The organism is Nonomuraea sp. NPDC003560, assembly GCF_042878785.1.
Taxonomy (GTDB): Bacteria; Actinomycetota; Actinomycetes; order Streptosporangiales; family Streptosporangiaceae; genus Nonomuraea.
Map to the genome: position 1 here is coordinate 268,953 of NZ_JBIAOF010000014.1, position 42,536 is coordinate 311,488.

Genomic DNA, 42,536 nt, shown 5'->3' on the forward strand with positions numbered 1-42,536 from the left:
GAGAGCACGTCGAGCTCCCGGGGGGAGAGCGGGTTGGCCGGGACGGGGCCGCCGTCCGGCGAGGTCAGCCGGTCGCAGACGCCCTGCAGCCGCTCGCGCAGGACCGGGTCGGCGACCTCCTGGGCGATCGAGCGCAGCTCGGCGTGCGCCTCGCGCAGCTGCTCCCATTCTGGGCCGGCGGGCCGTTCGCGGGCGGCGCCGGTGATCGCGGCCGTCTCCAGCGCGGCCACCCGCCGCTCCACCTCCGCGCGTACGGCCAGCTCGACGCCGAGCCGGGCGGCGATCTGGTTCATGCCGTCGAGGACGCGGGTGCCGAGCGGCAGCGGCTCGCGGACGCCGCCGTAGAGCAGCCCGTAGACCGTCTCGCCCACCACGACGGGGACGGCCGCGATCGCCCGCAGGCCCTCCGCCGCCACCGGCCTGTCGTATTCGTGGCTGATGCGGGAGTCGGTGACGTAGTCCTCGACGCTGCCCGGCCGGGCGGTGACCAGGACCCGGCCGCCCAGGCCGCTGCCGGTGTGGATGGCGAGCCCGCGCAGCACGTCCGTGCGGACCCCCGTCACCTCGGTGAGCCGCACGGCGCCGCCCGGTGCCGACACCGCGCCGCCGAACAGGACGGGCAGCCCGACGACGTGCCGCATCCGGGTGAGGGCGGCCCGCAGGAGCACGGCGGCCTGCGGGGCCAGGGCACTCGACGGAAGATGTGTCACCGCCATGTCACCAGCATGGCACGCGGCCGGCGTCCCGCGGCTACCCCTGAACGGGGGTAGCGTGCCGCACCGCCCTGGCGGATGCTTCGGGCATGGGTGACTCACTGCTCTCCTACGCGTCCGGCGTCTCCGCGCTCCCCCTGCTGGGCGAGACGATCGGGGAGAACCTGGAACGCGCCGCGGCCCGGTACGCCGGCCGCGAGGCGCTGGTCGAGATGGCGAGCGGGCGGCGCTGGACGTACGCCGAGTTCGACGCCGCGGTGAACGAGGTGGCACTCGGCCTGCTGGCCAGGGGCATCGCCAAGGGCGACCGGGTCGGCATCTGGGCGCCCAACTGCGCCGAATGGGTGCTGACGCAGTACGCCACCGCCAAGATCGGCGCGATCCTGGTCAACATCAACCCGGCCTACCGCGCCCACGAGCTGGACTACGTGGTCCGCCAGTCGGGCATGCGGCTGCTGGTCAGCGCCGTCGAGCACAAGACGAGCGACTACCGCGCGATGCTCGCCGAGATCGGCTTCACGCAGGTGGTGTTCATCGGCGAGCCCGGCTGGGACGAGCTGGTCGAGACCGGCCGCCGCGCCGACCCCGCCGCGCTGCGCGCACGGGCGGCCACGCTGTCCTTCGACGACCCGATCAACATCCAGTACACCTCGGGCACGACCGGCTTCCCCAAGGGCGCGACGCTGTCGCACCACAACATCCTCAACAACGGCTACTTCGTCGGCGAGGGCGTCGGCTACACCGAGGACGACCGGGTCTGCCTGCCGGTGCCGCTCTACCACTGCTTCGGCATGGTCATGGGCAACCTGGGCGCGACCTCGCACGGCGCCTGCGTGGTGCTGCCCGCGCCCGGCTTCGACGCCGAGGCCACGCTGCGGGCCGTGGAGGCCGAGCGGTGCACCTCCCTGTACGGCGTGCCGACGATGTTCATCGCCGAGCTGGGCCATCCGCGCTTCGCCGACTTCGACCTGTCGTCGCTGCGCACCGGCATCATGGCGGGCTCGCCGTGCCCGGTCGAGGTGATGAAGCGGGTGATCGGTGAGATGCACATGAGCGAGGTGGCGATCTGCTACGGCATGACCGAGACGTCCCCCGTGTCGACGATGACCCGCCGCGACGACGGGCTGGTCCGGCGCACCGAGACGGTCGGCCAGGTGATGCCGCACCTGGAGGTGAAGATCGTGCACCCGGAGACCGGGCTCGCGGTGCCCCGGGGCGAGCCGGGCGAGCTGTGCACCCGCGGCTACTCGGTGATGCTCGGCTACTGGAACGAGCCGGACAAGACGGCCGAGTCGATCGACGAGGCCCGCTGGATGCACACCGGCGACCTGGCCACCATGGACGCCGAGGGCTACGTCAACATCGTCGGCCGGATCAAGGACATGGTCATCCGCGGCGGCGAGAACGTCTATCCGCGCGAGGTCGAGGAGTACCTCTACACGCATCCCGACATCGCAGACGTCCAGGTGATCGGCGTGCCGGACGAGAAGTACGGCGAGGAGCTGATGGCCTGGATCGTCATGCGCCCCGGCACCGAGCCGCTGACCGCCGAGGCGATCAGGGACTTCTGCGCCGGCCGCCTGGCCCACTACAAGGTCCCCCGCTACGTGCACCTGGTCAACGGCTTCCCGATGACGGTCACGGGCAAGATCCGCAAGGTCGAGATGCGCGAGCAGGCCGTCACCCTTCTGGGGCTCCACCCCTGACCTGCTGAACCGCGGGCGGCGGGGGCGCGTATCTCCGCGTGTGCGCTCGAAGCAGACCTCGCTCGCGCCTGGCCCGGCCCGGGACCCCGTGGGAGCATGTGGGGGTCGCGCCCGCCCCGGACGGCGCGGACTGGTTCCTGGCCTCCGACAACCTGGCGGGTCGGCTATGAGAGCTTCTGCCCGGACGTACGCCGTGTTCGCGGTCGGCGTGGGCGTCCTGGTGCTGGTCGCGGTGCTGCGCTTCGGCGGCGGCGCCGGCACGGTGGAGGTCTTCGGGCTGCCCACCGCCGGTCCGGTCACCGACTGGGGGCTGCCGCTGGCCCGCCTCGCCCTCGACCTGTGCGCGGTGGCGTGCGTGGGGACGTTGCTGGCGGCGTCCGTGCTGGCCCCGGCCGGCTCGCCGGAGTCGGCGCGGTGCCTGCGCGCGGCGGGCTGGTGGGCGCTGGGCTGGGCGGTCGCCGCCCTGGCCGGTTACGTGTTCACCCTGTCCAGCTTCATCCCGATGCCGGTGCGGTACCTGCTCGCCGAGCCCGGCATGCTCGACTTCGGCACCTCGCTCCCGCAGACGCAGGCGCTCCTGGTGGTGCTGGTCACGACGTTCGCGGTGGCGGTGGCCACGCTCGTGCGCCGGCTGCCCGCCTGGGTGCCGCTGGCCGTGGCGGCGTTCGGGCTGCTGCCGCCCGCCTACGTGGGCCATGCCGCCTCGGCGGCCGACCACGACATCGCCGTGTCGGCGCTGATGGCCCACCTGCTGGGGGTGTCGGTGTGGGTGGGCGGCCTGGCCGCGGTGCTGGTGCACTTCCGGCGCTCGGCCGACCTGCGGGTGGTGCTGCCCCGGTTCAGCACGATCGCGCTGTGCTGCTTCGCCGCCGTCGCCCTCTCCGGCGTGGTCAGCGGCTGGGTGCGGCTCGACCGCCTGTCCGACCTGTGGCTGAGCCGGTACGGCCTGCTGCTGCTGGCCAAGGTCGCCGCCCTGGCGGCGCTGGCCTGGTTCGGCCGGCGGCACCGTCTGCGTACCGTGGCCGGCGTGGCCGACCGGGGGGTGCGGGGCACGTTCGTCCGGCTGGCCGCGGGCGAGGTGATCGTGATGGTGGCGGCGACCGGGCTGGCCGTCGGCCTCTCGCGCACCCCGCCGCCGCCCGGCGCGGGCGGCGGGCACGACCATCCCGTCCTGGAGTACGCGCTCGCGCCCTTCTCGCCCGGCGCCCTGCTCAGCGAGGTGCGGTTCGACCCGCTCGTCCTGCTGCTGCTGGCGTTGCCCGCCGCCGGATACCTGGCCGGTCTGCGCCGGGTGCCCGGCTGGCCGGTCCTGCACACGCTCTCCTGGCACGCCGGGCTGGCCCTGGCCGCGGTCGCGCTGTGCGGCGGCGTGGGCGGGTACGCGCGGGCGATGTCGTCGGCCCAGGCCGTGCAGCACGTCGTGCTCGCCGTCGTCGCGCCGCTGCTGCTGTGCGCGGGCGCGCCGCTCACCCTGGCCGCGCGGGCCACCGGCCCCGGCTCCCAGTACGGCCCGCTCGGCGACCGCGCCCTCGGTCGCCGTCTCACCCGTCCCGCGCTGCTGACGGCCGCCGTCCCGGTGCTGCTCCTGCTGCTGTACGGCACGCCGTGGCTGCCCTGGTCGCTCGCCGGGTACGCGCCCCACCTGGGCACCATGGCCGTCTCCGCCGGGGCCGGCCTGCTGGTCGCCTGGGCGGTGCTCGACCTCGACCCGCTGCCCAGGCCGTTCCCGTGGGCCGCGCGGGTCCGGCTGCTGGCCGTGGCCGCCGCCGCGTACCTGGGGCTGGGGACGTACCTGCTGGCAGGCCCGGCCGTCGCGGCGGAGTGGTTCGCCCTGGCGGCCCCGCCCGGGGTGCCCGACCCGCTGGCCGACCAGCGCGCGGCCGGGGCGGTGTTCCTGCTGGCGCCGCTGGCCGCCTACGCGTTCCCGGCCGTCCGCCTGGCACTGCGACGGCAGGCCGCCCGCGCGCACCGGCCCCGGTCCGTCCTACACTCATCCCCTATGGGCGATCTCCCGGTCTACGACGTTGTCCTGTTGCCGCCGCATGACGTCAACGCCGAGGCCGTGCGCCTGAGCCGGCGTTGCGCGGAGGCCGCCGCGACCGAGTTCGTCCTGCGCGAGGACGGCCTCTACCCGCACATCTCCCTCTACATGGCCAATTTCACCCCCGACCAGCTCGAAAAGGCCGTCGCGCTGCTGCGCGACCTGAGCGGCCGCACCTCCGCGACGTTCCTGGAAGGCGAGTCCTTCGCCGCCAACGACCAGGGCATGGTCGAGCTGTTCTTCCGGAAGACGGACGCGATCACCCGGCTCCAGGAGGACGTCGTCGCCGCGCTCAACCCGTTGCGCACGGGCCTGCGCCACCGCGACCCGGTCGGCCGCGTGCTGGCCGACCACCGGCTCACCGCGCCGCCCACGGCCCGCGCCAACCTCGACCTCTACGGCTACGACGAGATCGGCGACCTGTTCCGCCCGCACATCACCCTCACCCGGCTCCAGCAGCGGGACCACCCGCTCGACCTGGGCCTCCTCGCCGCGCCGTCGGCCTTCACCGCCACCTACCAGGCCCTCGCGCTGTGCGTGATGGGCGAGCACGGCACCTGCACCGAGATCGTCGAGACCTTCACCCTCGACACCGCCCCCGTCACCCCGACGGCCTGACCGCCCCGGCCGAGGCCAGCCTGCGGGCCAGCTCCCGGCAGCGTTCCCCCAGCTCCGGCGGATCGAGCACCTCGAAGTAGTGACCCAGCGCGACCACGTGCATGAGCACGTAGTCGAGGCTGCCCGCGCCGCTGACCAGCTCGCACCGGTCGCTCCCGCGCTCCCGCACGACGGCCGCCGACGCGGGGACCTGCGCGCGTACCGTGGCGGCCGGGGCGTGCAGGAGGAAGCGCGCCTGGTGCGGGTAGGCCCGGCTCGCCACGCCCTCCTGCACGTACGCCGCCGCGTCCGGCGCCGGGCGCGGCCGGAACCGGAAGGTGCGCGCGGCCACCGCGGCCATCCGGTCCACCCGGAAGCTGCGCCAGCCGTCCCGGTCGAGGTCGTAGGCGAGCAGGTACCAGCGCCGGTCGGAGGTCACCAGCCGGTACGGCTCCACCCGCCGCCGCCCCACCCGCCCTCCTGACGGGTAGTCGAAGCCGGCCTCGACCTCGTCCCGGCAGGCCCTGGCCAGCGTCATGAGCACCTCGGGATCGATCGGTACGCGCCCGCCGCCGAACGACTCCACCGCCCCGGACAGCGCGCGCACCTCGTGCCGGAGCCGGGCGGGCAGCACCGTGTCGAGCTTGGCCAGCGCCCGGATCGCGGCGTCGCCGGCGCCCGCGACCGCGCTGTCCGCCCCGGCGAGCAGCGACACGGCGGTGGCGATGGCCTCCTCGTCGTCGAGCAGCAGCGGCGGCAGGTCCTGGCCGGGCCCGAGCCGGTAGCCGCCGCCGATGCCCTGGCCGGCGTGCACCTGGTAGCCGAGCGCGCGCAGCCGTTCCACGTCACGGCGGACCGTGCGGGACGTGACGCCGAGCCGCTCGGCCAGCTCGGGGCCGGTCCAGACCTGACGCTGCTGCAACAGGCCGAGCAGGGTCAGCACCCGCTCGGTCGTGCCCCGCTCCGCGCCGCCCGTCTCGTCCATGCCGCCACCCTGCCAGAAAGCGGACCGATCCTGTCCGCCGGTGGGGTGATCGTGGCTCTATGGACGCACACACACTCGACTGGAACCGCACGTTGCGCGAGCAGTGGGAGTTCCACTGGAACCACCAGCTCCGGGCCCGGCTCGACGGCCTGACCGACGAGGAGTACTTCTGGTCGCCGGTGCCGGACGCCTGGAGCGTACGGCCGCGCGGCACCTCCACGGCGCCCGTCCAGGCCGGCGCGGGCGGTCACACGATCGACTTCGCCTTCCCCCAGCCGGCGCCGCCGCCCTTCACCACGATCGCCTGGCGGCTCGGCCACGTCATCGTCGGCGTGCTGGCCGTCCGCAACGCGGTGCACTTCGGGGCGCCGCCGGCCTCGTACGAGACCTGGGAGTACGCCGGCGGCGCGGCCGCGGCGCTCGACCAGCTCGACACGGAGGCCGAGCGGTGGCTGGCGGGCGTGCGGGAGCTCGGCGAGGACGGCCTGCGCGCGCCCATGGGCGACGCGGAGCCCTTCCCGGAGGCCCCCATGGCCGACCTGGTCCTGCACGTCCACCGCGAGCTCATCCACCACCTGTCGGAGGTCTGCCTGCTGCGCGACCTGCACCTCCACATGAACCGCCCCTGACCGGAGGCGTCGCTTCCTACCCTCTCCCCATGAGCACCGACATCTACGGCTTCATCGAGGCCCGTCACCCGCTCGCCCACGAGGACTGGTACGAAGGCGACCCCTGGACGGCCGTCTCCATCCCGCTCCACCCGCTCTACGACGACCAGGACCACGAGTCGTTCGCCTGCCTGTTCGGCGTCCGCGACCGTCTGGGGTGGCCGCCGGTCGCGACCGGCCGCGGCCTGCCGGACGACGTGTCGGGACCGGTCCGCGCCGAGTACGAGGACACCGCCCGCCTCGACCCCGCCGTGCACGGGTGCACCTGGGTCTCCTGGGCGGAGCTGCGCGACCTGGACCTGACGGCACGCCCCGCGGCCGGATCCGTTCCCTTGACCCGTCTCGACCTGCTGGGACCGGAGACCGGGTGGGCGGCCGTCTTCGAGGTGATGCGGGCGCTGGCGCGACGGTTCGGGCCCGACGGCGTGCGCCTGGTCGTCTGGTTCGACTGAGCGCCGGCGTCACCCGCGTTCGACAGGGGCCGGTCCCGGCGCAGGCGGTGTTCCAGGGGTGGCGCGCCGTCAGGGGGCGCCGAACCAGGTGGACAGGGCCTCGCGCAGCGCGGGCGCGGCCGTGCCGGCCGGTTCGTCCGGGCCGGCCGCCCAGGCGACGTGCGCGTCCGGACGGATCAGCAGCACGTCGGCCGGGCGCTGGTCGGTCTTGGCCGGGTGCACGTCGACCCGGTCCCGCCACTCGGCGGCGACCTCGCGCAGGTCCGCGCGGTCGGCGAGATCGAGCAGGACGGGCCGCGCGGCGTGCATGAGCTCCGCGACGCCGGTCATGCCCTGGCCGGTGTGCAGGGTGAGGTCGGGGGCGAACGCGCCGGCCAGCGGGTGAGGGTGCGAACCGGGCATCGGGTAGCGGATGTCGCCGCCGGCCACCATCGCGCCCATGCGGCGCAGCGGCTGCTCGTCCGTCAGCAGCTCCTGGAAGACCTCCCGGAGCGCCTCGGCGGCCGCGTCGTGCCCGCGGCGCAGCGCCACCTGGGCGCGCGTGTGCCGCATGGTGCGCGCGCCCGCCAGCTGACGTTCCTCCTGGTACGTCGCCAGCAACCCGGACGGCGCCCACCCCCGCACCTCGGCGGCCAGCTTCCAGGCCAGGTTGACCGCGTCGAGCATGCCCGCGTTGAGCGCGATCCCGGTCGCCGGGAACAGGTGAGCCGCGTCCCCGGCCAGCAGGATCCGCCCGTCGCGGTACCGTTCGGCCTGCCGCGCCTTGAACGTGAACCGCGACAGCCGCAGCGCCTCCCCCACCCGCAGGTCCACGCCCACCACGCGGCGCAGGCTGTCCTGCAGCTCCGGCACGGTCATCGGGACGTCGTCGTCGTACTCGGTGCTCTCGTCCTCGGTGGTGTAGAGCGAGACGACCCTGGAGTCCGGCGACGAGCCGACGCCGAGCAGGCCGCTCTCGGTCCGGGTGAAACCGGCGCGGATCACGCCGAAGCCGGGCACGTCGAGATCGCCGTTGCCGAGCACGGCCACCTCGTCGGGCAGGGTGACCTGGGCCAGCCGGTTGACCTCGGGATAGACGGTGCCGGGGAAGGCGATGCCGGCCAGCTCCCTGACCCGGCTGCGCGCGCCGTCGCATCCCACCACGTACCGGGCGGTCACCTGGTAGGGGCCGTCCGGTCCGCGTACGTCCAGGGTCACCGCGGCGTCGTCCTGGCTCGCCCCGACCACCTCGTGGCCGCGGCGCAGTTCGACGCCGAGCTCGCCGGCGCGCTCCTCCAGCAGCCGCTCAAGGAGCTGTTGCGGCAGCGGCAGGGCGTGCATCGGCGGGTCGGCCAGCTGGGTGAGATCCAGGTGCACCCCGCCGAAGGGGAACCTGGGCGCCGGCATCGGATCGGTGCAGGCCGCCGCGAACCGGTCCAGCAGGCCGCGGTACCGCAGCAGCTCCAGGATCTGCCCGCCGAGCCCGCCGGCCTTCGGGACGTCCCTGCGCTGCGCCTTCCGCTCCAGCACCAACGGCCGCACCCCGGCCAGCCGCAACTCCGCCGCCAGCATGAGACCGGTCGGCCCGGCCCCCACAATGATCACATCGGCATCCATAACCAGCCATCCCTCCCACAAGCCACCATCCGGCCGCCCACCCTATGCCGCCGCCATCGGGTTGACGTCGCGGCGGTGGACGTCGGGGTCCACGGTCGTCGGGTCGGTGAAGTTGGCCTCGTACCACGCGTTGTTCTCGCGCCTGAACGCCTCCTCCTCATCCGACAGAAGACCCTGCTCGGCGAGGCTGTTGACCAGCCCGAACACCCCTGGGTACGTCCCGCGCCTCTCCCAGGTGTGCGGCCCATCGGCTCTCGGTCAAACAGGCGTTGACTGACAGTAAAAACTTGCCTACTGTGAGTGCTCGACATCACAGAACTCATCGAGAAGGTGAAGCTCATGCTCAGACGAGTCGAATCCGACCGGTGGCAGGAAGCGCTCGATGTCAACCCCCTCTACAACGGCCTGGTGCCCGAGGGCGGCGTGCCCCGCTTCAAGATGCCGGCCAGCCCGATGAACCCCAGCGCGGCCCAGGCTCTCATCCGTGACGAGCTCCTTCTCGACGGCAACGCCCGGCTCAACCTTGCCACGTTCTGCACCACCTGGATGGAGCCGCAGGCCCGCGAGCTCATCGCCGAAACCCTCGACCGCAACATCGTCGACCACGACCAGTACCCGCAGACGGCCGACATCGAGGCGCGCTGCGTCAACATGCTCGACCATCTGTGGAACGATCCAAACGGCGTCAGCGTCGGCTGCTCCACGGGCGGCTCCAGCGAGGCGGCCATGCTCGGCGCGCTGGCGATGAAGTTCCAGTGGCGCGAGCGGCGCCGGGCGGCCGGGCTGCCCATAGACCGACCCAACCTCGTGATGGGCACCGCCGTCCACACCTGCTGGCCGAAGTTCTGCCAGTACTGGGACGTCGAGCCGCGCTGGATCCCGATCGAGGAGCCGGCCTACACGCTGTCCGCCTCCCGGCTCGGGGAGTTCTGCGACGAGAACACCATCGGCGTCGTCGGCGTGCTGGGCTCCACGCAGTGCGGCAAGTACGACCCGATCGAGCAGATGTCGGCCGAACTCGACCGACTGGAGGCCGAGCGCGGCCTGAAGATCCCGCTGCACGTCGACGCCGCCGTGGGCGGTTTCATCACCCCGTTCCTGGAGCCCGACCGGGTGTGGGACTTCCGGCTCCCCCGGGTGCAGTCGATCAACACCTCGGGGCACAAGTTCGGCCTGGTGTACCCGGGCGTCGGCTGGATCGTCTGGCAGGAGCCCGACGCGCTGCCCGAAGACCTGGTGCTCTCCTGCGACCTGCTCGGCGGCAACATCGACACCTTCACGCTCAACTTCTCCCGCTCCGGCGCCCCGGTCGTCGCCCAGTACTACAACTTCCTGCGGCTCGGCTTCGACGGCTACCGCGCCGTCCAGCAGACCTGCCGGGACGTGGCGACCTACCTCGGCGACGAGATCGCCAAGCTGCCCGAGCTCTCGCTCATCGCCGACGGCTCGGAACTGCCGGTGCTCGCCGTCCGGACCGCCCCCGGTTTCGACGGCTTCACCGTCTTCGACCTGGCCGAACGGCTGAAGATGCATGGCTGGCAGGCCCCGACGTACTACCTGCCGCCCAACCTGGAGCACATCGCCGTCATCCGCTTCGTCATCCGCAACGGCTTCAGCCAGGACATCGCGGCCAAGCTGCTGGCGAACCTGCGTACCGAGGTCGAGTACCTGCGTGACAACCGGGTCCCGCGGCCGCGGACGTCCGCCGAGCAGCCGGGCGTGCCGACCGGAAGGTGAGCCGGCGGTCCCGCTGAAGGGCGATCCCCAGGTCTGGGGGTCGCCCTTCTCGTCGGTCGCCCGCGAGCCGTCCAGGGTCCGGGGAAATATGACTAAATGTCCGGATCATGAGGACGTCATGAGCGATCGGTGATCGCGTCTCTGGTCGGCGTACGCGCAGGCCAGCAGGCTTGTACCCATGACGGACGTGGTGCGGTTGGACGCCGTGAGCAAGGTGTACGGCAAGGGCCAGGGCGCGGTAGCGGCCCTGCGTGAGGTGTCGGTGGGCATCCCGCAAGGGTCGTTCACCGCCGTGATGGGCCCCTCGGGGTCGGGCAAGAGCACGTTCCTGCACTGCGCGGCCGGCCTGGACGTGCCCTCGTCCGGCTCGGTGCGGCTCGGCGGCACGGAACTGTCGGGCATGGACGAGACCGGCCTGACCGAGCTGCGCAGGCAGCGGATCGGGTTCGTGTTCCAGGCGTTCAACCTGATCCCGGCGCTTGACGTCGTCGAGAACATCACGCTCCCCCTGCGCCTGGCCAAGGCCCGCGTGGACCGCGAATGGCTGGCGGAGATCCTGCGCCGGGTCGGCCTGGAGGGCCGGACCGGGCACCGGCCCGCGCAGCTCTCGGGCGGCCAGCAGCAGCGGGTGGCCATCGCCAGGGCGCTGGTCACCAGGCCGGAGGTGGTGTTCGGCGACGAGCCGACGGGCGCGCTGGACACGATGACCGCCCGCGACGTGCTGAGGCTGCTGCGCGAGGTGGTGGACGGCCTGGGCCAGACGGTGGTGATGGTGACGCACGACCCGGTGGCCGCCTCGTACGCCGACACCGTGCTGTTCCTGGCCGACGGCCGGATCGTGGACGCGATGACCGCGCCGACCGCCGACAAGGTGGCCGAGCGCATGACCAGGCTGGGAGCGTGGACGCGATGATCACCTTGGCGTTGAGGACGTTGCGGCACAGGAAGGCCGCGTTCGCCGGCGCGTTCTTCGCGCTGCTGTGCGCCGCCGCCCTGGTGTGCGCGTGCCTGATGTTGCTGGAGACCGGCCTGCGCGGCGGCGTCGCCCCCGAACGGTACGCCGGCGCCCCCGCGATCGTGGCCGCCGACCAGTACGTGCGCCAGACCGTCGACAAGGGCGACGGCAAGAGCAAGACCAAGGCCAAGCCCCTGACGGAACGCGCCTGGCTGCCCGAGTCCGTCGTGGCGGCGATCCGGGCCGACAAGGTGGTCCCCGAGGTGACGTTCCCCTTCGGCGGCTTCACCGGGCACGGCTGGGAGTCGGCCGCGCTCACCCCGTTCACCATCGCGAAGGGACGCGAGCCGAAATCGGCGGGCGAGGTCGTCGTCGACGCGCGCGCCGGGCTCGACGTGGGCGCCGAGCTGCGCGGGCACCGCGTGGTGGGCGTCACCGCGCAGGCGCTGCCGAGCCAGGACACCGTGTTCTTCAGCACCGCCGAGGCCCGCCGCCTGGCCGGTCACCCCGGCAGGGTCAGCGCGGTCGGCGTGTTCCCCGGCCTGGACCGGGCGCCCGAGGGCGCGGTGGTCTACACGGGCGACGAGCGCGGCAGGCTGGAGTTCCTGGACGCCGAGCAGGCGCGGGTCAAGCTGATCAGCATGGGCGGCGCGCTGGCCGGCACGTCGCTGCTGGTCGCGATCCTGGTCGTGATGGGCACGTTCGCGCTGTCCATCCAGCAGCGGCAGCGCGAGCTGGCCCTGCTGCGCGCCGTGGCGGCCACCCCCCGGCAGGTGCGCAAGCTGGTGGGCGGCGAGGCGCTGCTGGTCGCCGGGGCGGCCGGGGTGCTGGGCGCGGCGGCGGGCATCGGCGTCGGGTTCTGGCTGCGCGCCCAGTTCGTCTCGCTCGGGACGGTCCCCGCCAACCTCGGCCTGGTGGTCAGCCCGTTCCCGCCGCTGGCCGCGCTGCTGGCCACGGTCGGCGCCGCCTGGGTCGCGGCCCGCGTGTCGGCCCGCCGGCTGACCAGGATCCGGCCGGTGGAGGCCCTGGGCGAGGCGGTCCTGGACAGCGGCAGGGTGGCCCGGTGGCGGCTGGTGGCCGGGCCGCTGGCCCTGGCCGGCGCGGTGACGCTGACGGTGGTCCTGTCGAGCCTGCGCACCGAGGCGGCGGCCACGCCCGTGACGATGCTGACCGCGCTGGTCTGGACGATCGCGCTGACGCTGCTCGGCCCGCTGGTCGCACGGGTGGCCGCGGCGGTGTTGTCGGTCCCGCTGCGGGCCTCCCGGGTGGGCGGCTTCCTGGCCGCGCGCAACCTGCGCGCCAACTCGGGGTCGCTGGCCTCGGTGTTGTCGCCGCTGACCCTGATGATCGCGATGACCTGCACGATCCTCTTCGTCCAGACCACGATGGGCCACGCCGCGCAGGAGCAGGCCGACGCGGGCACCCGCGCCGAGTACGTCGTGACCGGCGTCTCCGCCGCCGAGGCGGCCAAGGTTCCCGGCGTCGAGGCCGTCACCCGGGTGCTGCGCACGACCGTCCGGTCCGGCCTGGACAAGTACGGCGCGCAGGCGGTCACCTACGACGACCGCACGATGGACCTGGGCATCGTCGCCGGCTCGATGAAGGACGTGGCTGTCAGCTCGACCGCCGCCGAGCGGCTGGGCGTCGGGGTGGGCGACCCGCTGAAGCTGACGCTGGGCGACGGCACCCCCGCGACGGTGACGGTCAGCGCGGTGTACACCCGCGGGCTGGGCTTCGGCGACCTGACGTTGCCGTACGACCTGGTGGCGGGCCACGTGGACGAGCCTGCGGCGTCCCTGCTGGTCAAGGCGCCGGGGCTGACCGTGGACGCCCTGGCCGGGGCGCTGCCCGGGGCGTCGGTGCTGGACCGGGCGCGGGCCGCCGAGGTGAGCGCGTCGAACCCGCAGGCCACGTTCGTGGCGCTGGGCCTGATCATCGCCTTCACCGCGATCGCCGTGGTCAACACGCTGGCCATGGCCACCTCGGCCCGCTCGGGTGAGATGCGCGCGCTGCGTCTGGCCGGCACGACGCGGCGGCAGGTGCTGCTCATGCTGCGGCTGGAGACGCTGGGCGCGGTGGTCACCGCCGTCGTGCTCGGCACCGGGGCCGCGCTGGTGACGCTGGCCGCGTTCGGCGCGGGGATGACCGGGTCCGCGGTGCCGTACGTGCCGGTGGGGACGTACGCGGCGGTGGTCGGGGCGGCGGCCGTGCTGGCCCTGGCGGCCACCGTCCTGCCCGCCCGGCTCACGATGCGCTCGGCGGCGTGAGCGGACGGTGAGTCCGCCGGGCGCGCGGGGCGCCCAAGAAGCCAGAGGCGGTCAGTCCGTCGGCAGTAGGGTGCCGAGGGGGCCGAGGTCGAGGTTGAGGTCGGCGGGCGTCAGCCCGAACCGGTCGCACAACTCGGCCATGGCCTCCTCCAGCCGCATGAGGGTCAGCCCCACCGCCTCCAGCTGCTCCCCCGTCAGGTCGCCGTTGTCCATCCGCCGGACGCACTGGCGCTCCACCAGCTGGCGGATCAGCTCGACCAGCGTCAGCACCAGACGGCTCAGGTCGTGCTGCACCGAGTCGGCGTCCGTCTCCAGCCGCCACTCGCCGGGTCTGGCCACCCGCCCGTCAGTCGGGCTCGTCATGTCGCATCCCTCCTTCGACCGCGTCCCCCTCGCGCACGCTGACCAGCAGGGCCCGCAGCGAGATCCGTACCAGGTCGATGCCGGAGATGGACAGCACGAGGTCGCCGGTCACCACCGCCCCGCCCGCCAGCAGGCGGTCGAGCAGATCGACGAGCGCCACCCGCTGGTCGGGCAGGCGGCCCTGGGCGGCGAGCCGGGCTCCTCTCGGCTCAGGAGGCGTCACCGCGGGCCGCCTCACCGTCCTGGTCGAGGGCGGCGAAGGAGTAGGGCGCCCAGGGGCCGACGAGCTCCACGGTGACCCCCCGGTCGGCGACGTCCTCGATCACCCGCGCGAACTCGGCGGCGCGTGCGTCGTCCACCAGGTAGGCGCCGTTGAGGAGCATCTGCTCCCGCCGTCCGGACAGCTGCGGGTCCTGGGCGCGGTGGCATCTGCCGACGACGGCGACGTCCATCAGCGCCTCGTGCACGGCCCGGGCCTGCTCGGCGGCCCGGCGCCAGTCGGCCTCCCGGCTGCGCAGGGCGGCCCGGCGGCGGTTCAGGTAGGCCGCCCCCGGCGTCGCGCCCTGAGTCGCGCCCTGAGTCGCGCCTTGTGGGTCGGCCGCGGGCTCCGCGCCGCCGGGAACGGCGTACGCCTTGACGCCCCACTCCCGCCGGCCGGCCACCCGCGCCAGCACCGCGTCGAACTGTTCGTGCCGCTCGTCGAGCAGCTCCCGGACCTGCGCCTCTCCCGTGTAGACGGTGACCAGCCGCACCGGCGCCGTGGGCCTGAGCGCGGCGACGGCCTCCACCACCCGGTGGTGGGTGCGCGCGGTCTCCTCCAGCCAGGCGAGGTCCTCCATCGAGCGGCGCAGCGCCTCCTCGCCGAACTCCGCCAGCGAGACCGTGCTCAGGAACGCGGCCAGACCCCGGTGCGTCAGGCGGCGCACGGGCGCGCCCGCCACCCCCGCCAGGCCGTCGGGCCCCTCGCCCTCGTCGCGGGTGACCGCGTAGAGGTAGACGCCCTGGTCAGTGGCCACGCTCGACCGCCTCAGGCACGTGGCCGGGCGCGTGCCCGGTCGCGGCGCCGCCTTCCACCACCCGGGCGGACACCATCTCCTCAAGGGCCGCGAGACGGCGGCGCAGCTTGCGGTTCTCCTTCGCCAGCTCCTGGGTGTCGCCGGTGAGCCACGGGTCGTGCTCCCACCAGTCGATGCCCATCTCGCGGGCCGTGTCGACCGAGGCGATGAGCAGGCGCAGCTTGATCGTCAGCAGCTCGATGTCGAGCAGGTTCACCTGGATGTCGCCGGCGATCACCACGCCCCGGTCGAGCACCCGTTCCAGGATGTCGCCGAGGTTGGCCGACTCGCGGCCGCCGGAGGCCGGCTGGTACGACGCCCCGGGCATGTACGGGCTCGACCGCACGTTGGCGCTCACCGCGAGCCCTCGGCGAGGTCGCCGCTGCCGCGCTTGTACCGGCGCACCCGTCGGTAGGACAGGAGGCCGCCCGCCATGTCGAGTTCGAGCTCGTACAGGGCCAGGGTGTCACCGGAGGACGGGATCCGGCGGTCCTCCACCATCTCCACGCCGACCAGCCACCCGTCCTCGGCCGGCTCGACCAGCGTGACGCTCTCGGCCTCCTTGCCGGTCAGCTCGGTCATCATCCGCAACCCGACCCCGGCCACCTCGGCGGCCGGCATGTCCGCCGGACGCGTGCGAGGCGGCCCCTCGCCGCCGGTTTCCGCATGCCCTGTCGTCCCCGGCACGCGCTTGTGCTCGGTCTCCTGCCTGGCAGGCACCACATCACCCCCGTACTCCCCTGGTGCGGCCCCCGCTAGCGCCTCACCAGCCGACCATCCCCCGCAAGATCTCCTCCACCGCCCGGTCCTCCTCCTCCGCGGAGATCCGGCCGTCGGCCCTGGCCTGCTCCACCGCCTCCAGACGGCGCCGGACCACGGCCGGGTCGTGCAGCTCGCGCTCGACCTGGTCGCGCATGAGCTCGCCGAGCTTGACGACCCCGTAGAGCGGCATGAGTGGCCAGCCAAAAAGCAACGTCCCCAGTCCCAAGGATGTTCACTCCTCCCGGGTGCCCGCGTCCGTGCCGACGCGGTCAGCTCGTGCTGACGAAGCCGTACGGTCAGCTCGTGCCGACGAAGTCGTACGGCGCCATCGGCCCCAGCAGCCGCAGCTCGACGCGTCCCGACCAGCGGCGGGCCAGCTCGTCCACGGCCTGTTCGAACTCGGCCCGCCGGTCGTTCGCCACCAGCGCGGCCACGTGCGCGGCGTCCCGTTCGTGGGAGGGCTCGCGCACGGCCAGCTGTTCGCAGACGTCGGAGAGCTCGTCCACCACCGTCGCGGTGTCGGCCTCGCGCTTGTCCGCGATCGTGCCCTCGATGATCTCGCCGAGCCGCATGCGCTCGTTGCGCGTCGCGTCCTCCGAGCGGCCGGCGATCTGCTGCCGAAGGCTCGCGGCCTCGCCGTTCTCGCGCAGGATCTCGGTCAGGATCGCGCGCTCGTCGTACCGGCCGTTGACGACGTACTGCGTCCGGCCCTCCACCTCCTGAAGGGCGTCGGCGAACTGGTCGTGGTACGGCTTCAGCAGCTCCTCCACCACGGCCTCGGAGTTCGTCAGCACCGCCCCGAACCGGAACGGCAGCACCGGCACCTCCGCCGCGGTCTGGTCGAGCAGCCGCTGGTGCGCCTGAAGGTCGCGCGGGCGGCCGAGCGGGCGGTCCGGCTCGACGTCGCTCACCAGAGCGGCGACCTGGCCGAACGGCACCAGCCGCACATCCCCGCCGGGATCCCCCACTCCCTTGGTCCCGGGCTCCACCTCGACGTCCATCGGCACGATCCCGTACACGTAGGACGCGTAGCCGTTCATGCTCGCCTGCGCCCTGTCCTCGGACCCGGCGGCCTCCGCGGCCTCTCTGTGTGGCGACATCTCAGTCATCCTCTCTACGACGTGCCCGGCGCGGCTCTTCCTCGCGGTCCACGACCTCACCCGTGAGCTCCTGCAGCTCGTCGGGCTCGTCGGAGGCGGCCTCCAGCTCCCCGGCGTCAGGCTGGTTCGCCTGGCCGACGGCCCTGGCCGCCGTCACGCCCTCGACGACCTCCGGCAGGCCCTTCTCGGTGGCCGACAGGTCGAGGCGGTTGGCCGCCTCCGCGAAGCGCAGGTACGTGTCCACGCTGGCCACGACGATCCGGGTGTCGATCGTCAGCACCTCGATGCCGACGAGCGAGACCCGGACGAAGGCGTCGATGACGAGGCCCTTGTCGAGGATGGTGTCGATGACGTCCGCCAGACTTGTCCCCGCGGTGCCGCTGCTGGCCGGTGTACCGCGACCGGCAGGCTGAACGGTCATGTCGTTCCCCCTGGTTCTGGGTGGCCGGGCCCTCGGCGACAGGCCCTGACGAGTGGCTACTCGGCTCGGATCCGGCGCCGGCGTACCGGGCGGTCCCGGTCCTGCTCGGCGGACCGGCGGGTGGGCGCTCCGGCGCGACGCGCCACGGCCGGAGCCGCGGGACGCTCCTCGGGCTCCTCTTCCTCCTCCTCTCCTTCTTCTTCCTCCTCGGGCTCTTCGAACTCTCCCTCTTCCTCCTCGAACTCCCCTTCTTCTTCCTCGGGCTCCTCCTCTTCTTCCTCTTCCTCCTCCTCGGGCTCCTCTTCGTACTCCTCCTCGGGCTCTTCGGCTTCCGCCCGCTCGCCCTCCTCGGGCTGTTCCGCTTCCGCCCGCTCGCCCTCCTCGGGCTGCTGCTCCTCGGCTTCCTGCTGCTCCCGCTCCTCCTGGACGGCGGTCTCGTGATCCTTGACGACCTGACTGTCGCGGATCTCGCCGCGCCAGCCCTCCAGCTCGTCGGGCTTCAGCAGCAGGTGCGCCATCACGTGCCGTCTGAAGTGCTTGAGCTCCAGGCGTACGCGCCGGCCCTGCGCGCGCCACAGGTTGCCGGTGCGCTCGAACAGGCCCTGCGGGTGGTACTCCAGCACGACCAGGACCCGGGTCAGGTCAGGCGAGACCTCATGGAAGGTCACCGCTCCGTCGACATACCCCTTCGCTCCCTCGGACCGCCAGATGATCCGCTGGTCGGGGATCTGCTCGATGATGTGCGCCTTCCAGGTCCGGTGCGACCAGAAGACCTGGGCCTTCCAGGACACCTCCTCGTCGGACTCCTGGTTGATGGTCTCGACCTTCTTCATGAAGGTCGGGAAGTCCTGGAACTGGGTCCACTGGTCGTACACCAGGCGCCGGGGCGCACCGATGTCGATCGACTCGACGATGTTGGTGATCTTCGCGTGGCCGGCCTTCCCGCCGCCACGGCCGGTGATCTTCTGCCAGATGCCTTTGAGGCCGCCCTTGAGGCCCCCCTTGAGGCCTCCCTTCAGACCTCCCGTGAGGCCGCCTTTCAGCGCTCCGCTCATGAAGCCGGGCTTGTCCGAGCCCGTGACCGCGCTCATCAGGCCCTTTCCGCCGTGTTCGACGTAATCGGTGAGCCGGCCGGTCAGTCCGTCGAGCTTGTCCCCGGCGGAGGACAACACTCGCGTGCCCGCCGCCTGCAGGAGTCCCTGCGCGGACTGCACGAGCCGGTCCATCGGCAGGTTGTCGGCGATGCCCTGGCCGGCCTCCCCGGCCTTCCCCGCGACGTCCCCTGCCTTGCCGGCGACGTCCCCTGCCTTACCGGTGACGTCCCCGGCCTTACCGGTCACGTCCCCTGCCTTGCCGGTGACGTCCTCGACCGTGCCCGTCGCGGCCTGACCGGCTCGACGGGCCGTTCCGGCGGCCTTGCCCAGGGCTTCCCCGCCGCTTCCGGTTGCCGTCCTCTTCGCTGCATCAGCCACCGCACTCACCTCCGTGACTGGCCGACCCGCCGGACAGGACGTGTCCGCCGCTGCCCTCTGTGACCCTCATGACCCTCTTGACCCTCGGGCCTGCGTCTGGCCTGCTCCGGCGCCTCGGGTTCCTCTTCGTCGTCGTCCTCCTGGTAGCGATCGTTTTCGTCGTAGTCCTCCTCGCCGTAGTCGGCTTCCTCGTCCCTGGGTGCCTGCCGCTTCGTGGGCTGCGGCTCGGCTGCCTCTTCCTGCGCGGTCTTGGACTTCTCCCCACGCTCCTGGAGCTTGTGGGTCAGGGAGTCGATCTGCTTGGTGGCCGCGGAGATCACCGCCGCCTTGCCGACGTCCATGAGTTCGCCGCGAAGGCGGCCGGTCATCCGCTGAATCTCGGGATTGGAGCCGAGGGTCTTGACGCCCTGCGCCAGCAGGCCACCAGCCCCACCCTTGCCGCAGCTGGCGCGTCCCGCCAGCCCGGCCGCCGCCAGTGCCGCGGCCGTGCGCAACTTGTGGCGCCTGCCGAGGTAATACCCGGCGAGTACGGCAAAGGCCATCTGCAATCTGCTCGACATGGTCAGCTCTCCTTCCGCTCGCTCACCATCTCGACCCGCACTGGAGTCCAGTGCACTGTCCAGTGCGCGGTCCAGTGCGCGGTCCAGTGCGCGGTCCAGTGCGCGGTCCAGTGCGCGCGGACAGACCCCGAACACGCCGACGCCTGCTCGCCGCGGCTTGACCTACCCGGAAAACCGACAAAGCACCCAATTGGCGAAAAACGGGACAGGGAGTTGGCGTCTGGGCGCGAATCCAAGCCGACCCATCAGGGCGTGTTTAGCCTCGCCTGCCCCCGGGCCCAGGCGAGCGGAAGCGTCACGACCTGGGCCCGACCTGCCCAAAGATCCGCCAACTCCAGAACCGGAGTGCTTGCGCCGAGCGTCATACGGGCCAGACGGCAACCGTCTGAGCGTGATCTCGGAGGCGACCATGAACGACCTGCCATCTTCCGTGTTCATCCGTCCGGCCCCATCCCGGTCCGCGGCACGCGGCAAGGGCGTCCTTCCGCCGTCCGCGCTCTTCCGGGGATCGCCGCTCGCCCCTCGGCGGCGTTTCGGCCACGTCTTCGTCGTCATCGCGGTCGCCCTCTCGCTCGGGACGGGCGTGTTCGTCGGATTCACGGTCAGCCGCGGGCTGCAGGAGGAAGCCCAGGGGCGCGGGCCGGCGGGCGTCGTGAGGGCGGCCGTCCCGCAGGCGGCTCCGTCCGCGCCTCCCGGGCCACCGGCCGCCCAACCGCCCCACCCGGTCACGCGGCCGAAGACCGCGGCGAAACACACAGCGAAACACCCCACGAAGCACACGGCGAAGCACACGGCGAAGCACACGGCGAGGAAGCCGCAGCACGCGAAGAGGCGGAGGCACCACCACTCGCCGTGCGCCAGGTTCGAGGGGTTGCGGGCGCGCGTGTGCCACACGATCTTCCGCTGACTCTTGAGCTTGTCAAGAGTTGGCGATATAAAAAGATGGTGCACGAAGAGACCGCTGAGGACACGTTCTTCCGTGAGCTGGGAGGCGCCTGCGCCGAGCTGCGGCAGGCGTTCGCCCGGCACGTGGGCATGAGCCCCCACCGGGTCCAACTGCTCATCCGCCTGCGGCGCGACGGCGAGACCAGCCACAGCGAGCTGCGCCGGACGCTCGGCATCGACGGCGCGAGCGTCACCCGGCTGGTCAAGGAGTTCGAGGCCGAAGGGCTGGTCAGCCGCCGCCTGGACCCGGCGGACAACCGCTACACCCTGTCCGCGCTCACCCCCGCCGGCCAACGATGCGCGGCCGATCTCGACCGCTCGCACCAGGCGTACCAGGAGCGGCTCCTCGACGGCGTCCCGCCGCACCAGCGGGATCTCGTCCTGGACGCCCTGCGCCGCGTCCGCGCGAACATGACCGAACAGGAGAGCCGATGACCGAGGACGCACGAGCCGCGGCCCACCGCATGTACGCCGCCTTCAACGCCCGCGACCACGCCGCCACGACGGAGATCTTCGCGGCGGACTTCCACAGCCACCCCCTGGGCACGACCGGCCCCGACAGCGTCTCCCAGGCCTGGCGGCGGTTCCACGAGGCGTTCCCCGAGGTCCAGGTGGTCGTCGAGGACCTGATCGTCGAGGGGGACACGGTGGCCGTCCGCACGAGCGTGCACGGCATTCCCGACCGGGAGCCACCGACCATGCTGGAGATGTTGCGGGTGCGCGACGGACGGATCGCCGAACTGTGGGGCCTGTCCTCACTGCGACGCGACTCCTGAGCCCGGCCTTCCCCGCAACGCAGAAGAGGCCCCGAAGGGCCTCTGACCTGCTGTTGAAACCGGCGGCCGGCGCAAGGTCCCGAGCTTGCGCGGGCTTGGCCGACAGTTTCACAGTCCCGCCACATGAGCGCTCTGACCTGCGGCTTCTTCCGGAGGGCGGTTCCGGCGGGTCGGCCCGCCCTCTCGTCGGAAGCCGCGGGTCACAGGCTGCGGGCGGTGATGTCGCCGTTGGAGGTGGTGGCGTGGATGTCGAGCTCGACGGTGCCGTCGTTCTTGAGTGCGTTGGTGACGCGGCCGTGGCTGGTGCCGGCGTCCAGGGCCGCCGAGACGCCGTTGGCGGCGGTGATCGAGATGTCGCCGGACTGGGTGCGGAGCACGACCTTGCCGCCCGCGGCCTCGGCGATCCGGATGTCCCCGCGTGCGGTGCTGATCTCCGCGGGCCCGCCCAGCCGGCCGACCTCGACGTCGCCGTCGACCGCCGTGAGGCGGAGGCTCGCGGCCTCCTCGATCTCGATCCGGCTGTACGCGCCTTCGAAGGCGACGTCGCCGAGGCGTCCGGTGGTCCGCAGCTCGGCGCTGGCCGCCTTGGCCTCGACGCGGGAACCGGCCGGCAGCTGGACCGTCACCTCGATCGACCCGGACGGGCCGAGGATCTGGCTCTTCGCCGCGGTCGCGATCCGCAGGACGCCGTCGGCGTAGTCGACCGTGGTCTGCTCCGCCGCCTGCACGTCGCGGCTCTTCGAGGCGTTGGCGGGCCGGACCTCGACCGTGGTGTCGCTCCGGTCGTCCGCCACGAACTGCACGCGTCCCGCGGGGATGTCGAGGACGACGCGGACGGGGGCGGGGGTGGTGAACTGCATGATGCTCTCCTGCGAGTGGTGGTCTCCGACGCCCGCCCCTGGAGGGACGGGCACTTGGCCCGCTTCGCGGCCCTGGGGCCGCATCGCTGAACCGTTCATGGGTCAACCATCGCGGACCGCTCTGATACCGCGCCGTCACCGCCCTGACATGGCCGCTGACACCCGGCAGGACGCGGGCGGCCCCGCCGCCCTGCGGCCTCAGCCCATCGTCGCGAGGGTGTCGCGCAGCCGGCGCAGGTCGCGCATGCGGGCCTCGTACGTCGCCCCGACCACCACGAGCAGCAGGCCGCCCACGGCGATCGGCACCCAGCGCGGCACCGCGAGGAACAGCTCCGACACGTACGGAGCCAGTTCCCGCACCACGACCCCGGCGACCACGACCGCGCCGATCGACGTGGGCGCCTGGAGCTTGGACCGGACCCCGGCGAGCAGCACCGCCAGCGCCAGCACGCCGAGCGCCAGCGACCGCCGCCATTCGGCGTCCGAGTACACCGCCACCAGGCTGGGCAGCATCGTGAAGGAGAGACCCGCCCCGTAGGCGGCCCACGACGTGACCGCCGCGCCGCGCCGCCGCCGCCACCAGCCGGATCCCAGCAGCACCAGCGAGCACGGCACGGTGTACGCCTCGACGACGGTGACCTCGTCCGCCCCCAGCCGCAGCCACGACGCCAGCAGCAGCAGGACGGCGCCGGCGTACCTGAGACCGTTGCCGCCGCTCCGGCCGGCCGGCCCCGTCCACAGCGACATGAGCAGCACCAGCACCCCCGCCACGGCGAACCCCAAACTCCCCGCGACCAGGACGCGCACGCCCAGCGAGAGCCCCGCCGCCACCGCCTCCAGGCCGAGGAACAGGGCGGCGAAGCCGACTCCCCAGAGCCGGAGCTCCTTCAGCCTGGCCGACAGCGCCATCGCGGCAGCCGCCGCCGCCAGGATAGGCAGCACGATCAGCGTCGCGGGCTCGCTGCCGAACGCGTACGCCGCCGCCCGTACCGAGACGGGAGCGGCGAGGAGCGCGCAGGCCACCGCCCACCAGGGCGTCCGGCCGCGGGTGGCGGCCACCGCGAGTGCGACGGCCGACGCCGCCTGCACCGCCGTCGCGACGGGGTAGGGCATCCCGAAGGCTTGGGGGGCGACCGCGATCGCGAGCATCCCGGCCACCAACGCCCCGGCCGCCGCCACCTTGACCAACCACCCACTGTTGCCGCGCCCGGCCGCCGCCAGGAGGGCGGCCGCCGGTATGGCCAGGACCACCACGTCCACCGGCGACGCCATCTCGAACGGCGGCCACTCCCGCCCGTTCCAGGCGCCCGTCCAGAGGACGTCCAGCCAGGCGAACGGCGCCGCCAGGGTGACCACCAGCCGGGGCAGCACTGTCAGCGTGGTCAGCAGCGCCACCAGCCCGCCGGTGCCCATGACCGCCGCCCGTACCCGCCGCCAGGGCAACCGGCAGGCGGCGAGCACCACCCCGAGCGCCGGGACGAGGTAGGCCAGGGGACGCCAGTCCGTGCCCGGACCGTCCAGCATCGGTTGCGCCAGCGCCGCCGGCACGGCGATCAGCGTGAGCGCGGTCCCGACGGCGACCGCGGAGCCCCAGATCTCCCTCTCGGCGTCGCCCCGCCTGGCCAGCAGCCAGGTCACCCACCCGCCGAGCAGCACCAAGGCGACCAGCGGCACCGACCTGACCAGCGCCTGACCGACGGAAGGCGATCCCAGCGCGTACGGCACGCCGCTCAGCAGGGCGAGGACCGCGACCGCGCTGCCGGTCGAGGCGCCCGTCACCCGCACCGCCCCCCGGCCGCGGCGGACCAGGGCGACGTCCAGCGCCGCCGTCGCCACCAGCGCGGCCACCAGCCAGGTCACCGGCCACTCTCCGACCAGCAGCGCCAGGACCGGCTGCGCCAGCACCACGGCGACGGGAGCAGGCCCGCGAAGCCGGGTGATCCGGGCATAGGCCACCAGGATCAGCGCGGTGAGCCCAAAAACGCCCGCCGTGTACTGCAACCCGTCGAGGGAGTCCGCCCCGAGGAGTCCCACCCGCCTGGCCGCGTAGCCGTCGAGCAGCAGCAACGCGACCGCGAACCCGGCCATGGTCTCAGCCGTCGCGGTGAGCCTGCGCCGGATCAGCACGACCGGCGCCAGCATCACCAGCGCGGTGAACACGGCCAGCACGGCCGCGCGCCCGCCTATGCCCAGCCGGCCCCAGCTCACCACGGTGAACACCGCCGCGGCCACCGTCAGCAGCAGACCACCGAGGATGAGCAGGACATTCTTCGCAGTACCCGCGGAAACCTCCGGCCTCGCCGCGCCAGGGCCCGCACCCCCGGACCCGGCCGCCACCCCCGAATACGGCGGCAACGCGCCTGCATAGGGAGGCACCGGCCCTGGATACGACGGAAACGCGCCCGCGTGGGGAGACACCGCACCTCGATGCGGCGGCGACGCGCTCGCGTCAGGAGGCGCCGCCTCCGCGAACCCCTGCCCCGCCGCACCCGCGCTCGCCCCTGGCCGACCCGCCGCACCGGCGCTCGCCGCTTCGGCACGTAGGGCGCCGAGCAGTTCCGCACGGCGGGCCTGCAGCCCGGCGAGCTGGTTCCCCAAGCTGGCGAGAGCCTGGTCCACCTGCCAGAGCTCATGCGCGACGGGGCCCTGGAGAGGCAGCGCACATCCCGGGCATCTGGAAACCGGCCCCTGAAGCCCGGCCCCGGACAACATCACCCCGCAGTCCGGACACTTCATATTTCCCTGCACCGACACTCCGTTTGAGCCCGACGAGATGACCCATATTGCACCGTGACGTCCTTGCGAATCACTGTCATCGGTTGTCGTAGCGGATTCCGGTTCGAGTGATCGAGCGGCGGATCCGCGGTCCGGTCTAGGCTGACGGCCACCCGAAACGATCCAGGAGCGCGCATGGGCGGGGCGACCTCGGCAGACTACGCCTGGTTGAGCGACCGGTGGACCGACGGTGTCGGCACCACCGTCTTGTGCATCACGTTCGTCCGTGACCTGTCCCCCGCCGACGCCCTCCGACGGATCAAGGTCACGCCTGGCACTCGCGGCGACTTCAACGTCGCCGCCTACGCCGCTCGGGGCGGAACCGTCCTCGCCGACACGGGATGGGCCACCAAGTACGTCAGCAACCTGGCCGAGCCGTTGTCATTGGGCACGGCCGTGGCCATGGTGTTCGCCGATGTCGAGGACTCGGACTTCACCTACAGGGTGAACGACCGCCTGATCACCACGTTCGGCCTGTACGGCTACCGCTACCGGGAGGGCGACGATCCCGACCGGCTGCTCGCGGATGTCCGCGAACTGGGCCTGTACGACGACGGGGACGGATACCACGAAGACCCCATCCCCGGCGCTCTGGCCCTCGCCTCCCGCGCCACCGGCGTACACCTGTCCAGCGCCCACTACGCCCGACCGGCCCTCACGGGTTCGACCGATCACCTCATGGCAGGTTGACCGCGCCGAGGACTTCGGCGACGGCCACCCGGCGCCCGTCCCCCTCCTCGGGTCTTCACGACGGTCAACCGCACCACGACGTGCGGCGCACCGCTCGCCGGTGATCCCCGCAGAAACGTCAGATCCACGTGCCACACTCCCCGTGATCACTCAGGAGGGAGAAACCGGTGCGCAAAATCACGCCCGCGGATTACGCATGGGAGCCCGACTGCGCCTCCTCGACGTAGCGGACGTCGATCTGCCCATCAGGAACCCGGGACGCCGCCACCCGCCTCCGCACGCCGGACCAGCGCCAAGAACGTGACCAGCACCGCACCCGCCGAATAGTGCAGTATCGGCCCGAACCTGACGATGTCCCAACCGCCGAACTCAAGCGTTTCCCGGCAATCGTCCACGATGACCCGAACAGCGTAGGGAAGGCTGAACACCCCGGCGAAGACCACGAACAGCGCCACCGTCACCCATGCGGCGCATGCCCCCCAACCGCCACGAAGGGCGAGAGTCGCACACAGCCCCAGCGCCATCACCCCGGTGGGCCAGCCGGACAACTCCGCGGAGATGGTCCCCCAGTTGATCTCGATCAGCCAATCGAACTTCCCGGGTTTCCACGGCTCGGCACTCAAGGGGCAGGCATAGCCGTGCGCCGAGTAGGTCGGCCCGTCAGAAAGGCGCCACTGCAAGGCACGCAAAGCGGGGGCCGCCAGAGCCGCCAAGGTCAAAAGGGGCACTCCCCAGCGCGGAGGAATCGCCGATAACGGAAGCAATACAGCCGCCATGTGATCACAGTAAAAGGGCGCCCAGCCTAGATCATTTCCCGTACGTATGTCAGCAGGCACCCTTCACGGCGGCGGGGAGCTCTCGGGCAGCTTTCGCTGAACCTGCATCCACAATGGGCCGATGCGGGAACGTGGGTGCATCTGGGACGGCTGTGGACGAACGGCGATCCGTTCCTCGCTGTCGACGCTTCACTGCGCGACGCCTGGCGCGGGTTCAGCGGCAACCAGTACGACCGCCTTGTGGATCTCGGCCCGGAAACCGCCGGCATCCCGGTCGGAGCCGGCCGAGCGGTCCTCGCCGGCACCGACGGAGTCGTCCGCGACGACAGCTGGTTGGAGGTCTTCGAGGCAGACGACGGCGCCATCGCCATCGTGCAGGCCTCCGGACCGCCGTCGTCGCACGGACGACCGTCGCGCGACGGCGATCCAGACCTTCTGGTGACGACGACGTGCACGACGTTCGCATTCAAGGTGCGCTGGCACACCCAACTGGACGACGAGAACTGTTTCGCCCGGTGGCTGCTGATCCCGCATGAACCTCGCGATCAGCCGACACCGGAGTGATCGCCGCCGGCGACAGAGAGGACAACAGATGATCACTTTCGACGGGACCTTCTATCGCATCACGGATCCCGAGTTCGAGATGACGATCCCGGCCTGGGTGGGATACGAGCCGGACACCGCCGACGAGGCAGACGCGACGATCACTTTTCCCGACGGCGCACGACGATATGCGACCCTCATGACCCTGGATGCCGTCCAGCGCAAGATGGACCAGGATGCGCGCACCGGCGAGTCTCCTGGCGGCAGGTACTTCTGGTGCTCGGACTTGATCATCGTTCGGGACGTGGGGTACGAGGGGATGGCGGCCGCGATTCGCGATCTGATCTCGTCTGGAGAGATCGACACAGCATGCGGCCTGCTCGGCCCTCTTACCGATGACAAGGACGAGTGAACGCCCCGGCTCCGAGTGGAGCTGCGCGACGTGGATTTCTGCCCGGTGGCGGCACGCTCATGGCGCGTCAATCACAGCGACGAACACAGATTCGTTCTGTCGGTCCGCTGCTCTACGGTGTGCCGTTACGACGTCCTCTGTTGTGATCGGAGTGGTGAGCATGGGGTTGACGACGCCTTCGGCGCCGTTCGATTTGGCGGCTGTCTTCCCTGAACTGGCAGGTCAGCACCGGACCACGGTTCGTCTGCATCCACGCCGGGGAGAGCCGGCCGTCACGGACAGCTCTCTGGGCGGGCCGTTGTTGTGGCCGGCTGATGAGCCTTGGCCGATCTGTCCTGAGCCGCTGTCTCATCACCCCTCGGAGGGGTGGGATCCACTTCCGCTCGTCCCGGTCATGCAGCTGTTCGCCCATGACGTTCCCGAGCTGCCCTTCCCCGCTGACACCGACACCCTCCAGATGTTGTGGTGCCCGCTCGATCACGAGCCGTACTCTCAGCCTCATCCGATCGTGCGCTGGCGTAAGGCGGAAGAGGTCGGAAGTCTGCTCACCAAGGCCCCCGAGCCGGATCCTGACAGCGACGACTCGTATCTCCCCATGGCTTGCGTCCTGTCGCCGGAGCGGGTGGAGGAGTACCCGGATGGCTGGGAGCTTCCCGATGAGCTCATGGCTCGGATCAGTGCATGGCAGAAGGATGCCTCGAACTCTGACGACTGGAGCTACTTCTCGCACCTCTCAGCTGCTCCAGGGAGCAAGGTCGGAGGCTGGGTGGACTGGATCCAGGATCCGGTGCAGTTCGAATGCGGCAGAGGCCATGAGATGGCACACCTGCTGACCATTGCGAGCTGGGAACTCGACATCAAGAGCGGCAGGCGTTGGGCGCCCGTCGAAGAGCGTGCGCTGCTTACCCCTCACGCCCCTGAAGAAGTGCAGAACCCCACCGATCTCATGATCCAGGACGCTGGATCGCTCTACATGTTCGTCTGCCTGGAGTGCCCTGAGCGCCCAGTGGACTACATCAGCCAAGGGTCATGACTTCACCGCCGCGGTGATCGGCCGGTTCGGCGACAGCCTCCGCTGGGTGTCGGCGAGCTGCGTCACAGAGGGATCGGCAGTGCCGAGTGGGGGCTGTCCATCAGTGCTTCGTCCAGGCGGACGCCGCTTTCCAGCTCCACCACGGCGAGGCAGGCCGCAATGATGTCCACCCTCGCCTCCGCGTCCTCGCTGTCATAGCCGCTCGCGAGAAGGTCGATGTACGGGCTCAAGGGACCCAGGTGGTCTGCCCATCTCGTGAAAGGCGGAGGGGCTGGATCCGGGTGATGGAGGTAGCCTTCGACCTGGCCGTAGCGGGCGTACATGCTGGTGTTGCCTTCGATGTCGAAGGACACGTACCAGTGCCGGAACCCCTGGCCGGCGAGTCACTCGGTCAGCTCCGTACGGTCGCCGCCCGGGTTGACCCAGTCCAGCGTGACGATGCCGTTGCCGACCTGGTAGAGGCTGATGGAGCCGGTGCTGCGCGGCAGTTCGTCGGGGCCTTGGAGGGTGGCGAGATCCGCCCGGAGCCGGCGTACGGCGTCTTTGATGGACAGGACACCGGAATCGGGAAGCGTCACCGTGTAGGCGATGGTGTCGAGGTGGCTCAGCATGTCGCCGTAACGAGCGACGATTCCGTCCAACACGAGACCTTGAGTCATTCGGTGATCCCGTGCTGCTTCAGGCGGGCGACCAACTCACCCATGTCCCTGGCGCTGGACCAGGCCTCGCCTCCGACGCTCAGCCGTTCCTTGCCCCCTACCAAAGCCGTGCCTCCGGGTCGCCGGCCGACCAACTGCGGATCTTCGAATATCAGCCCCTGCGGAGGCACGAGCATCAGCTCGGCACCCGGCGGAAGAGGTTCCCCCGGGTCGTGCACCTCCAGTTCCTGACCAGGATGCTCGCGCGGGAACGCGAGCATCCTGGTACCGACCGGAAGCGCTTCTTCAAAATCTGCGACGGATCTGCGCGGCTTCCACTGCTCGACCGGGACCTTCGGATCGCTGACCACACCACCCTGGCTGAGCTCTATGTAAACGAGCCCATCAGGGATCGTTTTCCGCCCCCTGACGCCCTTGAGCGCTTCCGTGACACGCATCCGCAGGACGACGCGATGGTCCAGAGGACCGCCGGGATAAGTCTTCAGAACGGGGCCCTGCTGCCAGCCGTCGATTGTTCCGGCTGCCACGACGGGACGGTCCGCGGCGAGTTCTTCCGGCGTTCTGTACGGGTCGAAGTCGGCCTCGACCACGCGTAACAGCGACAGGTCCAAAGAGCCCTTCGCCTCAGAGCCGGGGGCCTGCACCTGCTTCGGGCCCGCTTGTGTCGCGAGCGCGCCGCCGCTGGGTCCATCGCAGGACAGGGCCGCCGTGGCGGCGAGGGCGAGCGCGGGAAGGGTCTGCTTCCTCATCGTTGTCCTCCCTCGTGGTCAGGCCCGGGAACGGACGCAGGTCGGCGATGTCGTGAGCATTGTAGGTGTGGATCCAAGACCCGCTGGGGTTGCCGGTCCGCGCCAAGGACTCGTCCATGGGCGGGGAGCAAGTGGTGTACCGGTCGCGTCCCCCGTCCGGACCGCCTGCCATGAAACTCAGGTGCGGCGTCGCGTGGACGCCCTTTAGGCTGTGCCGACGAAGCCCGACTTGTATCAATCTTGGTGAATCGGGGATGCGTGAGGTATGACGAGTCAATTGTTCGCGATCTGCTTCAATGCGATCCGTCCCTCGGACCTGGCGCGGTTCTGGTCGGGGGTACTGGGCTGGGAGATGGCCGACGGCCCTGACGACGATGTCGCGATCCTGCCGCCCGACCCTGCCGGCTTCCGCGTCCGCTTCCTGCCGAGCCTGGAACCGAAGATCGGCCAGAACCGGGCGCACTTCGACCTGACGAGCACCTCCCCGGACGATCAGCAGCAGACGGTGGCCAGAGCACTGAGACTCGGCGGGAAGCACATCGACGTGGGCCAACTCCCGGAAGAGGGACATGTGGTGCTCGCCGACCCGGAGGACAACGAGTTCTGCGTCATCGAGGCGGGCAACAAGTTCCTCGCCGACACCGGCGTCATCGGTGCATTGGCCTGCGACGGCACCCAGGAGGTCGGCTACTTCTGGAGCGAGGCGCTGCGGTGGCCACTGGTCTGGGACCAGGACCAGGAGACCGCGATCCAGTCGCCGAGCGGCGGCACGAAGATCACGTGGGGTGGTCCTCCGGTGGCGCCGAAGACGGGCACGAACAGATTGTGCTTCGAGCTCGTGACGCCCGCCGACGCCGACTGGGAGGCGGAGGTCGATCGCCTGCTCTCGCTCGGGGCGACGCGTACCGGCGAAGGCCATGGCGGCCAGATCCTGATGTTCGACCCGGACGGCAACGAATTCTCCGTACGCAGCCCCCGGTAGCGCGGCTCTGCCCGTCCGGTCCGTGTTTTCGATACATCGCACATTCCGTGCCAGTTGCCGGCTTGCGGTCGTACGGACCGTGCTGTGCCAAGGCGGCGCCGGATGCCGCAGGTGGTGCGGAGCCCAACCGTCCCCGTGCGGGCCAGGCTAAGATCGTTTCCAGGTCGTAGGCGGGCACGATCGGGCCGCTGTTGGCCACGGAAAGCTCCGCTTCGCCGTCGCTCAGCCTGGTCGTCACCCAGCCCTCGCCGTCCTGGAAGTTGTGCCTGATGGCGTTCTCCACGAGATTCTGCGCCAGCCGTTCGAGCGGGACGGGGTCGCCCTCGGTCGGCGCGGACGCCAGCGTCTGGTGCAGGACGATGCTCTTGGCGCCGACCTCCTCGCCGGCGTGGACGACGACGAGGGAGGCGACCTCGGACAGTTCCACGGGCTGATGGCGTCCCAACACGGGCCTGTCGCTCTCGGCCGGCGCGAGCAGGCCGTCGATGAGACGCTCGCGCCGGGTGTTGACGACCAGCAGTGATTCGCCGAGCCGCTGGGTGTCATGGGTGGTATCGGCCTGCGCAGAGCCACGTCCCACGCGAGCGTCCGCAGGACCGACCGCATCCCCAAGGAGGACACCGGCGGGCTGACCGTCCTGGCCACCTCCCTGGACCTGCTGAGCACACTCGACGGACGCATGGGCACCGGACGCCGGCTCGACGAGGCGATCGCCCGCCGGCCCGCCGTCGTCCTCGGCTCGGTCGCCGCCCAGTGGCTCGGCGTCAGCCGTACCGGAGTGCAGGGGTGCGTGGGCGACCGGTGGTTCGCCGTGACCGGGATCCTCGCCTCGATGCCGCTCGCGCCGGAGATCGACCGTGCCGGAGATCGACCGTGCCGCGCTGATCGGATTCCCGGTCGCGCGGGAGCGGCTCGGCTTCGACGGTCACCCCACCACCGTGTACGAGCGGTCGAGCGAGGAATCGGTGGAGCAGGCCGCGGGCATGCTCGCGCGGACGGTCAGCCCGGAGCGACCGCACGACCTCGCGGTCTCCCGCCCGTCGGACGCGCTGGCCGCCGGCGCCTTCGCCGCCACCCGGGCGGGAACAGCGTCCTACTTGGTCAGGGATTCGGCGACGAGTCGCCAGATGTCCGCGGCCAGGTCCATGTTGCCGCTCTGCTGGGCCTGCTCGGCGAGCTTGCGCAGCCCGGCGAGCGCCGCGTCCTGCTCGCCCTCCATGAGCAGGACGCGGTTGCGCAGGACGTCGAGCCGCATCCGTTCCTGGTAGGTGAGCAGGTCGTCGAAGTGGGTCAGCCGGTCGAGGACCGTGCGGGCCTCGTCGAGGTCGCCGGCGAGGACGGCGATCCGGGCGCGCACGGCCAGCAGTTGCTGCTCGATGGCGGGGGCGCCCGCGAACGGCATCGCGGCCTGGACTTCGGTGACACGCCGCCGGGCGGACTCCGTCCTGGGCGGATCGGCCCTGAGGTCGAGCCGGGCCGCGCCGAGGCGCAGGCGCATCCAGAGCTTCAGGTCGTCACGGCCGTCGAAGCCGTCGATGGCCTGGTTCATCAGCTCCGCGCCGGTGTCGAGGTCGCCCTGGCGGACCCGGATGTTGGCCACGGTCCACACGGCTTGCGCGCGCAGCGCTCCCGAGATCTGGTCCGCCAGCGTGAGCAGTTCGTCGGCATGCCGGGCGGCGTCGGGAAGCCGCCCGGCCTCGGCCAGCGCCGACACCAGGGCCAGCAGCGTGGAGGCCCGCACGCGGACGGGCAGCGCTTCGCGTTCGGCCAGCTCGTAGGCGTGTGTTGCGGCATCGACGGCGCCGGCGATCTCCCCGGTGCTGCGCATGCAGCGCGACAGTGCGGCCAGCACCCTGGACTGCAGCTCGGGCAGCCCGATCTGCGCGCTCAGCGTGACCAGCTCGTCGAGGCAGACGCGCTGCTCGGCGTACTCCTGACGCCACTGACGCCATTCGGCGACTTGCCAGAGGGCCTGCCAGCGCAGCAGGGGGTCCTCCCCGCGGGAGGTTTTCAGGGCGTCGCTGAGGGTCTGGCCGCCTTCGTCCTGACTCAGGCCGGTGGCCAGGGTCAGGCTCTCGGCCAGGGAGGTGGCGGTGGACTGGGTGAGGGCGGTGGGGCTGATGCCGAGCTGGGTGGCCAGGTGCGTGATGGCCCGTTCGGTGGGCTGACGCGCCCCTGATTCCAGCCGGGACAGGTATCCGGTGGACATGCCCTCGCCCGCGAGGGCTGCGAGCGTCAGGCCGCGTTCGGTCCTCAGTTGCCTCAGTCGGCGGCCGAAGAGTGGTTGTTCGAGCATGTCCGAACTCCCGGGTAGCGGTTGACGTCGTCCGACGTCCGGAGGGTAGCTCACTTGCCTCGCTCAAGACAAGTTCTTGCCTAGGGCCAACGTTGGCGCCGTGCGGCTTTGGCAATCAATTTTGGCAACTACTTGCCAAGACTGTGGCAACGGCCGTAGCGTTCCTGTCGTCGCCAACGGACCTCGTCAACGACAAGCCAGAAGCAACCCGAAGGAGCACCGCCATGCCCATCGCCCTCACCGACCAGGACCAGCTCACCCTGCGCACCGCCGCCTGGGGCGCCGTCTCGCTGATGTCCGCCGCCGGTGCCGCCGGCTCGGCCCACAAGGCCGCCGCCGAGGGCTCCGTCGCCCTGACGTCCGCGACCGGCCTGGTCGGGCACGTGCTGGCCAAGGCGCCCAAGGGCGTGAAGTACGGCAGGACCGTGGCCGAACTCGCCGACCAGGTGCTGCCTGCCCTGAACGCCTCCATGAGCCTGCTCGCGAAGTCGGCACCGGCCGAGGCCGACAACTTCCGCCGCACCGTCCTGGTCGCCGTCGAAGCGGCCACCCACGGGAGGCCCAGCCCCACCATGACCGAGATGGCCCGCAAGATCAGCGCGGCCCTCGACACCGCTCCGGCCGCGCCCGAGGTGAGCACGGCGAGCACCGTGGCCGGGCAGGATCGCCCGGAACTGCAGGAGGCCATGCAGGCGTACGTCGATTCCGGGGTGGCCACCGGCATGCAACTGCGGGTGAACGACGAGCGCGGCGAGTGGGTCGGCACCGCCGGGGTGCGCGAGCTGGGCTCGCCGGAGAAGCCGCCGGCGGACGGACGGTTCCGGGTCGGCAGCTCCACCAAGACGTTCGTCGCGACCGTGGTGCTGCAGCTCGTGGCCGAGGGCAGGATCGGACTGGACAGCCCGGTGGACGGCTACCTGCCCGAGTTCGCGCTGGACGGCCGGATCACCGTACGGATGCTGCTGCAGCACACCAGCGGGATCTTCAACCACACCGGCGAGTACTACGAGGACGGGACGTTCGCGCCGGGAATCCCGTGGTCGGGCAAGGAGTGGGTGGACGGCCGGTTCCACACCCACCAGCCCAAGGAACTTGTCCGGCTGGCGCTGTCCAAGCCGGCGCGCTTCGAGCCGGGCACGGACTGGAGCTACTCCAACACCAACTACGTGCTGGCCAGGCTACTGATCGAGCGGGTCACGGGCCGCTCGTTCGCCGAGGAACTGCGGCGGCTGATCGTGAGCCCGCTGGGACTGACGGGCACCGAGGCGCCGGGCACCTCGACGGAGATCACCGGCCCGCACGCCCACAGCTACTACCGGTACGAGGACGGCGGCCAGGAGCACACGGTGGACGTCACCAGCCAGAATCCTTCCTGGATCTCCGCCGGCGGCGACATGATCTCGACCACCCAGGACCTGCACACGTTCTTCTCCGCGCTGAACAGCGGCCGGCTGCTGCCCGCCGAACTGCTGACCGAGATGCGCAAGCCGGACCCGAAGATCGGCTACGGCCTGGGGATCTTCGAGCAGGACCTGGGCGAGAACGGCGGCACCGTCTACCACCACAACGGCGGCATGGCCGGCTCCGCGGCGCTGATGTACAGCACGCCCGACGGCCGCAAGACGATGACGGCCTCCGTGACCTACGTGGACGACGCCGCCCTGTCCAAGGCGGCGGCCTTCCAGCAGGCGACACAGCGGCTCATCGCCGAGGTGTTCGGCGACGGCCGGCCCGCGAACTGACAACAGCGACCAATCCCCCAGAGACGAGGACATCATGAACACGACGATCAGCCGGCGCACGGCCGTCGCGGCGCTCGCCACGGCGGTGCTGGCGGGGACCGCCTCCCCCTCCGTGGCCGTCACCCCCGCCATGGCTGCCGCCCCCGCCTCCAGCGCGCAGGATCGCCCGGAGCTGCGCAAGGCGATGAACGCCTTCGTCGACGCCGGCTTCACCGGGATCCAGCTACGCGTGCGCGACCAGCAGGGCGACTGGGCCGCCGGCGCCGGGGTGCGCAAGCTGGGCTCGGCCGCCAAGCCCCCGGCCGACGGGAGCTTCTGGGCGGGCAGCATCATCAAGACCTTCACCGCGACCATGGTGCTGCAACTGGTGGCCGAGGGCAGGATCGGGCTGGACAGCCCCGCCGCCGACTACCTGCCCGGCTACGGGCTGGACGAGCGCATCTCCGTACGGATGCTGCTGCGGCACACCAGCGGGATCTCCAACTACACCGGCGAGTACAACCCCGACGGGACGATGGACGAGCCAGGCATCCCCGCCAACGGAGACGAATGGGTGCCCAACCGCTTCAACAGCTACGAGCCCGAGGACCTGGTACGTCTGGCGCTGTCCAAGAAGCCGCGCTTCGAACCCGGGACGCAATGGAGCTACTCCAACACCAACTACACCGTGGCGCTGCTGCTGATCGAGAACGTCACCGGCCACTCCTACGCCACCGAGCTGAAGCGGCGCATCACCGGCCCGCTCGGACTGCGGGGCACCCTCGCGGCTGGCAACCGCACGACGGCACTGCCCGGCCCGCACGCCCACGGCTACTACCAGTACAAGGACCGCGTGATCGACATCTCCCATCAGAACCTCTCCCTGCTGACCGGCGCCGGTGACCTGATCTCCACCACCCAGGACCTGGCCACGTTCTTCTCCGCGCTGAACGGCGGCAAGCTCCTGCCCGCCCCGCTGCTGGCCGAGATGCGCACGACGATCCCCACGTCCATCCCCGGGCAGGACTACGGCCTCGGCATCTGGGCGCAGGACCTGGGCCCCGGCTGCGGCACCGTCTACCAGCACAACGGCAGCCCGCCGCACGGCTACGGCGCGCTGATGTACAGCTCGCCCGACGGCAGCAAGACCCTGACCGCCTCGGTGACCTGGCTGGACTCGGCCACCAGAGGTTCGGCGAAGGACTTCCTGACGCTCGTGGACGCCCTCGTCAAGCAGGAGTTCTGCGACACACCGACCGGACAGACACGGCCGGACAAGCCTGGCCCTGCCTTCTGAGGAGCCCGTGGCCGCAGGGGCGTCGGGGACGGCGATGTCGGCGGCCGAAGTGCCGTGGAAGGCCGGCGATCGCCGTAGACATCCGCACACAACGCAAGAGGCCCATCCCCGCGTTTCCGCTGGTGACGGGCCTCTTCACGATGGTGGGGCACAGGGCAGCCGAACACGGCGGCCGGCCTTCTATACGTGCTCTACGCTGCGTCCACTCCTGGAGAGCCCGCGGCCTTCCCATCAGGCACCCAGGAGTCATAATCCGGCTGGATGAGGACGATCGCCAGCATGGCGAAGGGTGCCAGCAGCCCAACGGCCGGCCAGGCAGGCAGGCGAGCAAGCAGCGCGGCCACCATGCTGAGCGGGAAGGGCGCCAGCGCGAATGCCACTGCCAGCTTGACCTCGGAATCCGAATCGGGAGTCGGCCAGTGGAGGAGGAGCAGCAGTAAGAACCCGACCGCCGACCCTGCCAAGGCCGACTTCAACAAGAGACGCACAGAGTGATTGTCACGGATCGGGACGGACAGGTCGATGTCCAGGAGCCGGATACGTGTGCAGGTTCGTCAGCCCCAGCCCGCCGGAAAGGCGTGATCATGACGAGATCTGCCGCTGCGAAGATCCCTGGCTTATGAGGCGACGAATGGCCCTGGTGGTTCTCCTGGTGACCGCATCCATGGTGACTTCAGGGCCGGTCGTGCGGGCCGATGCCGTGTCGGATCCGGCCGACGCCATTCAGCGCCAGCTTGTACCGGGCCATGGAGTGAGGATCGTCCAGCGCACCCGGTCGAACTGGTTCGGCAGTTGGTCCACCCACAAGCCGGTGCGCGGCGTCGTGGGGTTCGGCAAGGGCAAGATCGTGGCCACAGACCTGACGAACTTCAACATTGGACGCCACGGGACCCGCAACATCTGCATCGGAAAGCGCGGCTACCAGCTGTACGCCGAGCCCGACCCCGACCAGCCGCTGCCGCCGGGCAAGAGGTGGGTCACGTACGAATGGCCGTGCCGGCTCGTTCTGAAGTCCGGCCACCATGTCAGCCTCAGCGACCCGGCCACCCTCAGAGCAGTGTTGGCCACCACCGCCCGCAAACGGCCCGCCGGAGTCTACGACGGCGTGCGCACCACCCTCCACGAGGGCACCATCACCTTCGCACAACTCCACAAGGTCAACCCGGCCATGCGCATCGGCTTCCGCAGCAAGCCCACCGGCGAGTACGCCTCCTGGAAGGTGTCCTGGCGGTTGTGGATCGGCCGTGACCAACTCGTCCGCAGGGCGTGGAGCGCGTGGCACGACCCGAACGACAGCCGCGACAAGTCCGCCACAGAGAACCCGTACTACGCCTTCGAAGAGGATCTCCGGTTGTCGAACTGGGGGATGAAGGCAGACATACAGCCCCCGCCCGCGGATGAGACCGTTTCGTCGGAGGAGTTGGACGACTGACCCGAACGCCACGCCCGCCGCTTGACCGCTTCCGACATCGGCGCTCTGAACACCCCAGAACGAGACCCACTGAAGATCAAAGCCCAGGCCGACGACCTGGGCTTTTGTATGAGTGGACCTCAGGACTCGAACTCCCGACATCCTGCCTGCAAAGCCGCACACCGATCTCGCTCCACCAGCGAAGACGCGCGTGCAACGGCACTGATCGCGTTCCCCGTCACTCCCCGCTGTTCCCCTTCGCCTCCCGCTCCATCGGGCACGCGACGGGCACAGGTGCCAGACTCACCACGTGATCACCGATGCGCTTATGTTCCTCCAGTCTTGGTACGCCTCCTGCTGCAATGACGACTGGGAACACAGTTACGGCGTGACTATCGACACCCTGGACAATCCGGGATGGCACGTGAAGATCGACCTCGTCGACACACCTCTTACGGGGGCTTTGCTGGACCCCTCAAAGGTGGAACGCACCGAGGATGACTGGATACATGTCTGGAGCGACGGGATCCGCTTCGAAGGAGCATGTGGGCCCCTGAACCTCGGTGAGCTGTCGGAAGCATTTCGCGACTTCATCGACAATGCCGTCCCCGTCACTGACTGACGCTCTCACCAGGTGGCCTCAGGCTGGCTGCCCCGGGGGAGCCCGACGGCAGCTTCCGGCAGAGCCGACGGCTACGCGGCGCCTCCGGCCTCCTTCCGGTCAGCGCCGCCCACTTCGCTCTCCGATGACCGGCTAACGGATTTGCGCCACGCCCGGTGCCGCGTCCGACCGGCACATGCACACAGCAGCCCAAGCATTTGAAGGCTGACGTAGACGAACAGGAATCTGTAGGCATTCGGCCACACACGCCCGTCGTTGACAGCGAACACGAAGAAGAAGCCAGCAGCACCCCAGCCCAAGCTGATCAGAATAAGCGCCCGACCGGCTCTGTACCAGCCAGATCGGCGATACGCGTCCACACCGCGAACTGTCCCACGAACACCTCACCCCAACAAGACCGCCTCCGGCGGATACCTCTCGCGCTGGAGCCCGTACGGACTTTGGATCTCTAGGCTGACGGGAGGCTTCGGATCCATAGGACGGCCCCGCGTAGGTACAGGCCAGATGGCTGTCGGGTGTCCTGTCGAACCGGAAGCCGGCCCACTCCGCTGTCTGATCCGGTTGATGCAGCGTTCGGACGTGTTGCGCTGCTTGTAGAGATCGGGATCACGGGCGACCGGCCGGCCGCCGGCAGATGGGTTAGGTTGATCGAGATGAGCACATATGAGGACTTTCCGGCGGAGCTGGTGACCGAGCGACTGCGGTTGCGACGGTGGGTGCCGTCGGATGCAGAGCAGTTCCGCGGGCTGTGGTTCGAGCGGGACCCGCGAGTGCCGGCGGCCCGGCGGATCGACGCCGAGGGACGGCCGACGATCGAGGACGTCCGCCGCTGGCTCGTTGACAATCCGCTGACGGCGGCTCCTGGGCTCGGGTTGCTGGCCATTGAGCTGCGCGACACCGGTGAGTTCATCGGGTATTGCGGATTGACCGTCGGCCAAGGATCGTTCGACGAACCTGAGATCGCGTACGAGCTGGCACAACGAGCTCACGGCCATGGTTATGCGACAGAAGCCGCCCGTGCAGTCTTGGAAGCCGCGATTCGAACAGGGCGTCACCGCCTCTGGGCCACTGTGCGGGAGTGGAACACGCCCTCGTTCCGCGTCCTTGAGAAACTCGGCTTCCACCGAAGCGACCGCATCGACGAGGACGTCGAACACGGCAACTCGATCTGGATGACGCGCGTACTCGACCCCCGATAGAGACGCGAGCATCAGCCACCAGATCTCGCATCTCGCGCAGGTGGCCGCCGCCGAAGCCTCGACGGGACGCAAGGGCGGGCGGTTGCCGAACGGTCGTTTGGTGCGGCCGCGCATCGTCTCGACCAGCCAGGCCCGATCGGCGGCCGCCTTCACCGCTATGACAGGATCGCCTGGACGCACGCACCCCGCCCCGAACGCCGCACGGCCCGCAGACGGCCTCAGCGCCCCCAACCCTCACCTCCCGGCGATGAGGCCAGCACGGCCACATCCACCCCCAGGGCCGCGAGATGCCGAGCCTGGCCGCGATCTCCTCGTCGGCGAGATCCTCGTAGTAGCGCAGGACCAGCACCGCGCACTGTCTGGCCGGTAAGGCCCGCAGGCGCTGCCAGATCTCGCCGAGCTCGTGTTCGTCCTCGTGGACCGGGGCGGGAACCTCCTCCGCGAGGTGCTCCAGCCGTCGCCTACGCCACCAGCTCACATGCTGCCGGGCCATGATCGTCCGAACGCGCCCCTCGGGGTCATCCTTGTTGCGTACCCGCCGCCATGAGGAGCTCAGTTTGAGCAGAGCCGCCTGGACCAGGTCGGCCGCATCGTCGGCGCTGCCAGTCAGCACCAGGCCGTAGCGCAGCAGCGCATGGCTCCTGGCACGGACGAACTCCTCGAACTCCACCTTCCAGGGACGCACGAGCCGACGTCCTCGTTGCAAAAACCTTTCAGGTCGAGCCCGCACTGATCATTCGATAGCAGGCCGAGCTGATACGCCTGCATGCCGTCGGGAACTTTCACCACCGAGTGGCCTGCACGCCCCCACCAGGGCGGGTGTGCAGACCACTTCGCACACCCGTGCGGACCACTTCGGAAACTGACACTAGCGCGGCATACCCACGAGCTGCTCTTCGCCGACGGAGGAACAACTCACGCCCGTGCGCACATCGCCGGTTCCAGTCATCAGCAACGATGCGACCTTCTGGATGTACAAGATCCCGGAGGCAACCAGCGAGGGCGTCACCACGCTCATCGCTGAACGCCGCCGGTACTACGCCGACGCTCTCAACGAACGCGGACCGGTAGGCAGACCTGTGCACAGGGCTGATCGACCGGCGCTGGTATCTCGGAGGCTCCATATGGCCGGGCAGGGCCTTAGCTCAGGGCGCCAGCATGGACATCACCTCGGGCGGCAGGGCCGGATTGGCGGCCGCGGCTTCCACCACCTGCCAGTCGTCATCGGTGAGCAGCTCGACGATGGTCTGGGGCGGCAGGGCCGGGTGACCGGCGGCGAGGGGTCTGGCCTGCCCATCCAATAAGCAGACCAATAGCGCCGCAGCCGTCGCGTTGGGGTGCCGGGCGATCTCCCGCAGTGCCTTGCGCACCGGCGGCCCGTGCCGAGCCAGGTCCTCCAGCAACTCCGGTGAGGCCTCCGGGTTCTTCGCCACTTTGGCCATGACCCGTACCCCGTGCCGCTGCACCATTGCATGCAGCCGCGCGGCGGACAGGCCCGGGTGCGGAGCGATGGACTTGACCACCTTGGCGTCGAGATCGGCGGCCAGCCCATCGCGGATCTCAGGCGGCAGGTCACGTCGTTCGGCCAGCAACATCCGCATGACCGGATGTGGTGAGGCGGCCAGCTCCTCGATCTCGGCGCGCGAGGCGGTGGCGATCCTCGGCAGCAGGGGGAACCGATTTTTGTGTCGTTGGCCAGGCGGGTGAGCACATCGAGCGGCACTCGCGGGGTTGAAGGCGAGGCCGCGCCGCACGTCGGGGTCGGCGTCGGCGGCCAGCGCGCGGATCAGGCCGTCGCCGATCGCGGGATTGGCGGCCAGGGCGGCGCGGACACCGGGTTCCGGGCTGGCAGCGAGATGTTCGTAGACTGCCGCAGGCAGATCGGCGCGGACTGCCAGTGGCCAGCGCAGCAACATCGAAGGATGGTCGGCAAAGCCGACGACGGACGCGGTGGGCGTAGCCGGGTTCCACAGGGCATTCACGCGCGTCTGGTGAACGGTGGACTCATGAGAGCCGTCGCATGCGGCGGCTGGCGGCAGGTCGCAGTCGAGCCTGAGGCAATCCGGATCGTGGTAGAACGGCGTCTCCTCCTGGTCACAGACCAGACACCGCCTTGCTGGCGGCAGCCCCTCGCCGTTGACCAGCGCGGCCAGCACCGCCGGCGGCGCCGCCTCGTTGCCGGCCACCGCGCAGCGGACCTCGGCATGGGGATGCGCCGCGAGCCGGGCCGCCATGTCCGCAGTCGCCTGCAACGCCACCTCCGCGACAACCCGTGCCTCCGGATCGACGGCGAGGATCTCCTGCGCCTCAGCAGGGAGACCGGGACAGGCGGCCAACCGTTCCCGGCGTTCGTTGATCGGATCCGCCGCCAGCAGGCGCGCCCAGGCCGGACGACCGGCGCCCTCGGAGAGCAGTGCCAGGGCGGCAAGCGACTGCGCTTCAGGATCGACGTCATCAGCCGTCAGCAGCCCCCGCTCTGCGAGCCGTCCAGCGCTCTGTTCGACGCGGGAGACCAGCGCGACCGCCTGCGCGTGGGTGAGGTCCTCCCGCTCGGCCAGACTCACGGCGATGTCCTCGTCAGCAACCACGATCAGCCGGTCGACCAGATCGGGCAGAAGGGCTGGATTGGTAGCGAGGCCGCAGAGGACAGAGTTCACAGGAGCATCCTGCCCGGGTCGTGATCACATGGCTCGTGATTATCTCCGTGACGGCGAGGTCTTACCTCCCAACCGTCGCCTTGTTGTGCACGAGACTTCGGTCTCCCGCGCAGACGACTTCGGAAATCGACACACAGATGATGATCTCGATTTCGTCCTTTGGGCTTCGGGGCCGTTGCAGGAACGTTGGCATGGCATAGCCCGGTTCCATCGCGGGATCCACGAGCGAGAGCGTGCCTCTGGCCGCCATGCTCAGTCATCATAAGGACGAGGTCACGACGCGTTCGAAGCAACGTAGTGGCCGGTAGCCGGTGGCGTCGAGCTTGGCCGGTTCGGTGCCAACGATTCGTTGATCACGCAGAGGGTCAGGCGCAGTAGCACGCGCCCGATACCAGCGCTTAGAGGGCGGCAAGAGTGCTGCCGAAGCGGCTGCATCGCCGTCCCAGTGTGCTTGATTCCTTCCGGAGAGCTCTGTGACGCTCCGTCCTGAGGTGGACGCGCGCACTATGGCAGCCGGCGTCGCCGCAGACACGTCTCGAGCGCAGCGGTCCACCAACCGTGATCGCGAATGAATACATAGGGAACGATTGAATCGCCCCGAATTTGATGGAGACCTCAGCGGTTGATTGCGATGGGTTCGTTGGGGTGGTGTTGAGCGTAGTAGAGACCTTCGAACTCCTCTG

At 70.6% G+C, this 42,536-nt stretch carries 42 protein-coding genes and 3 pseudogenes (1 of these 45 only partly in view); 20 read left to right on the forward strand and 25 right to left on the reverse strand.

The window, feature by feature from the left end:
• On the reverse strand, positions 1-716 hold the 5' portion of the coding sequence (locus tag ACFYUV_RS42850) for a LuxR C-terminal-related transcriptional regulator (protein WP_358289821.1). It extends 160 nt beyond the left edge of the window; the window shows 716 of its 876 coding nt (coding positions 1-716); its start codon is at positions 714-716; its stop codon lies beyond the left edge, outside the window.
• A gap of 86 nt (positions 717-802) precedes the next feature.
• Between ACFYUV_RS42850 and ACFYUV_RS42855 the strand changes: the two genes are divergently transcribed.
• Together ACFYUV_RS42855 and ACFYUV_RS42860 are read left to right on the forward strand one after the other, a co-directional pair.
• Positions 803-2,419 carry an AMP-binding protein gene (locus tag ACFYUV_RS42855; protein ID WP_387679772.1) on the forward strand — a complete coding sequence of 539 codons (1,617 nt, stop codon included), beginning with the start codon at positions 803-805 and terminating at the stop codon, positions 2,417-2,419.
• A 166-nt stretch (positions 2,420-2,585) separates the two neighbouring features.
• Positions 2,586-5,078 carry a bifunctional copper resistance protein CopD/cytochrome c oxidase assembly protein gene (locus ACFYUV_RS42860; RefSeq protein WP_387679775.1) on the forward strand — a complete coding sequence of 831 codons (2,493 nt, stop codon included), beginning with the start codon at positions 2,586-2,588 and terminating at the stop codon, positions 5,076-5,078.
• Here the strand turns inward: ACFYUV_RS42860 and ACFYUV_RS42865 are convergent.
• Positions 5,062-6,042 carry a helix-turn-helix transcriptional regulator gene (locus ACFYUV_RS42865; RefSeq protein ID WP_387679777.1) on the reverse strand — a complete coding sequence of 327 codons (981 nt, stop codon included), beginning with the start codon at positions 6,040-6,042 and terminating at the stop codon, positions 5,062-5,064. The two genes, ACFYUV_RS42860 and ACFYUV_RS42865, sit on opposite strands and share 17 nt — an antisense overlap.
• Positions 6,043-6,101: 59 nt before the next feature.
• On the opposite strand from ACFYUV_RS42865, the gene ACFYUV_RS42870 reads away from it, so the two are divergent.
• On the forward strand, positions 6,102-6,671 hold the full coding sequence (locus ACFYUV_RS42870) for a DinB family protein (protein WP_387679780.1): 570 nt from the start codon (positions 6,102-6,104) through the stop codon (positions 6,669-6,671).
• Positions 6,672-6,700: 29 nt separating this feature from the next.
• A complete protein-coding gene (locus tag ACFYUV_RS42875; protein ID WP_387679783.1) occupies positions 6,701-7,162 on the forward strand; it encodes a hypothetical protein in 462 nt (153 codons plus the stop codon).
• 69 nt (positions 7,163-7,231) lie between these two features.
• On the opposite strand, the gene ACFYUV_RS42880 is transcribed toward ACFYUV_RS42875, so the two are convergent.
• A complete protein-coding gene (locus ACFYUV_RS42880) occupies positions 7,232-8,746 on the reverse strand; it encodes an FAD-dependent monooxygenase (protein WP_387679786.1) in 1,515 nt (504 codons plus the stop codon).
• A gap of 54 nt (positions 8,747-8,800) precedes the next feature.
• Positions 8,801-8,965 carry a hypothetical protein gene (locus ACFYUV_RS42885; RefSeq protein WP_387679789.1) on the reverse strand — a complete coding sequence of 55 codons (165 nt, stop codon included), beginning with the start codon at positions 8,963-8,965 and terminating at the stop codon, positions 8,801-8,803.
• 132 nt (positions 8,966-9,097) lie between these two features.
• On the opposite strand from ACFYUV_RS42885, the gene ACFYUV_RS42890 reads away from it, so the two are divergent.
• The 3 genes from ACFYUV_RS42890 (at position 9,098) to ACFYUV_RS42900 (ending at position 13,717) form a co-directional block, all read left to right on the forward strand.
• Positions 9,098-10,495: a glutamate decarboxylase gene (locus tag ACFYUV_RS42890; protein WP_387679792.1), complete on the forward strand. Its 1,398-nt coding sequence runs from the start codon at positions 9,098-9,100 to the stop codon at positions 10,493-10,495.
• 178 nt (positions 10,496-10,673) lie between these two features.
• Positions 10,674-11,408, forward strand: coding sequence for an ABC transporter ATP-binding protein (locus ACFYUV_RS42895; protein ID WP_387679795.1), 735 nt, complete (start codon positions 10,674-10,676; stop codon positions 11,406-11,408).
• A complete protein-coding gene (locus ACFYUV_RS42900) occupies positions 11,405-13,717 on the forward strand; it encodes an FtsX-like permease family protein (protein WP_387679883.1) in 2,313 nt (770 codons plus the stop codon). The genes ACFYUV_RS42895 and ACFYUV_RS42900 overlap by 4 nt, the downstream gene beginning before the upstream one ends.
• Positions 13,718-13,768: 51 nt before the next feature.
• Here ACFYUV_RS42900 and ACFYUV_RS42905 read toward each other — a convergent pair whose 3' ends face one another.
• The 10 genes and pseudogenes from ACFYUV_RS42905 to ACFYUV_RS42950 form a co-directional block, all read right to left on the reverse strand.
• Complete coding sequence (locus tag ACFYUV_RS42905) at positions 13,769-14,080, reverse strand: gas vesicle protein K (RefSeq protein WP_358289847.1); 312 nt, start codon at positions 14,078-14,080, stop codon at positions 13,769-13,771.
• Entirely contained in the window at positions 14,064-14,303 is a 240-nt protein-coding gene (locus ACFYUV_RS42910) for a gas vesicle protein (RefSeq protein WP_358289850.1), read from the reverse strand. The genes ACFYUV_RS42905 and ACFYUV_RS42910 overlap by 17 nt, the downstream gene beginning before the upstream one ends.
• Positions 14,290-15,096 carry a GvpL/GvpF family gas vesicle protein gene (locus tag ACFYUV_RS42915; RefSeq protein ID WP_387679799.1) on the reverse strand — a complete coding sequence of 269 codons (807 nt, stop codon included), beginning with the start codon at positions 15,094-15,096 and terminating at the stop codon, positions 14,290-14,292. The genes ACFYUV_RS42910 and ACFYUV_RS42915 overlap by 14 nt, the downstream gene beginning before the upstream one ends.
• Entirely contained in the window at positions 15,086-15,463 is a 378-nt protein-coding gene (gvpJ, locus tag ACFYUV_RS42920) for a gas vesicle protein GvpJ (protein ID WP_352355870.1), read from the reverse strand. The genes ACFYUV_RS42915 and gvpJ (ACFYUV_RS42920) overlap by 11 nt, the downstream gene beginning before the upstream one ends.
• 26 nt (positions 15,464-15,489) lie before the next feature.
• Complete coding sequence (locus ACFYUV_RS42925) at positions 15,490-15,855, reverse strand: gas vesicle protein (RefSeq protein WP_387679802.1); 366 nt, start codon at positions 15,853-15,855, stop codon at positions 15,490-15,492.
• A gap of 43 nt (positions 15,856-15,898) precedes the next feature.
• Positions 15,899-16,123, reverse strand: a complete 225-nt coding sequence (locus ACFYUV_RS42930) for a gas vesicle protein GvpG (RefSeq protein ID WP_387679805.1) — start codon at positions 16,121-16,123, stop codon at positions 15,899-15,901.
• 70 nt (positions 16,124-16,193) lie between these two features.
• On the reverse strand, positions 16,194-16,997 hold the full coding sequence (locus ACFYUV_RS42935; RefSeq protein WP_387679808.1) for a GvpL/GvpF family gas vesicle protein: 804 nt from the start codon (positions 16,995-16,997) through the stop codon (positions 16,194-16,196).
• Positions 16,998-17,211: 214 nt separating this feature from the next.
• A pseudogene (gene gvpJ / locus ACFYUV_RS42940) lies at positions 17,212-17,418 on the reverse strand (gas vesicle protein GvpJ); the annotation flags it as partial.
• A 56-nt stretch (positions 17,419-17,474) separates the two neighbouring features.
• On the reverse strand, positions 17,475-18,899 hold the full coding sequence (locus ACFYUV_RS42945; RefSeq protein ID WP_387679811.1) for an SRPBCC family protein: 1,425 nt from the start codon (positions 18,897-18,899) through the stop codon (positions 17,475-17,477).
• The gene (locus ACFYUV_RS42950) at positions 18,896-19,450 is read right to left on the reverse strand and encodes a hypothetical protein (protein WP_387679814.1); all 555 of its coding nucleotides are present in this window, start codon (positions 19,448-19,450) and stop codon (positions 18,896-18,898) included. The genes ACFYUV_RS42945 and ACFYUV_RS42950 overlap by 4 nt, the downstream gene beginning before the upstream one ends.
• Before the next feature lie 942 nt (positions 19,451-20,392).
• Here ACFYUV_RS42950 and ACFYUV_RS42955 point away from each other — a divergent pair.
• Positions 20,393-20,830 carry a MarR family winged helix-turn-helix transcriptional regulator gene (locus tag ACFYUV_RS42955; protein ID WP_387679817.1) on the forward strand — a complete coding sequence of 146 codons (438 nt, stop codon included), beginning with the start codon at positions 20,393-20,395 and terminating at the stop codon, positions 20,828-20,830.
• A complete protein-coding gene (locus ACFYUV_RS42960; protein WP_358289875.1) occupies positions 20,827-21,171 on the forward strand; it encodes a nuclear transport factor 2 family protein in 345 nt (114 codons plus the stop codon). The genes ACFYUV_RS42955 and ACFYUV_RS42960 overlap by 4 nt, the downstream gene beginning before the upstream one ends.
• A gap of 200 nt (positions 21,172-21,371) precedes the next feature.
• Here ACFYUV_RS42960 and ACFYUV_RS42965 read toward each other — a convergent pair whose 3' ends face one another.
• Positions 21,372-22,034, reverse strand: a complete 663-nt coding sequence (locus ACFYUV_RS42965; RefSeq protein WP_387679886.1) for a DUF4097 family beta strand repeat-containing protein — start codon at positions 22,032-22,034, stop codon at positions 21,372-21,374.
• Positions 22,035-22,229: 195 nt separating this feature from the next.
• Positions 22,230-24,407 (reverse strand): SCO7613 C-terminal domain-containing membrane protein, encoded by a 2,178-nt coding sequence (locus ACFYUV_RS42970; protein WP_387679820.1) that lies wholly within the window; start codon positions 24,405-24,407, stop codon positions 22,230-22,232.
• A 534-nt stretch (positions 24,408-24,941) separates the two neighbouring features.
• On the opposite strand from ACFYUV_RS42970, the gene ACFYUV_RS42975 reads away from it, so the two are divergent.
• A complete protein-coding gene (locus ACFYUV_RS42975) occupies positions 24,942-25,496 on the forward strand; it encodes a DUF6461 domain-containing protein (protein WP_387679823.1) in 555 nt (184 codons plus the stop codon).
• 245 nt (positions 25,497-25,741) lie between these two features.
• Here the strand turns inward: ACFYUV_RS42975 and ACFYUV_RS42980 are convergent, their stop codons facing one another.
• The gene (locus ACFYUV_RS42980; RefSeq protein WP_387679826.1) at positions 25,742-26,272 is read right to left on the reverse strand and encodes a hypothetical protein; all 531 of its coding nucleotides are present in this window, start codon (positions 26,270-26,272) and stop codon (positions 25,742-25,744) included.
• A gap of 135 nt (positions 26,273-26,407) precedes the next feature.
• On the opposite strand from ACFYUV_RS42980, the gene ACFYUV_RS42985 reads away from it, so the two are divergent.
• From ACFYUV_RS42985 to ACFYUV_RS42995, 3 genes are all read left to right on the forward strand, one after another.
• Positions 26,408-26,836: a hypothetical protein gene (locus ACFYUV_RS42985; RefSeq protein ID WP_387679829.1), complete on the forward strand. Its 429-nt coding sequence runs from the start codon at positions 26,408-26,410 to the stop codon at positions 26,834-26,836.
• Positions 26,837-26,864: 28 nt separating this feature from the next.
• Positions 26,865-27,227 carry a hypothetical protein gene (locus ACFYUV_RS42990; RefSeq protein ID WP_387679831.1) on the forward strand — a complete coding sequence of 121 codons (363 nt, stop codon included), beginning with the start codon at positions 26,865-26,867 and terminating at the stop codon, positions 27,225-27,227.
• A 394-nt stretch (positions 27,228-27,621) separates the two neighbouring features.
• The gene (locus ACFYUV_RS42995) at positions 27,622-28,260 is read left to right on the forward strand and encodes a hypothetical protein (protein WP_387679834.1); all 639 of its coding nucleotides are present in this window, start codon (positions 27,622-27,624) and stop codon (positions 28,258-28,260) included.
• Between the two features lie 62 nt (positions 28,261-28,322).
• Here ACFYUV_RS42995 and ACFYUV_RS43000 read toward each other — a convergent pair whose 3' ends face one another.
• From ACFYUV_RS43000 to ACFYUV_RS43010, 3 genes are read right to left on the reverse strand one after another with little or no spacing between them, the layout of a single operon-like run.
• Positions 28,323-28,613 carry a hypothetical protein gene (locus tag ACFYUV_RS43000; protein WP_387679837.1) on the reverse strand — a complete coding sequence of 97 codons (291 nt, stop codon included), beginning with the start codon at positions 28,611-28,613 and terminating at the stop codon, positions 28,323-28,325.
• A 30-nt stretch (positions 28,614-28,643) separates the two neighbouring features.
• The gene (locus tag ACFYUV_RS43005) at positions 28,644-28,901 is read right to left on the reverse strand and encodes a hypothetical protein (protein WP_387679840.1); all 258 of its coding nucleotides are present in this window, start codon (positions 28,899-28,901) and stop codon (positions 28,644-28,646) included.
• 14 nt (positions 28,902-28,915) lie between these two features.
• On the reverse strand, positions 28,916-29,668 hold the full coding sequence (locus ACFYUV_RS43010) for a hypothetical protein (protein ID WP_387679843.1): 753 nt from the start codon (positions 29,666-29,668) through the stop codon (positions 28,916-28,918).
• Positions 29,669-29,933: 265 nt separating this feature from the next.
• Between ACFYUV_RS43010 and ACFYUV_RS43015 the strand changes: the two genes are divergently transcribed.
• Entirely contained in the window at positions 29,934-30,650 is a 717-nt protein-coding gene (locus ACFYUV_RS43015) for a VOC family protein (protein ID WP_387679846.1), read from the forward strand.
• 199 nt (positions 30,651-30,849) lie between these two features.
• Here the strand turns inward: ACFYUV_RS43015 and ACFYUV_RS43020 are convergent.
• Positions 30,850-30,933, reverse strand: a pseudogene (locus ACFYUV_RS43020) (hypothetical protein); the annotation flags it as partial.
• On the opposite strand from ACFYUV_RS43020, the gene ACFYUV_RS43025 reads away from it, so the two are divergent.
• On the forward strand, positions 30,913-31,173 hold the full coding sequence (locus ACFYUV_RS43025; RefSeq protein WP_387679889.1) for a hypothetical protein: 261 nt from the start codon (positions 30,913-30,915) through the stop codon (positions 31,171-31,173). The pseudogene ACFYUV_RS43020 and the gene ACFYUV_RS43025 sit on opposite strands and share 21 nt — an antisense overlap.
• Positions 31,174-31,743: 570 nt before the next feature.
• On the opposite strand, the gene ACFYUV_RS43030 is transcribed toward ACFYUV_RS43025, so the two are convergent.
• Positions 31,744-32,946 (reverse strand): helix-turn-helix domain-containing protein, encoded by a 1,203-nt coding sequence (locus tag ACFYUV_RS43030; RefSeq protein WP_387679849.1) that lies wholly within the window; start codon positions 32,944-32,946, stop codon positions 31,744-31,746.
• Between the two features lie 224 nt (positions 32,947-33,170).
• Here ACFYUV_RS43030 and ACFYUV_RS43035 point away from each other — a divergent pair, with 224 nt between their 5' ends.
• Together ACFYUV_RS43035 and ACFYUV_RS43040 are read left to right on the forward strand one after the other, a co-directional pair.
• Positions 33,171-34,688 carry a serine hydrolase domain-containing protein gene (locus ACFYUV_RS43035; RefSeq protein ID WP_387679852.1) on the forward strand — a complete coding sequence of 506 codons (1,518 nt, stop codon included), beginning with the start codon at positions 33,171-33,173 and terminating at the stop codon, positions 34,686-34,688.
• Positions 34,689-34,722: 34 nt separating this feature from the next.
• Positions 34,723-35,964 (forward strand): serine hydrolase domain-containing protein, encoded by a 1,242-nt coding sequence (locus ACFYUV_RS43040; protein ID WP_387679854.1) that lies wholly within the window; start codon positions 34,723-34,725, stop codon positions 35,962-35,964.
• A 191-nt stretch (positions 35,965-36,155) separates the two neighbouring features.
• Here ACFYUV_RS43040 and ACFYUV_RS43045 read toward each other — a convergent pair whose 3' ends face one another.
• On the reverse strand, positions 36,156-36,452 hold the full coding sequence (locus ACFYUV_RS43045; protein ID WP_387679856.1) for a hypothetical protein: 297 nt from the start codon (positions 36,450-36,452) through the stop codon (positions 36,156-36,158).
• A gap of 53 nt (positions 36,453-36,505) precedes the next feature.
• Between ACFYUV_RS43045 and ACFYUV_RS43050 the strand changes: the two genes are divergently transcribed.
• The 3 genes from ACFYUV_RS43050 to ACFYUV_RS43060 all read left to right on the forward strand — a co-directional run bounded on the left by ACFYUV_RS43050 (position 36,506) and on the right by ACFYUV_RS43060 (position 39,196).
• Positions 36,506-37,396 (forward strand): hypothetical protein, encoded by an 891-nt coding sequence (locus ACFYUV_RS43050; protein WP_387679859.1) that lies wholly within the window; start codon positions 36,506-36,508, stop codon positions 37,394-37,396.
• 289 nt (positions 37,397-37,685) lie between these two features.
• Positions 37,686-37,997, forward strand: a complete 312-nt coding sequence (locus tag ACFYUV_RS43055) for an immunity 53 family protein (RefSeq protein WP_387679862.1) — start codon at positions 37,686-37,688, stop codon at positions 37,995-37,997.
• Between the two features lie 653 nt (positions 37,998-38,650).
• Complete coding sequence (locus tag ACFYUV_RS43060; protein WP_387679865.1) at positions 38,651-39,196, forward strand: GNAT family N-acetyltransferase; 546 nt, start codon at positions 38,651-38,653, stop codon at positions 39,194-39,196.
• A 292-nt stretch (positions 39,197-39,488) separates the two neighbouring features.
• On the opposite strand, the pseudogene ACFYUV_RS43065 reads toward ACFYUV_RS43060, so the two are convergent.
• Both ACFYUV_RS43065 and ACFYUV_RS43070 read right to left on the reverse strand, forming a co-directional pair.
• A pseudogene (locus tag ACFYUV_RS43065) lies at positions 39,489-39,926 on the reverse strand (sigma factor); the annotation flags it as partial.
• Between the two features lie 415 nt (positions 39,927-40,341).
• Positions 40,342-41,853: a hypothetical protein gene (locus ACFYUV_RS43070; protein WP_387679868.1), complete on the reverse strand. Its 1,512-nt coding sequence runs from the start codon at positions 41,851-41,853 to the stop codon at positions 40,342-40,344.
• Positions 41,854-42,536 lie beyond the last annotated feature (683 nt).

What these genes read in the sequence shown, in the direction of transcription:
- ACFYUV_RS42855 (WP_387679772.1), top strand. Translation starts at nt 803, where the DNA reads ATGGGTGACTCACTGCTCTCCTACGCGTCCGGCGTCTCCGCGCTCCCC.
- ACFYUV_RS42860 (WP_387679775.1), top strand. Translation starts at nt 2,586, where the DNA reads ATGAGAGCTTCTGCCCGGACGTACGCCGTGTTCGCGGTCGGCGTGGGC.
- ACFYUV_RS42865 (WP_387679777.1), bottom strand. Translation starts at nt 6,042, where the DNA reads ATGGACGAGACGGGCGGCGCGGAGCGGGGCACGACCGAGCGGGTGCTG.
- ACFYUV_RS42870 (WP_387679780.1), top strand. Translation starts at nt 6,102, where the DNA reads ATGGACGCACACACACTCGACTGGAACCGCACGTTGCGCGAGCAGTGG.
- ACFYUV_RS42875 (WP_387679783.1), top strand. Translation starts at nt 6,701, where the DNA reads ATGAGCACCGACATCTACGGCTTCATCGAGGCCCGTCACCCGCTCGCC.
- ACFYUV_RS42890 (WP_387679792.1), top strand. Translation starts at nt 9,098, where the DNA reads ATGCTCAGACGAGTCGAATCCGACCGGTGGCAGGAAGCGCTCGATGTC.
- ACFYUV_RS42895 (WP_387679795.1), top strand. Translation starts at nt 10,674, where the DNA reads ATGACGGACGTGGTGCGGTTGGACGCCGTGAGCAAGGTGTACGGCAAG.
- ACFYUV_RS42900 (WP_387679883.1), top strand. Translation starts at nt 11,405, where the DNA reads ATGATCACCTTGGCGTTGAGGACGTTGCGGCACAGGAAGGCCGCGTTC.
- ACFYUV_RS42905 (WP_358289847.1), bottom strand. Translation starts at nt 14,080, where the DNA reads ATGACGAGCCCGACTGACGGGCGGGTGGCCAGACCCGGCGAGTGGCGG.
- gvpJ (WP_352355870.1), bottom strand. Translation starts at nt 15,463, where the DNA reads ATGCCCGGGGCGTCGTACCAGCCGGCCTCCGGCGGCCGCGAGTCGGCC.
- ACFYUV_RS42935 (WP_387679808.1), bottom strand. Translation starts at nt 16,997, where the DNA reads ATGTCGCCACACAGAGAGGCCGCGGAGGCCGCCGGGTCCGAGGACAGG.
- ACFYUV_RS42950 (WP_387679814.1), bottom strand. Translation starts at nt 19,450, where the DNA reads ATGTCGAGCAGATTGCAGATGGCCTTTGCCGTACTCGCCGGGTATTAC.
- ACFYUV_RS42955 (WP_387679817.1), top strand. Translation starts at nt 20,393, where the DNA reads ATGGTGCACGAAGAGACCGCTGAGGACACGTTCTTCCGTGAGCTGGGA.
- ACFYUV_RS42960 (WP_358289875.1), top strand. Translation starts at nt 20,827, where the DNA reads ATGACCGAGGACGCACGAGCCGCGGCCCACCGCATGTACGCCGCCTTC.
- ACFYUV_RS42975 (WP_387679823.1), top strand. Translation starts at nt 24,942, where the DNA reads ATGGGCGGGGCGACCTCGGCAGACTACGCCTGGTTGAGCGACCGGTGG.
- ACFYUV_RS42980 (WP_387679826.1), bottom strand. Translation starts at nt 26,272, where the DNA reads ATGGCGGCTGTATTGCTTCCGTTATCGGCGATTCCTCCGCGCTGGGGA.
- ACFYUV_RS42990 (WP_387679831.1), top strand. Translation starts at nt 26,865, where the DNA reads ATGATCACTTTCGACGGGACCTTCTATCGCATCACGGATCCCGAGTTC.
- ACFYUV_RS42995 (WP_387679834.1), top strand. Translation starts at nt 27,622, where the DNA reads ATGCAGCTGTTCGCCCATGACGTTCCCGAGCTGCCCTTCCCCGCTGAC.
- ACFYUV_RS43010 (WP_387679843.1), bottom strand. Translation starts at nt 29,668, where the DNA reads ATGAGGAAGCAGACCCTTCCCGCGCTCGCCCTCGCCGCCACGGCGGCC.
- ACFYUV_RS43015 (WP_387679846.1), top strand. Translation starts at nt 29,934, where the DNA reads ATGACGAGTCAATTGTTCGCGATCTGCTTCAATGCGATCCGTCCCTCG.
- ACFYUV_RS43030 (WP_387679849.1), bottom strand. Translation starts at nt 32,946, where the DNA reads ATGCTCGAACAACCACTCTTCGGCCGCCGACTGAGGCAACTGAGGACC.
- ACFYUV_RS43035 (WP_387679852.1), top strand. Translation starts at nt 33,171, where the DNA reads ATGCCCATCGCCCTCACCGACCAGGACCAGCTCACCCTGCGCACCGCC.
- ACFYUV_RS43040 (WP_387679854.1), top strand. Translation starts at nt 34,723, where the DNA reads ATGAACACGACGATCAGCCGGCGCACGGCCGTCGCGGCGCTCGCCACG.
- ACFYUV_RS43060 (WP_387679865.1), top strand. Translation starts at nt 38,651, where the DNA reads ATGAGCACATATGAGGACTTTCCGGCGGAGCTGGTGACCGAGCGACTG.